The organism is Sphingobacterium sp. LRF_L2 (genome assembly GCF_965644235.1).
GTDB lineage: Bacteria > Bacteroidota > Bacteroidia > Sphingobacteriales > Sphingobacteriaceae > Sphingobacterium.
On sequence record NZ_CBFFRI010000001.1, the window covers coordinates 576716 to 634386 of the forward strand.

The 57671-nt window shown below is 39.3% G+C and carries 44 protein-coding genes (1 of these 44 cut by a window edge); 20 read left to right on the plus strand and 24 right to left on the minus strand.

Going from position 1 to position 57671, the window contains the following annotated elements; genetic code table 11:
* Positions 1–852, plus strand: partial view of a TolC family protein gene (locus tag ACSZOX_RS02315; RefSeq protein WP_437918134.1) — the 3' portion only. The gene continues 585 nt to the left of window position 1, outside the view; the window shows 852 of its 1437 coding nt (coding positions 586–1437); its start codon lies off the left edge, out of view; its stop codon occupies positions 850–852.
* Positions 853–1264: 412 nt separating this feature from the next.
* Positions 1265–1849, plus strand: a complete 585-nt coding sequence (locus ACSZOX_RS02320) for a DUF4202 domain-containing protein (protein WP_437918135.1) — start codon at positions 1265–1267, stop codon at positions 1847–1849.
* A gap of 190 nt (positions 1850–2039) precedes the next feature.
* Here the strand turns inward: ACSZOX_RS02320 and ACSZOX_RS02325 are convergent, their stop codons facing one another.
* On the minus strand, positions 2040–3341 hold the full coding sequence (locus tag ACSZOX_RS02325) for a sensor histidine kinase (RefSeq protein WP_437918136.1): 1302 nt from the start codon (positions 3339–3341) through the stop codon (positions 2040–2042).
* Between the two features lie 244 nt (positions 3342–3585).
* Here ACSZOX_RS02325 and ACSZOX_RS02330 point away from each other — a divergent pair, with 244 nt between their 5' ends.
* Positions 3586–4776 (plus strand): MFS transporter, encoded by a 1191-nt coding sequence (locus ACSZOX_RS02330; RefSeq protein WP_437918137.1) that lies wholly within the window; start codon positions 3586–3588, stop codon positions 4774–4776.
* A 145-nt stretch (positions 4777–4921) separates the two neighbouring features.
* Here ACSZOX_RS02330 and ACSZOX_RS02335 read toward each other — a convergent pair whose 3' ends face one another.
* Genes ACSZOX_RS02335 through ACSZOX_RS02360 form a run of 6 tightly spaced genes read right to left on the minus strand, consistent with a single transcriptional unit; the run spans position 4922 to position 13033 of the window.
* Positions 4922–6067 carry a cytochrome-c peroxidase gene (locus tag ACSZOX_RS02335; RefSeq protein ID WP_437918138.1) on the minus strand — a complete coding sequence of 382 codons (1146 nt, stop codon included), beginning with the start codon at positions 6065–6067 and terminating at the stop codon, positions 4922–4924.
* Complete coding sequence (locus ACSZOX_RS02340; RefSeq protein ID WP_437918139.1) at positions 6068–6721, minus strand: hypothetical protein; 654 nt, start codon at positions 6719–6721, stop codon at positions 6068–6070. It lies immediately after the preceding gene.
* Between the two features lie 44 nt (positions 6722–6765).
* Positions 6766–8142, minus strand: a complete 1377-nt coding sequence (locus ACSZOX_RS02345; RefSeq protein WP_437918140.1) for a RagB/SusD family nutrient uptake outer membrane protein — start codon at positions 8140–8142, stop codon at positions 6766–6768.
* A 15-nt stretch (positions 8143–8157) separates the two neighbouring features.
* Positions 8158–11418: a SusC/RagA family TonB-linked outer membrane protein gene (locus tag ACSZOX_RS02350; protein ID WP_437918141.1), complete on the minus strand. Its 3261-nt coding sequence runs from the start codon at positions 11416–11418 to the stop codon at positions 8158–8160.
* 1 nt (position 11419) lies between these two features.
* The gene (locus tag ACSZOX_RS02355; protein WP_437918142.1) at positions 11420–12421 is read right to left on the minus strand and encodes a FecR family protein; all 1002 of its coding nucleotides are present in this window, start codon (positions 12419–12421) and stop codon (positions 11420–11422) included.
* A gap of 60 nt (positions 12422–12481) precedes the next feature.
* Positions 12482–13033, minus strand: coding sequence for an RNA polymerase sigma factor (locus ACSZOX_RS02360; protein WP_437918143.1), 552 nt, complete (start codon positions 13031–13033; stop codon positions 12482–12484).
* A gap of 162 nt (positions 13034–13195) precedes the next feature.
* Here ACSZOX_RS02360 and ACSZOX_RS02365 point away from each other — a divergent pair, with 162 nt between their 5' ends.
* The 12 genes from ACSZOX_RS02365 to ACSZOX_RS02420 all read left to right on the plus strand — a co-directional run bounded on the left by ACSZOX_RS02365 (position 13196) and on the right by ACSZOX_RS02420 (position 24903).
* Positions 13196–13810, plus strand: coding sequence for a TetR/AcrR family transcriptional regulator (locus ACSZOX_RS02365; protein WP_437918144.1), 615 nt, complete (start codon positions 13196–13198; stop codon positions 13808–13810).
* Positions 13800–15095, plus strand: coding sequence for a TolC family protein (locus tag ACSZOX_RS02370; RefSeq protein WP_437918145.1), 1296 nt, complete (start codon positions 13800–13802; stop codon positions 15093–15095). Before ACSZOX_RS02365 ends, ACSZOX_RS02370 begins: the two co-directional genes overlap by 11 nt.
* A gap of 14 nt (positions 15096–15109) precedes the next feature.
* A complete protein-coding gene (locus ACSZOX_RS02375; RefSeq protein WP_437918146.1) occupies positions 15110–16204 on the plus strand; it encodes an HlyD family secretion protein in 1095 nt (364 codons plus the stop codon).
* A 3-nt stretch (positions 16205–16207) separates the two neighbouring features.
* Positions 16208–17791 (plus strand): MDR family MFS transporter, encoded by a 1584-nt coding sequence (locus ACSZOX_RS02380; RefSeq protein ID WP_437918147.1) that lies wholly within the window; start codon positions 16208–16210, stop codon positions 17789–17791.
* A gap of 506 nt (positions 17792–18297) precedes the next feature.
* Entirely contained in the window at positions 18298–19023 is a 726-nt protein-coding gene (locus ACSZOX_RS02385; protein WP_437918148.1) for a TetR/AcrR family transcriptional regulator, read from the plus strand.
* Positions 19024–19150: 127 nt separating this feature from the next.
* Positions 19151–19900, plus strand: a complete 750-nt coding sequence (locus tag ACSZOX_RS02390) for a histidine kinase (protein WP_437918149.1) — start codon at positions 19151–19153, stop codon at positions 19898–19900.
* Positions 19866–20588: a LytR/AlgR family response regulator transcription factor gene (locus ACSZOX_RS02395; RefSeq protein ID WP_437918150.1), complete on the plus strand. Its 723-nt coding sequence runs from the start codon at positions 19866–19868 to the stop codon at positions 20586–20588. The genes ACSZOX_RS02390 and ACSZOX_RS02395 overlap by 35 nt, the downstream gene beginning before the upstream one ends.
* Before the next feature lie 3 nt (positions 20589–20591).
* Entirely contained in the window at positions 20592–22871 is a 2280-nt protein-coding gene (locus tag ACSZOX_RS02400) for a cation:proton antiporter (RefSeq protein ID WP_437918151.1), read from the plus strand.
* 108 nt (positions 22872–22979) lie between these two features.
* Positions 22980–23408: a MarR family winged helix-turn-helix transcriptional regulator gene (locus ACSZOX_RS02405; protein ID WP_437918152.1), complete on the plus strand. Its 429-nt coding sequence runs from the start codon at positions 22980–22982 to the stop codon at positions 23406–23408.
* Positions 23409–23457: 49 nt separating this feature from the next.
* Positions 23458–23889 carry an organic hydroperoxide resistance protein gene (locus tag ACSZOX_RS02410; protein WP_437918153.1) on the plus strand — a complete coding sequence of 144 codons (432 nt, stop codon included), beginning with the start codon at positions 23458–23460 and terminating at the stop codon, positions 23887–23889.
* Positions 23886–24263, plus strand: a complete 378-nt coding sequence (locus tag ACSZOX_RS02415) for a DUF1304 domain-containing protein (RefSeq protein WP_437918154.1) — start codon at positions 23886–23888, stop codon at positions 24261–24263. Before ACSZOX_RS02410 ends, ACSZOX_RS02415 begins: the two co-directional genes overlap by 4 nt.
* Before the next feature lie 4 nt (positions 24264–24267).
* A complete protein-coding gene (locus ACSZOX_RS02420; RefSeq protein WP_437918155.1) occupies positions 24268–24903 on the plus strand; it encodes an NAD(P)H-dependent oxidoreductase in 636 nt (211 codons plus the stop codon).
* A gap of 58 nt (positions 24904–24961) precedes the next feature.
* Here the strand turns inward: ACSZOX_RS02420 and ACSZOX_RS02425 are convergent, their stop codons facing one another.
* From ACSZOX_RS02425 to ACSZOX_RS02435, 3 genes are read right to left on the minus strand one after another with little or no spacing between them, the layout of a single operon-like run.
* Positions 24962–26272, minus strand: coding sequence for a cryptochrome/photolyase family protein (locus ACSZOX_RS02425; protein ID WP_437918156.1), 1311 nt, complete (start codon positions 26270–26272; stop codon positions 24962–24964).
* Positions 26273–26294: 22 nt separating this feature from the next.
* Positions 26295–26765: an SRPBCC family protein gene (locus ACSZOX_RS02430; protein ID WP_437918157.1), complete on the minus strand. Its 471-nt coding sequence runs from the start codon at positions 26763–26765 to the stop codon at positions 26295–26297.
* A 56-nt stretch (positions 26766–26821) separates the two neighbouring features.
* Entirely contained in the window at positions 26822–27520 is a 699-nt protein-coding gene (locus ACSZOX_RS02435) for a MarR family winged helix-turn-helix transcriptional regulator (RefSeq protein WP_437918158.1), read from the minus strand.
* Positions 27521–27768: 248 nt separating this feature from the next.
* Between ACSZOX_RS02435 and ACSZOX_RS02440 the strand changes: the two genes are divergently transcribed.
* Complete coding sequence (locus ACSZOX_RS02440) at positions 27769–28335, plus strand: RNA polymerase sigma factor (protein WP_437918159.1); 567 nt, start codon at positions 27769–27771, stop codon at positions 28333–28335.
* Between the two features lie 2 nt (positions 28336–28337).
* Complete coding sequence (locus ACSZOX_RS02445) at positions 28338–29147, plus strand: anti-sigma factor (protein ID WP_437918160.1); 810 nt, start codon at positions 28338–28340, stop codon at positions 29145–29147.
* A 63-nt stretch (positions 29148–29210) separates the two neighbouring features.
* Here ACSZOX_RS02445 and ACSZOX_RS02450 read toward each other — a convergent pair whose 3' ends face one another.
* Both ACSZOX_RS02450 and ACSZOX_RS02455 read right to left on the minus strand, forming a co-directional pair.
* Complete coding sequence (locus ACSZOX_RS02450; protein ID WP_437918161.1) at positions 29211–30038, minus strand: ferritin-like domain-containing protein; 828 nt, start codon at positions 30036–30038, stop codon at positions 29211–29213.
* 22 nt (positions 30039–30060) lie between these two features.
* The gene (locus ACSZOX_RS02455; RefSeq protein ID WP_437918162.1) at positions 30061–30780 is read right to left on the minus strand and encodes a ferritin-like domain-containing protein; all 720 of its coding nucleotides are present in this window, start codon (positions 30778–30780) and stop codon (positions 30061–30063) included.
* 235 nt (positions 30781–31015) lie between these two features.
* Between ACSZOX_RS02455 and ACSZOX_RS02460 the strand changes: the two genes are divergently transcribed.
* The gene (locus tag ACSZOX_RS02460; RefSeq protein ID WP_437918163.1) at positions 31016–31927 is read left to right on the plus strand and encodes an NAD(P)/FAD-dependent oxidoreductase; all 912 of its coding nucleotides are present in this window, start codon (positions 31016–31018) and stop codon (positions 31925–31927) included.
* Positions 31928–32127: 200 nt separating this feature from the next.
* Positions 32128–32883, plus strand: coding sequence for a pirin family protein (locus ACSZOX_RS02465; protein WP_437918164.1), 756 nt, complete (start codon positions 32128–32130; stop codon positions 32881–32883).
* Positions 32884–33071: 188 nt separating this feature from the next.
* On the opposite strand, the gene ACSZOX_RS02470 is transcribed toward ACSZOX_RS02465, so the two are convergent.
* From ACSZOX_RS02470 to ACSZOX_RS02520, 11 genes are all read right to left on the minus strand, one after another.
* Entirely contained in the window at positions 33072–33842 is a 771-nt protein-coding gene (locus ACSZOX_RS02470) for a hypothetical protein (RefSeq protein WP_437918165.1), read from the minus strand.
* Between the two features lie 7 nt (positions 33843–33849).
* The gene (locus ACSZOX_RS02475; protein WP_437918166.1) at positions 33850–36582 is read right to left on the minus strand and encodes a glycoside hydrolase family 2 protein; all 2733 of its coding nucleotides are present in this window, start codon (positions 36580–36582) and stop codon (positions 33850–33852) included.
* 27 nt (positions 36583–36609) lie between these two features.
* Positions 36610–37812 (minus strand): glycoside hydrolase family 88 protein, encoded by a 1203-nt coding sequence (locus ACSZOX_RS02480; RefSeq protein ID WP_437918167.1) that lies wholly within the window; start codon positions 37810–37812, stop codon positions 36610–36612.
* Positions 37813–37891: 79 nt separating this feature from the next.
* Positions 37892–39679, minus strand: coding sequence for a glycoside hydrolase family 2 protein (locus ACSZOX_RS02485; RefSeq protein ID WP_437918168.1), 1788 nt, complete (start codon positions 39677–39679; stop codon positions 37892–37894).
* A 14-nt stretch (positions 39680–39693) separates the two neighbouring features.
* The gene (locus ACSZOX_RS02490) at positions 39694–41688 is read right to left on the minus strand and encodes a glycoside hydrolase family 97 protein (protein WP_437918169.1); all 1995 of its coding nucleotides are present in this window, start codon (positions 41686–41688) and stop codon (positions 39694–39696) included.
* An 8-nt stretch (positions 41689–41696) separates the two neighbouring features.
* Complete coding sequence (locus ACSZOX_RS02495) at positions 41697–43766, minus strand: alpha-galactosidase (RefSeq protein WP_437918170.1); 2070 nt, start codon at positions 43764–43766, stop codon at positions 41697–41699.
* Positions 43767–43835: 69 nt separating this feature from the next.
* The gene (locus tag ACSZOX_RS02500; protein ID WP_437918171.1) at positions 43836–45404 is read right to left on the minus strand and encodes a DUF4832 domain-containing protein; all 1569 of its coding nucleotides are present in this window, start codon (positions 45402–45404) and stop codon (positions 43836–43838) included.
* Between the two features lie 130 nt (positions 45405–45534).
* The gene (locus tag ACSZOX_RS02505) at positions 45535–46728 is read right to left on the minus strand and encodes a SusE domain-containing protein (protein WP_437918172.1); all 1194 of its coding nucleotides are present in this window, start codon (positions 46726–46728) and stop codon (positions 45535–45537) included.
* 150 nt (positions 46729–46878) lie between these two features.
* Complete coding sequence (locus ACSZOX_RS02510) at positions 46879–48525, minus strand: RagB/SusD family nutrient uptake outer membrane protein (protein ID WP_437918173.1); 1647 nt, start codon at positions 48523–48525, stop codon at positions 46879–46881.
* Between the two features lie 11 nt (positions 48526–48536).
* Positions 48537–51566, minus strand: a complete 3030-nt coding sequence (locus tag ACSZOX_RS02515) for a SusC/RagA family TonB-linked outer membrane protein (RefSeq protein ID WP_437918174.1) — start codon at positions 51564–51566, stop codon at positions 48537–48539.
* 383 nt (positions 51567–51949) lie between these two features.
* Positions 51950–56008 carry a hybrid sensor histidine kinase/response regulator transcription factor gene (locus ACSZOX_RS02520; protein ID WP_437918175.1) on the minus strand — a complete coding sequence of 1353 codons (4059 nt, stop codon included), beginning with the start codon at positions 56006–56008 and terminating at the stop codon, positions 51950–51952.
* 307 nt (positions 56009–56315) lie between these two features.
* On the opposite strand from ACSZOX_RS02520, the gene ACSZOX_RS02525 reads away from it, so the two are divergent.
* Positions 56316–56897: a YdeI/OmpD-associated family protein gene (locus ACSZOX_RS02525; protein WP_437918176.1), complete on the plus strand. Its 582-nt coding sequence runs from the start codon at positions 56316–56318 to the stop codon at positions 56895–56897.
* A gap of 275 nt (positions 56898–57172) precedes the next feature.
* Here ACSZOX_RS02525 and ACSZOX_RS02530 read toward each other — a convergent pair whose 3' ends face one another.
* Complete coding sequence (locus ACSZOX_RS02530) at positions 57173–57628, minus strand: ferritin-like domain-containing protein (RefSeq protein WP_437918177.1); 456 nt, start codon at positions 57626–57628, stop codon at positions 57173–57175.
* Between the last annotated feature and the right edge of the window lie 43 nt (positions 57629–57671).

The following is a 57671-nucleotide window of genomic DNA, read 5'->3' on the forward strand; positions in this document are numbered from 1 at the left end:
TCACTGGATCAACAATTGTTATTGCTAAACCAAACACTCAAACTTCAATCAGATGCTTTGGATCTTGTCAAACTTCAGAAAACAGCTACGCGTGTAACTGAATTAGCGGTAAAGAAATTTGAAGCAGAAGTGTACATGACGGAAGGACGACAATATGAAATCGCACAACAAATCCTTGAAACGGAAAACAAATTAAATTATCTAGTCGGTCAATATCCGCAACACATTGCACGATCCACCGATGGACTGGACTTCAAGTATCTTCCAACGATCGATGAAGGTTTGCCGGCTCAACTGCTCGGTAATCGACCTGACATTCGGGAAGCAGAACTCCATATGGCCGCGTCCAAATTAGACGTGAAAGTGGCGAAAGCAAAGTTTTACCCTGCTTTAGGGATATCGGCGAGTTTCGGCTATCAAGCTTTTAATCCTGCGTATTTGATCAAAACGCCACAATCGTTAATCTATTCGCTTACCGGCGATTTGATCGCACCACTTATCAATAAAAAAGCGATACAGGCAGATTACCTCAATGCTAATGCGCAACAGATTCAATCGGTGTACGTATATGAACAAAAACTCCTTAATGCGTATATCGAAGTGGCTAATCAACTATCAAAGTTTAACAACATGCGCAACCTCAATACAATCAAAGGGAAACAAGTGGGAGCTTTGACGGAATCAGTACAGATATCTTACGATTTATTTAATTCGGCACATGCCGATTACATGGAAGTATTGATGACGCAACGTGATGCTATTGAGGCTAAATTTGAGCTTATAGAATCGCAACGTTCACAATTCATTGCGGTAGTTGATCTTTACCGATCGCTGGGTGGTGGATGGAGATAATGGTAATGCATGAAGATTGTAAGGACTGCGGCACTTACCATTCGACTTTCAGGTTGACATCGTTAGGATGTCAACCTGAAATAGTATTTACAGGGCCTACATTACTGTATTGTCAGGATACATAATGGCAATGTACATGTACAAATGAGCAGATTGAGCCTGCCAAGGAGTATCTTTTACACAAAAAATGCAACGAAAAAAATCAGAAAAACACTGTATTTCTTCCTAAAAAAGCTTTTATTTACGGCAGATAACTTTGGTTTTACTGAATATTCAAAAGATTTACACAAGGGAACAAGAAAAGCGGCTATTTTTTTGTAAAAGTTAAAACAGTAGAAAATTCAAGATCTTAAAGAGAAACCTATTGTCACGAACATGAATGAAAACTATTGAAAAACATAGATTATTAAAAATGAGCAGCCATTTAGAGAAAGCAATCGCACGTTTCGACGACTATAACAAAAAGGATCCGACAATCTTTGTGTGGGAAGGCAAACAGTACCCACAGGAATACTTTCTCTCCTTAAAGCTATACGAATGGGTTTTGAAATTAGATCCAGAAGCCAACGATGCGCTTATTCTAGCGTCCAGAAGTCAGCACATTGGACGGTGGGAAATCCCAAGAAACCACTACCCTATGGACAAGGATGGTTATTTAAAATGGCGACGAGAACTGAGTAGTTACCATGCTACAAAGGCAAGAACCATTTTAGAGGAATTAAACTATTCCGAAGAACTCATAACGGAAGTTGAGCAAATCGTCCTAAAAAAGAAAATAAAGGTTAGCCCATCGGTACAAACTATGGAGAATGCACTATGTCTTGTTTTCTTAGCTTATCAATACGAAGATTTCTTCCCAAAGCACGAAGATAAAATTGTAAACATACTTAAAAAATCGTTATTAAAAATGGATGCCCACGGACATCAATTTGCACTTAAACTGACCTACTCTGAAAAGGGTTTACATTATATACAGATGGCATTGGCTGAACTGTAGTTTTTTCTACAACCCAACCTTAATCAAATATCTATCTGATGGTCGTATATTTATAGAACGAAACAGACACCTCTATCATCCCGCCCCAAGTAGCGCACATAACACAAGGATAGCTATAGATCTTCCCTTGAAGATCATGCAAAACGACAAACACAACGCTTATATCACATGTTTATACATGAATAATAGGCTAATTACCTTTTGGTAGCTTAACATAAAAGACAGTTTTATCGTCCCTTTCGCTTGTAACCCGAATACTGCCGTTGTTAAGCGAAACCAGATCGTGGATCAATGTCAACCCCAAGCCCGTCCCTTTTTCTCCTGCTGTACCCCAGGCTGGCTCTTGTATATGTTTGAAGAGTGTTCCGATCTTATTTTCTGGAATCCCAACACCGTAATCTATGACTGCAATCTCGATTTCGTTAGGGGTAGTTCTTGCTTCGATATCGATGTTGGAATCGCAATGACTAAATTTTAAAGCATTGGCCATCAAGTTCCTGAGAATGAGATTAAGATGTTGTCGATCAGCAAAAACAGTGATCTCTTCTGTCAATTGAAGTCTAAAGATGATATTTTTCGTAGATGCCTGTAAAATAAATTCATCTTCGAGACCAGAAAAACACGAGACCAAATTTATATTTTCAGGAACAGGAACAATCTTCTGTACATTATTTTTACTCCAGAGTAACAGTCCATCAATATTTGTGTACATAGCGGTTAATTGCTTCTTAATATTCTCTAAAATTCGGTTTTGTCGTTCCTGAGGTAGATCCTTTAGTAAAATTATCTCGACAGCCTGTTTAGCACCAATCAAAGGGCTTCTGATATCATGCGACAGCATCGCAAAAAGTCTTTCCATCGTCCGATTGGATTCTTCGAGCTTATTTTTTTGTTCAGACAACTGATTTTGATAATCGGCCTGTATCGACTTGAGATAGCTGATAATTCCCAGCATACACAGTAACCCTAAAACAGAGTTCAGTACAATCCGAAGTTCACTGACTTCCTTGACTATAATAGATTCAATAGGATAAAATTTGGGGATTATTGTAGCCAGCAGTACAAAAACGATGATGATAACGACGATATAATTTTTTTTAAAAAGAAGAAGACAAACCGTCGCTAAACATAACAAATAGTACTCCGTCGAATTTGGATATATAAAATTCGTCACGGAAAAAAAGACGGATAGAAGAATTAAAAACCAAAATTTAGCCAACTGATACTTCCGCAGATGGTTAAATCTGAAAACCAGAAATATGCCAATAACCGTCAACACATTTATGATTCCAAGCATAGGATAAACAAACAGATTTACCGCAGCATAAATACTAATTAGCACAATGCAGCCGAAAGCAATGGAATTGAGAAGTTTGATCTCGCGACGCGAAATATAAGTAAGCTCATCGCTTATTCCTATGTTCACAACCTGATGTAGAAATCCCGAAAACATATCAGAGATTACTTTTTTCGAATGATGCCTATTGTACATAACAGATTTTTTAAGCTACACTTCTTTATTGGTTAACACTATTTGGCCAAATTTTTAGCAAACTACTATTTTTGACTGTATTTTCGACAGCGTATATTTCCTAATATACGAAAATATTTATTATCTAAATTTATTGATTTGTTGAATAGAAGAACTTCTAGAGCTAACTGTAAAAGCTCTCGATAGGATGGAAATGGTAAAAAAAACTATTTTTTCTTCTCTTTTTTTACAACCTTTGTTCACAATGGTCAATTGGAAGACAAATCTCTACACCTGTTGGCTCGGCTGTTTCTTTACCGGTATTGCCATCAGTATGGTGCTCCCCTTTTTACCGCTTCTCGTACTCAAGTTGGGGGTGCAGCAAAATGAAACACTTTGGTCGGGAGCCGTATTTGGTATTACTTTTTTGGTATCGGCAATCGCTACGCCTTTTTGGGGTAAACTTTCGGATAGATACGGGCGGAAAGTCATGCTTTTGAGGGCTTCATTGGGCATGAGTATTGTTATCTTTCTACAATCTTTCGTGACCGACGTCTGGCAGTTGCTTGCTCTTCGGGCAATTATGGGCGTAACTTCCGGTTATATTCCTACTGCAGTTGCACTTGTTGCCTCTCAAATACCGTCCGAAAAAAGCGGTTGGGGGCTCAGCGTACTATCCACTGCTCAAATATCGGGCGTACTTATCGGCCCACTTCTGGGTGGATTTATCGCAGACATGGTGGGAATCTCTGCGGTTTTTATCAGCACATCCCTGCTCCTTCTGATCAGCTTTCTAATTACCTTGATACTTATTAAAGAAAACTTCAAACCCTCTTTTCCTTCAAGAGCGAAAATTGATTCTTCCAAATCTATATTAAGCCTAGTTAGTTCGCCCCAATTAATAGGGGCTCTACTGCTCTCTTCCATGCTCATTCAAGTGATGAACAGCTCCATAAATCCCATTTTACTTCTCTATATCAAAAGCCTTAATCCAGGATTAGAAAATCTCGCTTTTATTAGTGGCGCTATCAGTGCTGCTCCGGGGTTCTCTGCATTAATTTCAGCTCCTTATTTGGGTAAACTCGGCGACCGCATCGGAATCCCAAAGGTGTTGTTCATGGCGTTAGCATTCACCACAGTAATTATTCTAATGACTTTCTTCGTCACCGATGTCTATCAATTCGCCTTATTACGATTTCTTCTTGGATTTGGCGAAGGCGCTTTGTTTCCCTGTATACAGAGCTTACTCATTAAAAACACGGACAGTAGCATTTACGGACGGATATTTGGATACAACCAATCTTCGATTTACATCGGCAACATTGTAGGCCCCTTGATTGGCGCGTATACCGCTACACTGCTGGATTTCAACTTTATATTTCTAATAGTAGGCATCCTCATTATAGCAAATACAATCAACTTATACAGCCAACAGCACAAAACGGATACAGATTAGCACCACAAAAAAGTCATTCAAATCAATATTAGACGAAAACCATTAAGTTTCTTCTTACCGATTTGAATGACTCTGATTAGTAAAAAAATAAACTTCTTTTACTACTTAAAAAAGCTGTTTTTTTTTTGACTCTTTTTCCGAAATATCAATCCTTCATATCGGGAAGTTCGGGAAATGCTAACCGACGTTGGGTGGAAGAACTAATTGATCCTAAAAAGGCAATCACGGCATCCACTTCTTCTTTCGAGAGGTTTAATTTCTGTAAAAGTGGAGATGGAATAGGCCGTTTACTTTCATCAACCTTTACGCGCCGTTGAATCGGGGCGGGATTCCCTAAATTATAGAGCTCCACAACATCACGTAATGTCGGAAAATTTCCGTGATGCATCCAGGGGCCTGTCAGTGCAACATCACGTAACGAAGGTGTCCGAAAAGCACCAATATCCTTCTGCTCGCCAGTAAGATGATAATGGCCAAAATCTTCTTGGCGGGAACCGTAAAGGGCCTGTCCATCGTTATGAAATTTGTTATCAGAGAAAAGTGCGGTATTATGGCAATTGATACAGCGTGCTTTGGTACGAAAAAGATGTAAACCTAATAACTCCTGATCATTGAGCGCATCTGCTTGTCCAGAGACAAAACGATCGAATTTACTTGGATAACTAACAATACCTCTTTCAAATGTCGCCAAAGCATATTGTATACGTTGTAGCGTCACTCCAGAATCGCCAAATGCCTCAACAAAATATTGTGCATAGCCGTTTATCTCACGAACATTTGCAACAAGGACATCGAGACTCGTGTTCATCTCCACATGATCCTGTGTGGGCAAAAGCACCTGATCTTCGAGTGATGCGGCACGTCCATCCCACATAAAGCTTTTGTAAAAAGCGACATTATAAAGCGTCATTGCGTTGCGCTTTCCAACACGACGTCCATGCCCATTCGCTAAACTTTTCCCGTCACCGAAGCCTAATTGAGGCTCGTGGCAATTGGCACATGAAATCTGCTTCGATGCCGAAAGTCGAGGGTCGAAAAAGAGCATTTTTCCCAACTGTGCTTTCTCCTTCGTAAACAGATTATACGCAGGATACGTTGCTTTCGGCAGCACACCGATATCTTGAAAGCCTTCTTTTACAGCATCATCGATATTCGGTGCAGGCCATTGGCTGAGATCACCCGAAGAGTATAATTTCCTTAACAAAGAAAGGTCAGGAAGCTTACTTTCTTGAACAAAACTGACCAATAAAAAAAAGCTTCCTAAACCTAGGAGAACAATTGTTTTCCTCATTTATTCAAACACTAATGCCGTCTTACTGATTTTATACACACGTGTCACTTTTGCTAATCCTCCGATAGCTGTTTCATCAAAATCAACATTTAAATCAATCACGCCAGTCTCCAAATCGTATGTTCCACTGCCACTGATTCCTATTTCGATATACTCCATATCCTTTCTTTCTTCTCCTCCTGGTTTGTATATCTTTACAACCTGTGACAATACTTCAACTTCACCTTTAGAGAATACGGTAGGTGCATCTGCTAACGTTGTCGAAGATTCATCTGGTATAAATCGGAGTACTTTATCCACATTGATACCAGCCGTTTTTATATTCGTAGTTCCGGTTTGTGTACTGTACAGCGTAACCATTTGAAATAAATTCACACCGCTATCCTCCACATAAGGGTTTACGAAACCCAAATAAGTCGGATCTTCTTCCGAAATCATGGAAAAATGCGAAGCAATACGTTTACCCCAAGTTTTTGTTGTTTCATCGTAACGATATACATAGGGTTGAAAATAGGCTGTATTTTCGTGGAAATAAGTAATAACCGCAGCATCAGCTTGGGGTTCCTCTACCACCGTTTCTGGTTCAGCAACGTCTTTACTACAAGAAGCTGCAAATAAAATAAAAAGAGCAAAAAATGTACTTTTAATTTTCATGATTTTGTTATTATATATTAAGATATTTATGAATAAAATTTTGATCAATAACCTGGATTTTGTTCCATATTACTATTGGAAGTGACAGATTGAAGCGGAATAGGTAAAACAAACTTATCGGACGGATAATTGATATTACAGTTATTCCCCTCGCAGTCGCTACGCACAAGAGATATACCACGCCGCATCAAATCGAAAAACCAAAAGCCTTCCAAACAAAGCTCTCGTCGTCGTTCGTCTAGAATTTCGTCGATTAATGCTGTTTTGTCAGAATTTGTCCAATTTTCTGATTCAGGGTTAGCTCGTTTACGAATCACATTAAGGTCTGCTAATGCCTGTTCGCTACGGCCAAGTTCCGCCGCCGCCTCGGCACGGATAAGATACATTTCAGAGAGTCGAATTAACTTAACGGAAGTTGCTGCGGTGCCATAGGTCGGATATTTGAACGCACCTCCACTAGCTCTAATATCACCTTCCTGAAAGATCTCCAACAGATCGTTCGATGGGGCAAACTGATACGTCGTATTTGCCGTTTCGTTTGTATAGTAATTCCCCAAAGAGGTTCCCGCGAAGGGTGAGACAACGGCAATTTCGAAAATTGTTTCTTTTGACGCAGCCGATGTCCAGGATGCTACATATTCAGAACTACTGTACAAGGAATAATTTGAAGCGATTACGGCTTCACTATAGTCATAAGCATCAGCCCACTCCCCTTTCAGCATCGAAACCCGTGCTTGAAGTGCCTTGATGGCCGAACTACTCATATAAATGCTGTTACTTCCGGTGAATACCGCTTTACGCTCTGTAAAAAGATCAGCAGATTGCTTCAAATCGGATGCTATTTGCGTATAGACCTCCGCTACAGTCGCACGCTTACGTTGCGCATCTGCTATCAATATCGGTTCTGTGGCCAGAACGATTCCCAAATGCGAAGCATCGGCTGTATAACTGTAGGGTTGAGCAAACAGCTGTACCAAATTCAAATGCATTAATGCGCGTAAGCCGTAAGCTTGTGCCAATATATCGTTCCGCTCCGTTTGTAAACCATCTGTAAGCTCCGGTACACGCTTTATAATATTATTGAGGTTATTCAACATTTCATAGGTCTCCTCGTATACAGCTGCCATGCTGCTCGTATCTGCAGCAGTGGTAAACGTATAGACATCGAGATATTTTTGGAGGGTAATATATAGAGGTTTCACATTACCACCTACAGCCTCGGGATAAATCATTTTAGGACCGTTTTCAGTCTCCCACATCGCAACATACACACCTGTAAGTGCCGCTTTTGCCCCCGCTAAGTCTGAAAAAATTTCGTCAATAGATACTTTATTTTGAGGCTCTTTATCCAAGAACTTATCACATCCTACGAAAAGAAAACAGAGGATAAAAAGCTGGATTATATTTTTCTTGATCATCATGAACTGCATTAAATATTATAAACTGACTTGCACACCAAATGAAAAATTTCGGGTTTCTGGATACGTAAACCGTAGCTCGCGGATTCCGTTACGTCCCTCGGGAGTCTTGTCTTTATACCAGTAAAATAGGTTCGTTACATTAAAATTGAAAGATAGATTCGGAATTTTATGCCTTTTGCTCCAATCATTATTTAGCGCATAACCTACAGAAACGTTTGACAGCTTCAGATGTGTGAGATCATACAAATACTGCGAGGAATTTCTAACCGGGACGGTTGAGGTGAGTTTTGGAATATCAGTTTCATCCCCGGATTCCTGCCAACGATACATCAAATCAACCACCTTATTAGAATGCCTAATTGTATTTCCAGCTTCAAAACGGGTCGTTGAAATCAATTTTTTCGCGCCTACATTATATTGGAGATTAAAAGAAAACGAAATATTATTCCAATTGAATATATTGACCATACCTCCTTGAATTGTAGGCATGGAATTACCCAAAATCTCGTAAGCATCTTCGCCCAAAGCTCTTATTCCAGATCTATCGACAATCTCACCTGAAGGCGTGTAAAACCGATCTAAACCATCCTCCTTATCCACACCTGCCCAACGCACTCCCCATATGGTGTTCGTGCTGTAGCCCACACGAAGTGCATTCCCTACATAATTACCCGATGAAGGAGCATAGTCCACAGCTATAGGATTATTAAAGGAAAGTACTTTATTTCGGTTGAATCCACCGTTAAATGTGGTCCGCCAATTCAAATCCCCATCCTTAAACCAAGCATAAGATAAGTTGAAATCCAATCCTTGATTCCGCATATTTCCGGCATTCACCTGTATACTCGAGAATCCCGTCTCCAGCGGTACATCTACGCCCGCAATCAAATTATGAATATTGTTACGATAAAGTTCCAAGGTGAATTGTAAACGATCAAACAAGGAGATGTCAAGTCCGATATTTGTTTTATAATTGGTTTCCCAACCTAAATCGGGATTTTCTGCTGCCGTTGATGTCGGTTTTGCACCAACTTGCCCGCCATATGTTGTGCTACCGATATCGTAAGTTCCTCGGGAAGCATAGGATCCTATACGCGAATTCCCCGTACTACCAAAACTGGCTCTCAAACGTAGGAAATTGATACTTTCTATATCTTTTAAGAAGTCCTCGTTAGAGATATTCCATCCGGCTCCTAAAGCCGCATTAATAGCCATACTTTTATCCCCTCCGAATAACGATGATTGATCAGCTCGTCCACTCAAGGTAACATAGTATTTCTTCTGCAGATCGTAATTCATCTGCGTGTAGTAGGAAACGGTAGCATCGGATATTTTCGAGGAGGCTGAAGTCTTTGTACTGGCTAAACTTAACTCACGTATTTTATCATAAGTGAAACCTGTACCTAAACCATATAACAAAGCGGTATGTTGATCACGCAGTTCCATTCCCGCTATGGTTAGAAAACGTTGGTTTCCCTTTAATTTTGGACTGTAGCCGACTTGTGCAAAAGAAGTCCAATTATATGTTGACCGATCGTATATGCGTAATCGTCCACCAGATGTACTCCCCGTTCCATTATCTTTCGAATAATAAAGTTCTTGTTTTGATTGCAAAAAATTACCTCCTAATGCAGTACGCACATACAATTCGGGAGTAATATCATATTGCAGATCCATTTGCCCATTCGTCGTTATAGTTTGACTTTTATCCTCATTCTGCGCAAGTACTGCCAAAGGATTGTAGAGTCCCAAAAAAGTCGAAAAGCTACCATCGGCATTATAAGGAGATATATTAGGAGGCAAGTAAGCATTTGCCGAGAAATTATCTAACCCCTCACGTCGCATTAAGGTCGGTGTAATCGTGGTATTTAATCTTACCTTGTCGGAGAGTTTTGTTTGGTACTTTAAAGTCGCTGTATATTGCTTCAGTTCATTGCCCGGGGTCGCGTTTTCTTGATTCCGGTAGCCCATAGACAGAAAATAAGTACTTCCTCCTTGTCCGCCAGAAAAGGAGACGTTCATATTCGAATACCTTGCATTTCTTAATGTCAAATCAAACCAATCTGTATCAATGGTACTACTTCCTGCTAGTATCGTCGCTGCTGCCGCTGTCGATCCCTCATTGATATAGTATTCGCGCAGTAATTCATGATATTGGGGTCCCGAAAGAAGCTTTAACCTATTGATAAAAGTAGACACCCCAGATTGAAAAGTAGCTTGTACACGCAAGTTTCCGCTTCGACCACTTTTTGTTGTGATAAGGATAACACCATTCGCGGCATTCGCACCATAGATTGTTGTTGCTGCGGCATCTTTGAGTACAGTTACCGACTCTATATCCATCGGGTTAATTCCAGCAAGTGGATTGAGTAACGTTTCATCTCCAAACAACGCCACCGCATCCCCACTTTCCTGTTCCTGCATCGGCACGCCATCGATAACAAATAAGGGCTGCGAAGAGCTTGTCCTTTCCGCTTTCGTAGAGGAAAGTGTACCCTGTCCTCGAATGTGAATTTTTACCGGCGTACCCAATGATGTACTCGGTTCTACATACAATCCAGGGACCATCCCCTCCAACATCTTATCGATACTTTCTATCGGCCGGCTTGTTTGCAATTGTTCGGCATTCAAAGAAAAAACACTTCCTACGGTTTCCTCCTTAAGTTTAGGCCTTTCGTACGTACTGGTTATCACGACTTCCTCCACACTTTGCTCTTTCGGTTTTAACAAGACTTGTTGAAACGCCCCTTCTACCTTTATGACCTTATTATCGTAACCCACATAACTCACCGTCACATCTTCATGTAACAGCTGTGCTGGCAATTCCACTAAAAATTTACCTTTTGCATCTGTTCTACTCTGTATTCCTTTTTGTTTTACATAGAGGCTCGCTCCTGCTAACGGCTCCATGCTGATCGAATCTAAAATAACCCCAGATATGGTAATAGGTTTCTTGCCCTTCTTGACCAAAATATTCCTACCGGAAATTTCCAGATCCAAGAATAAGACTTCTTCCAACTGTGTTAAAACCTGATGAAGGTTGCCCGATGAAGAGAAACTAGCCTTCCGATCCACATAAACGACCTGTTCATCGTAAAGAAAACTGTAACCAGATTGGCGTTCAACTTGTTGAAAAATAGAACGAATCGTTTGATTTTTACTTTCTATTCTTAAAAATTGTTGTTGGCCTCGCGCCATAAACGTGCCTATCGTAAGAAAGACGGTTAATAATAGGGTGTATGTTTGCGTCAGACATACACGAGGGTCTTTATTCATTTTATTTTTGTTTTGCAATAAGGGTATTAGAATCGAGATGGAAATGATACGGTGTGGTAAAGTTTAATTTCGCGATAACTTGTTCGATAGATTCGTTTGCAATGGTACCAGAAAAGCTCATCTCTATTGCGGGATTTGCCGGAACGATGATACCGTATTTTCGGGAGAGTTTTCGACCAACTTCTGCAAAGGAAGCTTGCTTAAAGAACAGTATACCTTCAATACTCGCTCTTTCTTCTTCTTTATCAAAAGTTTCGACAGAAAACGTATTCGTTTTTTTATTGTAGTTGAACGATTGTCCCGGAGAAAGCGTTTGCTTGATATCGTTATTGTAGACCTCAACTTTTCCATTAAAAAGCGCCACCTGCATACGATCATCTTCATTAAAAGCATGCACATTGAAAGAGGTTCCCAATACACGAACCGCAAAATCACCAGTCTTGATGACAAAAGGTTTAGTTGCATCATGCACCACCTCAAAAAAAGCATCACCTTGGAGTTGCACTTCGCGAAGACTGTCTGAAAACAGTATTGGATAATCGAATTTTGTACCTGCAGTCAAGCGAACTTTTGTTCCATCAGCTAGGGTAATGTTCATGCGTTTACCAAGCGGTACTTCTTGATGCACGATATTTGGCAGAGTAACGCTATCCAGTTCTTTTGGATTTCGTAAGAACCACAGAGAAACAGCTGTACCGACCATCAACAAACAGGCTGCCGCCACCCAATATCGGAAAACCAATTTGCGCACAGCTCGTTGAGGCACAACAGCACTCCGCTCTAAATGAGCTAGCATCGTCTCGCGCGCAGTTTCTCGTTCTTCCTGTGTGGGTCGGTTCGCTAAAGCGATGACAAATTGTTTGGCTTCATCCACAAGCGCAACATATTGAGGATTGTCTTTTAACCAACTTTCCCAAAACTCCACATCCATAGGATGGCTTTCGAGGCAGTAATGAATAAAAGATTCTTCGCAAATCAGTTGTTCGATCGTAGGATTGTTCATGTCCATTTATTGCTGTTTATTATATAGTGCAATAAAGGCGCAATTTTTACCTGTTTTTATTTAGAAAAATTTAAAACAACTAAGTAACAAAAAGATTATCTGCCCTTTAAGATTCTTCAAAGCTTCGTAAATCACATTATAAACCGTGCGGACAGCGGCATTTTCTTCTATGGCAATTTGCTCATAGGATTTGTTTTGAAAGAAACGAAGCTCCACATAATGCCTCTGTTTTTTTGTTAACTGGGCAAGTGCTTTATCTAATTTGCTCTGCATTTCAACATGTTGTTCCCACGCAATTTGCTGTGCTTCTGCAGAATCTTCAAGCTGCTCATCGAAAATAATGACAGGAGAAGAACCTTGTTCTTTTAGTTGCCGTAAAATAATGCGTTTTAACCAGGTAAAAAGATAAAATTTGGGATCTTGAACTTCGATAGATAAACGCACTCTATTTTCCCATATCTCACAGAATAAGATATGAATGGATTCTTTTACAATCTCCCTTTCTTTACCGATAGACAAGCCGTATTGGAACAAAGAGGAATAATACGCATCATAGAGTGCCATAAAGCTCTCCTGATCGCCTTGTCTAATACTAATCCACGCTTGTTTCATTTTGTTGGGTCTGCAAAAATACAATATTATTTAGAATAGTTATAAATAAATTACAAGCAAGACACAATTATCATCAAAAAGTAATCTTAAACAAATGTTTAATTTAAACAATTGTTTAAATTAAACATTTGTTTAAATTTGCCCCGTTAATTCAAGAAACGTATGGAATTAAACAACAAACAACTGGAAATCATAGAGATAGCGAAATCACTATTTGCACAAAATGGCTTTGATGCAACATCTGTACGTGATATTGCGCAACGTGCAAATATCAATGTCGCTATGATTAACTATTACTTCAATTCGAAGGAAAACTTATTGGAAACCATCATTGAACATGGTGTTGAAGCGTATCGTTTAGACCCTTCGAAATACCAAGATGAAGTCGATCCATTCTTACGATTAGAAAAAATGCTAGATCACTACATGGAATCTAAATTTTCCGATCTTCATCTTTACCAGATTCTCACGAACGAGGCTACAACGAAAAAAAGAATTAATTCGGCCTCTGTTTTTAAAGAACTTCGTCAACATAATGTTCGACAACTCAGAGAAGTTATTGAATATGGATGTGAGAAAGGGGTCTTTCGTTTTTACGATCCCCTATTATTACACATGACGATGATCGGCACCTTTCTGAATTATAAGATGAACAAATCCGTTATCGAAGAAATGCTCTCCTTATCTTCTGGAATAAGCTACGAAGATTATCTAAAGGAAGAACTCACCAAACATTTGAAATTTATTTTGAAAGCTATTTTGACATATGAAAATTAAATATTGGAGTACAGCTTGTCTTTTATTATCGACAAGTGTATTCAGCTTTGCACAAGAGAAAAAACATCTCGAATTGGAAGAGGTAATCCAACTTGCAGCCAGTCAATCGACCAACGCAAAGGTTTTGGATGCCCAAGTAAAAACAAGTCAGCTTAAATATGAGGAAGCGAAAGACAGCAGATTGCCTGAAAGTAAGCTATCAGGCACTTACCTGACGATGAACAGCCCGACGGTCGATCTAAAAATTCCGACGGGCTCTGGCGATGGCTTAGACGTATCCATGAATCAGTTGTTCATTGGACAACTATCTATTAATATGCCCTTGTATACGGGAGGGAAAATTAAGAATGGGATCAAAAGTGCGGAAGATAGCTGGAAGGCCATACAATACGAAAGTCTGGCTTCCAAGGAACATATTTCGTTAAATGCGGTTCACCTATATTTAGCACTTTATCAGGCACAGCAAACGCAAGATCTTATTGCAGAAAATATAAAGAAAGCGGAACAGCAGGTTGTTGACTTTAAAGCGATGGAACAAAATGGAATTATTGCTAGAAATGATCTATTAAAGGCAGAACTACAGTTATCAAACTATAAAGTTTCTTACCAAGAAGCCACAAAAAATGCTAAAGTTATCAATTACCAACTCAACACCCTGCTAGGGCTTGAAGAAAACACCATCATTGACCATATTGATTTAGCAAAAGCCAAAGCAGCAGAATCAACTGTACAAGAAGGATATGAAGAAAGAAACGAAATCAAATCGCTTTTATCCCAAAAAGATGTCGCACAGGACCAACTTAAAGTAACTAAAGCGGCTTATTACCCTACGGTATTTGCTACAGGAGGTTATGCCGCACTTCATCTTCAAAATCTTGTCACGGTAACCAATGCAGCGAATATTGGGGTCGGGGTATCTTACGATATTGGTGCTTTGTACAAAAACAAAAAGAAGGTTCGCGTGGCAGAACAGCAGCTTATAGCCCTTGATGAAAACATTGCGCTAACAAATGATAAAATTAAAAATGAAATCAAAGAAGCGCAAGAGGATTTAACATTAGCAGACAAGAAGAACAACCTTTATAAAGAAGCCTTGGCACAAGCTCAGGAAAATTATAGGATTGTGAAAGACAAATATGAAAATGGTGTTGCCGACACCGACGATTTATTAGAAGCGGATGTGCAACAACTCCAAAGTCAAATCAATCTAGCCATTGGCGAAGCAACATTGATTGAAAAATATTACGATTTATTACTAGCAACTGGACATTTTACAACTAAATAAAGAAGCAACAAATCATGGAAAATACCACTGAAAATAAAAAACCTGCAAATAAAAAATTTATTATTGCATTTGCGCTTATCCTCGTATTAGGAGGAGGATTCGGAATTTACAAATATCGGGAAAGCCAGGCTCATGAAACTACGGATGATGCTCAGGTTGAACGGAACTTAACCCCTATCATTCCACGCGTAGGAGGATATGTGGATCGCGTATTCGTACATGACAACCAATTGGTAAAAAAGGGCGATACGCTTTTTGTTATCCAACCTGTGGATTATGAAGTTAAAGTACAGGAAGCGCGCGCAGCCTTACTTGTGGCACAGAATTCTTTTGAAGTATCTAAAGCGGATGTCTTTGCTTCCAATGCAAATGTCGCGATTTCAGATGCAACGATCCAGTCCAATACCGGTACTATTGAGGCCGCGGAAATTAGAGCAAAACAGGCAAACAATGATTTTGAACGTTATTCGAACCTGTATAACAACCATTCCATTACAAAGCAACAATACGAGCAAGCGTTAACCTCGAAGCTCGAAGCGGATAAACAAGTAGAGGTTCTTCAACAGCAACGTAAAGCCAGCAGTTCACAAAAGGCAGCGATCGTGAGTAAAACGGACGTAGCAAGTAAACAGACATCTGTGGCTCAGGCAAACATAGAAAAGGCACAAGCCATGTTAAAAGCGGCTGAACTTAATCTATCTTATACGGTTGTAACAGCCTCGGTTGATGGACAAGTATCTAACATTAAACTACAGCCTGGACAATTTGTTAATCCTGGACAATCTCTATTTTATGTGATCAACAATACGGAAACTTGGGTGGTCGCTAATTTCAAGGAGACGCAGCTGAACAAAATTAGACCCGGACAAAAAGTCGAAATTAAAGTAGATGCTTTTCCAGACGACATTATCGAAGGCGAGGTGCAGTCCTTTTCCCCAGCGACAGGTTCTAGATTTTCACTTTTGCCTCCAGACAATGCCACAGGAAACTTTGTTAAAACCGTCCAACGTCTACCTGTGAAAATAACGTTTACGCCACAGAACAAGCCTGAGGTTATTGCAATGCTTCGCCCAGGAATGAATGTAGATGTGGATGTACACCTAAAATAAACTATGGAAACTTTAACTGAAAGAGACAGCTTAGTCGAATATGGGTTTAAACGGGTGTTGATTACCTTCACCTGTATCCTATGTGCTTTGCTGGAAATCGTTGACACAACGATTGTCAACGTTGCACTCAATGATATGAAAGGAAGTCTAGGCGCAACACTGACAGATGTAGCTTGGGTAATTACGGCATATGCCATAGCGAACGTTATTGTGATCCCTATGACGAGCTGGTTATCGCAGCAATTTGGTCGAAGAAATTACTTCGCAGCATCCATCATTATTTTTACCCTTTCTTCTTTTCTATGTGGCAATGCCACCAATATATGGGAGCTTGTCGCATTCCGGTTCTTCCAAGGTATGGGAGGAGGGGCTTTATTGGTAACTGCCCAAACGATACTAACAGAAACTTACCCTCCCGAGAAACGAAGTATGGCACAAGCGATTTACGGCATGGGCGTTATTGTTGGACCAACATTAGGCCCACCACTTGGTGGATATATCGTAGATAACTTCTCTTGGCCCTATATTTTTTACATCAACGTACCGCTCGGAATTTTGGCAACTTTGATGACAATCTACTTGGTCAAAAGTCCACAATATGGCAAAAAACAATCTGCAAAAGAAGTCGATTGGTGGGGGATGATTTTCTTGGTTATGTTCATTGGTTCGCTACAATTTGTTCTCGAACATGGACAACAAGACGATTGGTTCGAAGACCCTACAATTGTAGTTCTTTCGATTTTGTCTTTCTTAGGTTTATTCTTTTTTATCTGGAGAGAATTAACATATGCCAATCCCATCGTTAACCTGAGCGTATTAAAAGACAAGAACTTACAGATTGGAACGATCATGAGTTTCATCCTCGGTTTCGGGCTTTTCGGTTCCACATTTATCATTCCAATCTATACCCAATCTATTTTGGGGTGGACGGCTACAGATGCAGGTATGTTACTGATCCCCAGTTCAATCATGACGGGATTAATGATGCCTTTCATAGGAAAAATGATACAATCCGGTGTACCTCAAAAATATATGGTCGCTTTGGGACTTTGTATTTTCTTTGGCTATTCATTTTTTATGTATAGCATTATCACCAACGATACGGGTAGTGAACATATGTTTTGGCCATTAATCATACGCGGTATAGGGCTAGGTCTTTTGTTCGTACCTATAATGACTTTATCCTTATCTACTCTATCAGGGAAGTCCATAGGCGAAGGTGCTTCTTTTACTGGTATGAGTCGCCAACTTGGCGGATCGTTTGGTATTGCGTTGATCACAACATTTATTTCACGGGATAGTCAGCACCATCGCGTGGATCTGATTTCGCATATCGATCCCTCGAAATTTGAGGTACAACAACGTATCCAAGCGATGCAACAAACGTTCATGGGTAAAGGTTTCTCTAGTAACGAAGCTTTGGCAAAGGCACAGCAGCTCATTGAAGGCTCTGTGATGAAACAAGCGACCATCCTATCCTACATGGATGTATTCTTATATCTTGGAGTGCTATTTTTGGTATGTGTGCCTTTTGTACTCTTTATAAAACAAGGTAAAAATAAAGTAGACACTTCCAATCTTCATTAAGACAGATTGTTCAAAAAGACCTGATACTTCTTTCCCAACAGTATCAGGTCTTTTCGTTTTTTATAGTGGTATAAAAGACTTCCCTAAACCAGAGTTATAGGCTATACAGAAAAAAGCATCTTTTTACAGCTATGAACGATACACTGTTGTAGTTTTTATCCTACAAACTACATAATTCTAGTAGGCAAAACAAAAAGCAAATAAGTTCGTTGAAAACACAAAACCACACCGTACCAACAAAAAAAAACTTGATTTATTCTGTTTAACTTATGGGATCTAAACCCCTTAAATCCTATCATAAACACATATTAGCAACTTTATGCACCATACATTTGTTAATTAATGTAAAAATTATTCAAACGAGATCAACCCCTTTTTAGTTAACATAAATACTTAAAGCCCAAGTAATCGATGATTAAAAAAAAATAAAAAATACTTGACATATTAAATATTAATAACCATTTTTATCCCCCGAACACTATATACAAACAAAGGTAAACAATACCATGGCACGAAAAAAAAACCAATCAACAGAACCTGTTGAGGAGCTTCCTGTAAAGAAGCCTAGAAAAGTGGTGTCCGGCCCAATCCGAGACAAAGAAAAGACTAAACGCAGATTGATTGCTACAGTAGGGAAAGTTTTGCAGAAATACACGTATTCTGGCTTAACAATTACCAACATAGCGAAAGAATCTGGTTTAAATCCAAAGTTAATTTATCTTTATTTTGGCAGTTTAGACGGTCTAATCGAAGAGTACATCCTAGAGAAAGACTTTTGGTCTGCAAAATCGAAAGTACAATTCACAGAATTACTTGAAAAGCCTGAACTTATCGGTGCTGAAGCTACAAACGAAGTTTTTCAACTGCAATTTGATTCCTTCCTAAAGGACAAGTCGATCCAACGGATCATCCATTGGGAAATGGGGATGAAAAACAAACTTCTTAGAAAAGTTGCTGACGATAGAGAAGAAGTAGGCAATCTTCTTTTAGATCACGTAGACAAACACTTTGAAGGTACTGATGTCGATATTCGCGCTACCTTGGCGATTATTTTAGGTGGTATTTATTACCTTACATTGCACGCTAAAAACAACGGTAGTACAATTAGTGGTATCGATATCAATGAAGACGAAGGTAGAGAACGCATCGAGAAAGCAATCTCCCGATTGATTTTCCGCGAATTCGACGACGCTGCAGGTCAAAAGAAGAAAACAACTTCAAAGAAAAAATAAAAAAGAAGAGACGCGTCAATATACGCGTCTCTTTTTTATTCCCTCCTTCTCCCCTGTTATCATTTACAAGAGAAACACAATATTCCAAATATTAAATCGTATTTTAGTTGTTTTACAACGGTTAATAATGGATACAGCAGACTTCAATTATTACATGAGCCTTATATTGATAGTTGGCATTATCGTTACACTCCTTATTTTGTGGGTAAAACAAAAAAAAAGAATTGAAAATCTTGAGAAACAACTAGCATCGGCTGAAAATAAGATTCATGAGCAACAGCTTTCCGAGATGGATTACAAATTAAATCCACACCTTTTTAAAAACGTATTAAATGCTATTCAATCACATGCGTATCAAACCTATCACAGTATAGATTCTTTATCTAGCGTACTAGACTACATCCTGTATGAAAGTAAAAAGAAATATGTGACACCACATCAGGAGGTAAATTTCGCTCTTAGCTTAGTAGAAATATACCGCATCAAATTAAGTCCATTGTTTGATCTACAAGTGAAAAAGAAAATCCGGGACAATGAACCCCTTTTCAATCAACGTGTAATGGCTCCTCTATTAAGCATTGACCTCATTGAAAATGCATTTAAACACGCAGACATCCAAAGTCAGGATTCTTTCATATCGATTACATTTGAGTTTAGTGAAAATATTTTTTCGCTCACCGTAGCCAATAAAATTTCGAGCAAAACACCTTTGAAAAAAGAACGTCAAGGCGTAGGCTCTGACATCCTAGTTCGCCGACTAGACGTCATCTATAGAGATAATTACAAATTAGACAGGTTTGTGGAGGATGAGGTTTACATCGCCCACTTAAAAATTGACTTACTTGAACACAAAGCTAAAATGCTTGCTACTCGATGATGAGCTACCAAGCCTGAAATATCTTAAACTTCTATGCCAGCAGATTCCTGAAATAGAAGTGATCAAAGCATTCAATTCGTCACTCGATTTTCTCGCACAGCATGCAGATATAGAATTTGACCTGCTTATTACGGATATCGAAATGCCCCATATCAAAGGGTTGGAATTAGCAGGAAGAATAAAGAACAAAGCGATTATATTCACGACTGCCTACGGCGAATATGCTGCCGATGCGTTTGATTTACAGGTTATCGATTACGTCCGTAAACCATTAAAACTGGAGCGGTTAAAGCAGGCAATAGCGAAAGTCTCTATTTGGCAACGTAATACTATACCTACCGAAAAAGCATTTATACAGGTAAATAGCGACAAAGGGAAATATCTTCTCTATTTCGATAGAATTCACTTTATCACAACCTCCAATCTGGATAGCAGAGACAAAGCTGTCGTCTTGGACGATAAGTCTGAAATCACGCTTAAAAATGTTTCCTTTCAAACCTTAGAATCCGATCTTCCTAGCTCAGCTTTCTGTAGAATAAATAAAAAAGAAATAATCGCCTTACATATCGTTGCGGCATTCTCCCACAACGAAATAACAAGTAATCTTCAGGGTGACAATAAACAGCCTCGAATGTTTACATTGAGTGACAAATACAAAACTATTTTTTTACAGAAATTAACGCTATAATCCATGAATCGAAAGCTGAGGAACGGTATTTTTTACTTCGCTCTTCTTATTTCATTTTCTATACTTGTCTTTTTGATTATCCAACAGGGCAAAACGCTGGAAGGAGAGCATAGTTTTCCGTTACCACACCCCAATGCGTCTCCGTGGAGGGAATTTCTGACGAGCATTTCTCAAAATTTAGAGCATCCTTTGGCGATTCTACTTGCGCAAATCCTTGTTATCATATTAGCAACCCGACTTTTTGGCTGGTTATGTAAAAAAGTAGGACAACCTACTGTTATCGGTGAGATTACCGCAGGAATTATATTGGGTCCCTCCTTCTTTGGGCTTCACTTTCCTGCATTATCACAGGTCTTATTTCCTATCGAATCGTTAGGCAACCTCGAGTTTCTAAGTCAAATCGGACTTATTTTCTTTATGTTCATTATTGGTATGGAAGTCGACCTGAAAACCCTTAAAGTTAAGGCTCGAGATGCCATCATCATCAGTCACGCTAGTATTATTTTTCCCTTTTCCTTAGGCGTCGGACTTGCCTACTTTCTATACGGGACATTTGCTCCTAAAGCGATTAATTTTACATCTTTTTCCTTATTTATTGGGATATCGATGAGCATTACCGCCTTCCCTGTCTTAGCCCGCATCATTCAAGAACGTACTCTTCAAAAAAGCAGATTAGGGCGATTAGTCATCACAAGCGCCGCTATTGATGATGTTACAGCCTGGTGCTTGCTTGCTATCGTGGTCGCCTTTGTGAAAGCGGGAAATTCCTTGGCCGCACTTTACATTATTTGCATCGCAATTGTATACGTGTTTTTAATGATCAAATTTGTGAGGCCTTTCTTACAGCGCATCGGCGAGATGTATGACTCTCGGGAAAATCTGAATAAACCTGTTGTAGCGATTTTCTTTCTCATTTTAATGGCTAGTTGTTACATCACGGAAGTCATTGGTATACACGCATTATTTGGTGCTTTTATGGCTGGAGCGATCATGCCCGATAGCAGCAAATTTCGCAGCACCTTTACAGAAAAAGTGGAAGATGTTTCCTTAATCTTATTTCTCCCGATCTTCTTCGTATATACTGGCCTACGCACACAAATCGGTTTATTAGACGAATTCAACCTCTGGGCAATCACGGGTGTTGTGGTATTGGTTGCCATTACCGGAAAATTTATAGGAAGCATGTTAGCTGCAAAATTTGTAGGACAAAGTTGGAAAAATAGCCTTACCATAGGAGCACTCATGAACACAAGAGGCTTAATAGAACTTGTCGTACTGACTATAGGTTATGATCTTGGGATGCTCTCACCAGAGGTCTTTGCAATGATGGTTATTATGGCACTAACGACTACGCTAATGACCAGCCCTACTTTGGACCTCATCGACAAGATATTTAAACCAAAAGGTAGTCTGATACCAGCTGCCTTACGCCGTATTGGAAAATTTAACATTCTCATTGCTTTTGGACATCCAGACCGGGGACGGAACCTATTGAGACTAGCCCACGGATTAACTCGCAAGTTAAGCCGTAGTACCTCTATCACTGCCGTACATCTTACCCCAACAAACGATTTACATCATTACAACGCCGATCAGTTTGAAAAGAACAGCTTCCATCCTATATTAGAAGAAGCAAGACTAATCAATCAGGAAATCAAACCCCTCTTCAAAGCCGCCAACAATATGGAAAGTGAGGTTGTAGAAATAGCGAATGAGGGAAGTTACGACCTCCTACTTATTGGTATAGGTCAATCCATTTTCAATGGCAGCACTTTAGGCAAAATTTTTGGATTTACAACGCGAATTATTAATCCTGAAAAAATAATCTATCAAGTAATCGGCAAGGAAAATCCCTTAGAACACTCCATTTTCTCTGATAGTACACAACAGATTCTTTATAGAAGTAAAATATCGGTGGGGGTTTTTATCGATAAAGACTTTTTAAAAGCAGATCGTATATTATTACCCATTTTTACCTCACACGACTTAAAACTAATTCGATACGTACAACGATTTATCCACAATGCAGGTGCGCAAGTCACGGTTCTGGATAACGAGAAGTTAATCAACAATAGTTTAGCTACACTGGAACAAATACGTGCTATTGAGCAAGTCGCTCCCAATCATATTAGCCGACTAGAACATACAGAAATAGACCTACCCTTGCTCCAACGACAGGATTTGATTATCCTAAGTACAGAAAGTTGTAAACAATTCTTCGACAGCAGAAATGTCTGGATCTCCAATATTCCATCCGTTTTGATCATCAAAGACAGAGAATAAAAACACAAGTATTGTTTATTTGCCACCGGATAGAAGATTACAAATGTATTACAAAATTATATTGTGAACAATATAATTTTGTAATACATTTGTATATAAGAATTCGTCATGGAAAATCATTTGAAATTAGAAAATCAGACCTGCTTTCCGCTTTACGTTTTATCTAGAGAGATTATTCGGGTATACAGACCTCTATTGGAGGAGATAGACTTAACCTATCCACAGTATCTAGTTTTAATGGTATTGTGGGAACAAGGGAAACAAACAGTCAATCAAATCGGAGACAAATTATACTTGGATAGTGGAACCTTAACCCCTCTACTCAAAAGGTTAGAAAGCAAAGGTCTCATTCAACGTACGCGTTCAGCAAAAGATGAACGTGTAGTTTCCATCAGTCTGACAAGCGAAGGAGAAGCACTGCAATTAGCAGCAAATGGTATACCTGCTAAATTGGTCGAAAAATTAGACCTTTCAATAGAGGAACTTCGGAGCTTGAAAGAACTCACATGCAAAATATTGAGTCAAATACAAGTATAATATTTATAGTACTATAAACTTAAATAAATATCTATTAAATAAAACGCAGATGAAAACACTTTATACAGCCTCTGCTACAGCAAAAGGAGGCAGAAATGGTCAAGTAAAGACTGATAATGGCACACTAGATTTAGAGGTACGCATGCCCAAAGCACTCGGAGGAACGTCTGATGACTTTACAAATCCGGAACAATTGTTTGCCGCAGGTTATTCTGCCTGTTTCGACAGTGCGTTAAACCGTGTAATCACCTTATCAAAAACGAAAACCGGTGAAACTTCCGTTACAGCAAAAGTAAGTATAGGGCAATTGCCAAACCAAGGATTTGGTCTTGCTGTAACTTTACAAGTCAATATTCCAGGGGTTACATTAGAAGAAGCGAATGCGCTTGTGGCAAAAGCCCACGAAATTTGTCCCTATTCGAATGCCACACGAGGCAATATAGAGGTTCTATTGGAAGTTTCTAATCAGACAGCGGTATGATAACTCTTCTTATTTCTGTTCTCGTCGCAATGATTGCGCTAGAGCACCTGTATATCTTATGGTTAGAGATGTTTGCTTGGGAAACCAAAGGAAAGGAGACGTTCAAAGGATCTCTTCCCGACGAATTATTTCCTCCAACAAAAACTTTAGCGGCCAATCAAGGGCTATATAATGGGTTTCTAGCCGCTGGGCTACTATGGTCTTTTTTCATCCAAGACATACTTTGGCAGGAATACATTAGATTATTTTTTCTTTCTTGTGTAGCTGTAGCTGGGATTTTTGGTACATTAACAGCTTCTAGAAAGATCTTTTTTGTTCAGGCTTTACCAGCGCTGATTACACTCCTCATTATTATTTTAAACACAAAATTTTAAACACATGTCACTTATTGAAGACTTAACCTGGCGATACGCCACAAAAAAATATGACGCAACGAAAAAGGTTTCAGCGGAAGACTTAGCAAAAATCTTAGAAGCAACGCGACTAGCTCCAACCTCCTCCGGATTACAGCAGTATAGAATATTTGTAGTAAGCAATCAAGAATTGAAAGACAAGATTGTCCCTATTGCTGCTGGACAACAAATCGTTGCAGATGCTTCACATCTGCTTGTTTTTGCGGCTTGGGACCGTTACACAGCAGAACGCATTGACCATATATATGATAAAACTACAGACGAACGCGGATTGGAACGCGGCAGATTTGGTTCATACACGGATCGTCTAAAACTTCTGTACCTCGAACAAACTGCTGAAGAAAACTTTGTACATACAGCAAAACAAGCTTATATAGGTTTCGGTCTCGCTATAGCACAGGCCGCAGAATTGAAAATTGATAGCACACCTATGGAAGGCTTTAATAACGAAGAACTCGATGAGCTCTTACAGTTAGGTGAACAGGGTTTGAAGAGTGTATTGCTACTTCCTATCGGATACCGTGATGAAACCAATGATTGGCTTGTTCATATGAAAAAAGTTAGAAATTCTACCGAAGAATTTGTGACTTTCTTATCTTAATAAGAGATTCCCACTGCCCAGTAGCTAATTTTTTCACAACTGGGCAGTGGTTGGCTATTTACCTTCTTTCCTTATCTAGGGCTTCTTTATAGACTTTCAAGGCTCTTTCGCGCGCAAATGTATGCTCGACAATAGGCTGGCTTTCCAAAGACTCGAACTCCGGATTCCATCGTCTGACATAATCCAAGTTCCGATCAAACTTCTTTAATTGCTCTGTTGGATTAAAAATACGAAAATAGGGGGCTGCGTCACAGCCACAACCTGCCGCCCATTGCCAGTTCCCATTGTTCGAAGCTAATTCGTAATCTAACAACAATTCGGCAAAATAGGCCTCCCCCCATCGCCAATCGATCAGTAAGTGTTTGGTGAGAAAACTAGCGACAACCATTCGTACACGGTTGTGCATAAACCCCGTTTTATTCAATTGACGCATACCTGCGTCTACCAAAGGATAGCCAGTTCGACCTTCACACCATCGTAAAAACTCTTCTTCATTATTTCTCCAAACAATATGTTCGTATTGCGGTTTAAAACAATGGTCGACGACTTGTGGAAAATGGTATAGAATCTGCATAAAAAACTCCCTCCAAATTAACTCGCCCAGCCAAGTCTCGTTGTGCAGAAGTGCGTAGTTTACACATTTCCGTATCGAAATGGTACCAAACCGTAATGCTACACCTAAACGCGTGGTTAAATCTTTCGCTGGATAATCTCTAAACTCTCCATAGCTATCGATAATATTCGAGTCCAACTTTGGTTCTTCAAATTTAAAATCGGTCTTCTCAAAACCAATATCCTGTAACGAAGGTTGGCGATCGGGATGCCATTGCAATAAATTGACAGTTAGATTTACCCTGCTAGATCGATAATCTTTTTTGGTTAATGTTTCCTTCCACCTTCTACTATAAGGTGTATAGACGGTGTAGGGAGTACCGTCTAATTTCTTTATTTCACCCTGCTCAAAAATCACTTGGTCTTTTTTAGTGACAAAGCCTATGTTTTGCTGTTGTAACCACTCGCCAACTTCTTTATCGCGTGACAATGCATGAGGTTCATAATCGCGGTTACAATACACAGTTTTTACATTGTATTCTTTCGTCAGCTCCTTAAAAACTGTGAGAGGTTTCGAGTGAAAGAAACGAATGCCCCCTCCAGCTTTGATAAAGCTAGTTTGTATCCATTGTAATGCCTGATGAATATAATCAACGCGTTTATCTTGTTTGCATTCAAGCTGGCCTAAAATCGTCTCATCAAAAATAAAAATAGGCAAAACAGGAACATTGTCTTGTAATGCCAGCGCCAAAGCAGTATTATCTTCTAATCGCAAATCGCGACGAAACCAAAAAACCGAAATTTCTTCTTTGTTCATAGTCTTCCTAGAATCTTTCCTATCAATAAGGTAAAGGGCTATTTAAAATACTTTCTAATGTCAAATACCGGTAGTTAAAAATCTCATGAAGTTTTCTTTTTACGAGAAATACATGCGCTAAACGGCCCAATACGCCAAAAGGCAACTTATATCTTACAGTATCTTTCATCATTACGCCATTTTCGTGTGGTATAAATTCGTGAAGGTGCTCCCAAAGAGCATAAGGTCCTTTTCGTTGCCTATCGACAAAACTTTCTTGATACTTTACCTGCACGATTTCAGTTTGCCAACGTAAAGGGATATTAAAAAGCGGTGATACATAATAGTTTATAAGCATGCCCTCAAATATCCCAACACCGTCTAGATTATCCAGTACCTTAAAATTAAGATCAACCGGTGTAATCGTTGCTAAATTATGTGGATCGGTAAAGAAAAGCCAAGCATCTTCTATACTACAATCAAAATATTGTGTCCGTTTTAATGTATAGATCATATAAAAAACAATAGAATCACTGTCAAAGTTTATTTGTACAAGGGGCATTCCCTGTCCTAATCAATCGCTTCTTCTCCTTTTACTTTCTTATTTTCTTCGAAATAGGTACTACTAACATGGTCCAATAACACTGCAGAATGTATATTCTCTTGAAAAATAGGCTTATGAAAGCAATCTAACTTATCTAAAAGACAAACAAGCTGAACCTTCTCTTTGTAAGAAAGTTGACCTGCAACAATTTGTGTAGCTTGTCTTATTTTTGGCATCTGTTGTTGCAGAATCGCTTCTCCTTCTGCCGTTATCCTTATCATCTTACTCCGCTTATCCGTTTCTGAATCCTTTTGTTCAACCCATCCCTGAGAAACTAATCGATTGATAATTTGCATCCCTACTGGTTTATCCTGAATATTACGTTTTATCAACTCCATCTTTGTCATAGCACCAAAAGCACGCAGATTGATTAGATAGATAAATTCCTCTTGGGTTGAAAATGATGAGTTATAGATCGCGGATCTCGAATAACTCTTTGCATACCTGCTTAAATGGACAAATAATGTACTAATCACACTGTCAATTGATCGTCCATTCACCTTTCCTTCCCATTCGGGTTCTAAAACATTTTCACTGTTTTCATTCACTTTCTGATACATCCAATGCATAAAACCATCGATTGTCTGCATCTTAGCAGGCTTATCTTCTTCTTTATGAAATTGCTCTAGTAGCGCAATAACTTCTTTTAATAGTGTATATTCCATAGACAAACTAGTGCAATAATAATCATTTTAAAACTATTAATAGTTTATTATTACACTTTAACACATTTTATCTTGAGCAAGAAATATCCATGTATTTTATACAGTCCCTGATTTGAAAAAGTATATTCACAACAAGTTGGTCCACTTTTTCACCAGTAGGCTAAGATGTTCATTTACAATTTTATAAAACATACAGACTTTTACACCTGAATAAGTATATTTGCGTTAGACATTTATAGAATAACTAATTGAGCCCCATTTATCATATTTCCGAGGATGACCTCATTTCTTTGTTGAAAAAGAAAGATCGTCGTGCGTTTAATTATCTATATGATAATTACGCAGGAGCATTATATGGTGTCGTTATTCGGATTGTTTCCCATAAGGCTTATGCAGAAGAGGTGATACAGAATATCTTTGTAAAGATATGGAATCACATGAACCTTTTTGATCATACGAAGGGGCGCTTATACACTTGGATGATTCAAATTGCCAGAAATACAGCGATCGATTACATCAAATCAAAGAGTGTACAAAATGAACAAAAAAACCAATCGCTTCCCGATATCGTAAATACGACAGAAGCCCATCAATTTGTGCAAATGGATCAAGTGGAGAAAGTAGATTTTATTGGTTTAAAGAATGTATTGGGGACATTAAAGCCTGAATGGAGACAACTCATTGAAATGGCATATTATGAAGGTTATACACAACAAGAGATCGCAGAGCATTTGGTGATACCTTTAGGAACCGTAAAAACAAGGGTAAGGGCCGCTTTACTGCAATTGAGAGAAATATTAAAAGAAAACGGGTAGCTGTGGATATCAAGGATTACATATCATCAGGCATTATTGAAGCCTATGTTCTAGGACTTGCTACGGAAGAAGAAGTGAGCATACTTGATTGTGTGCGCCAAAAACATCCTGAAGTAGAGCAAGCTATTTTAGAAGCACAATTGGTTTTGGAAGATTTTGCATCAGAACAGGCCATACAACCTGCTCCTGAACTTAAAGACAGCATCTGGAATATCTTATCGGAATCTCCTTCAAAAGCGTCCGACGCGGGCAACAAAGAAATAGATTTTTCTGCCATTGAAAAAGAATCAAATGATCGTCAACCTCATCGACTGGCAAAATCTCTAGCAATTGCGGCTACAGTGTTGCTCGTTCTAAGTTTGGGTACAAACATTTACTGGTACCAACAACAGGGGATCTCTGAAACTAAATTTTCCCAAGCCTTACAATACATAAATGCAAAGGAATTGCAGCTTGCAGAAGCAGACAAACGATGGAAGATTGTGCAGCAACCGGCCGTCCAGAAGGTATCTCTAAGAGGTACTGAAAATAAATCTGAGTTGCAAGCGGTCGTGTTTTGGAATAAGGAAGACAAAACGGTATATCTTACTTCGGGAAACCTTCCAGCCACCCCTACGGGCAAACAATACCAGCTTTGGGCTATTGTAGATGGCAAACCAGTTGATGCGGGTCTTCTTCCACGTGAAGCGGAGGAGGGATTTTTCAAGATGAATGACATTCCTCATGCCCAGACCTTTGCCATTACCTTGGAAAAAGAAGGAGGAAGTCCAACACCGACTCTCGCTGACTTATTTGTAATCGGAAACATCTAACACGATAAAAAAGGTCCATTTCCTACGAAACGGACCTTTATAACCTTCTTTTCTTTCAATTATTTATTTTATAAACAAGCCCGCTATTGCTAACACTTCTGTTGCAGCAAGGGGTTCATCAAAGGCTTGGGTAGCAGCTTCGACAGATAGTTTGCCGCTAACCGAATTTAAACTTGTAATATCGATTCCAGCTTGCACTTTGTTATCTTCACCAGCGTATACTGGATCTACTGCAGCTCCAATACCACTGTCATTCGCACCAGTTATCCAGGGCTTCTGCTCAGCAGCGGTTCCTCCTCGACCTTTTCTCATCTGACGAATATGGGAAGCATGTCTAGCCTCTACAGCATGTATCTGCAAGGCCGCAGTTAGTACAATTTGATTTCCTTTCAATAAACCAGCTTGACCTTTATAAGCACGTACGCCAGTATCTTCAAACGCCTGTGCCAACGCCAAAAAAGTATCATAATCTGTAAACACTGTAGAAAATGTACCTCCAGCAGTAAAATCAAATGTCGGTTTGGAAACCGCCTGATCACCTAATACTTGCTTTAGAAAATTTACATGTGCAATTTCATGATCACGAATTGTCTGTATTGCTGCAGTTGGCTTTCCTGATGGAATTAAACCTGTAGCTGCCGCTCCTTTGGTATAAAATTCAGCTTCTAAATATTCCAATGTTAGCGCATAATTTAGAACAGAATTTACATCGGTTGGTGTCTGCCCATAAGCTTTTTTTAAAAGATCTGCGAATACCAAAGGAACCGCTGCCAATGACACTTTTTTACCAAAAGACAACATATTGCGGATAGCAGCGCGACGTGGGCTTATGCGATCATTAAAGTCAGGATCAACCTGCGAAATTGTATCGAAAATATTAAATAAATTCATGGTAATTCAGTTTTGAGTTAAACTAATAAGTGGGTAAATCACGTACATTCAGTTTCGACTTAATAAAAGGCGAAGCCGCTTCGAGCACAATTGTCGGACTTTTCGCCAAATCCAATCCGTTGTCGTCGATTACTTCCTGATTAGCAAAGGTTCCGTTATCAATTAAATCACGAACAAGAGCGGCATGCCTGGCCTCTACAGAAACTATCTTTCCTGCTAGCAACAAGTAAGCTTCTGCCTTTATCAACCAGCCCGCTCCGTTGTAGGCAGATACACCTAGGTCTTCAAAAGTTTTTGCCGTAGTCAAAACACTTTCGCGGCTAGAGAAATTAATGCTCGAAAAATTGAACTCTAAATTGGCAATAGCATTCACTCCTAATGCTGTTTTGAAAAACTCTCGATGCGCAATTTCATGATCCCGAACATCGGTGAGTAAAATTTTTTCCCATGCTGTCATTCCTGAATAGGGGGTACTAGCGACCTGTATATAAAATGCAGCCTCTAGTTGTTCCAACGCATATGCATAATTTAAAATAGCAATGTCTCCACTCCCAAAATAATATCCTTCACCGCCCATATCACTTGGTCCATCATCATCCTTACACCCAATCATCCCCAAAGTGGCTATACCAAAAGCACTTGCTCCGGCGACTTTTAAAAAATCCCTGCGTTGAAATTGCTTGCTCGAAGGCTGTTCTTGAAGCATAATCGAGCGGTCTGTAGTAGATGGTTTTTCTTTCATAACCTTCGTTATTTTATGTTTATAATTTCTTTTCAGATTTATTTACGAGGTTGAGGCGACATTGGATTTCCTTTTTTGTACATTTTAAAAAAATATCTAAAGAACCTCTTCAAGACACCTGTATAAAATCAAACGATAATGGGATCTTTCGTCACTTGAATGCCATAAGATCGATCCAAAACGCAACAATATTGCAAAAGAAATTTTTACCCTCTACTTTTGGTATAAAAAAGAAATGAATATACAGCATAATACATTTGACGCTATTATCATAGGAGGCAGTTATGCAGGTCTCTCAGCTGCCATGTCTCTAGGACGATCCCTTCGAAATACACTAATCATAGATGAAGGGCTTCCTTGCAACAGGCAAACTCCGCATTCACATAATTTTCTGACCCAAGATGGTAAAACACCTGCGACTATTTCGCAGATTGCACAAGAACAAGTAAGTGCGTATCCTAGCATACAGTGGCACGATGCGCGAGCAACTACCGCTCATAAAACGGAAAAAGGATTTGTCGTGGGAACCGCCGACGGAAGAGAGCTTCTAAGTAAGAAGATCGTACTAGCAACAGGTATTAAAGATATCCTACCGTCCATTCCCGGTTTTGCTGACTGTTGGGGAATTACAGCCATACATTGTCCTTACTGTCACGGTTACGAATTTAGAGACCAACCTACCGCGATTTTAGCCCAAGGTGAACGTGCTCTACACCTTTCGTCCTTAGTACGTAATCTAACGGATAGCGTTCACTTAATCACTTCTCCAGAAAGCAATATTGATGATGCACAACTTCAAAAGTTGAAACAAAACAATATCAATGTGCTTAAGCAAGAATTAGCAGATATTATTCATCAAGACGGCCATATACAGAAACTTATTTTTGAAAATGGCGAACATTTATCTGTAAAAGCGTTGTATGCTGGACTTCCATTTGAACAACACAGCCGCATACACCACTCTTTAGGTTGTAAAGAGACCGAACAAGGCTATATTGAGATTGATAGTTTTCAAAAAACAAGCGTACCCGGTGTATTTGCCTGTGGCGATAATTCAAGTATGATGCGTTCTGTAGCGAATGCCGTTGCTACAGGAAATTTAGCCGGAGCTATGGTGAACAAGGAGCTTGTCGACGAGATATTTTGAGAAAGGTAATGTTTTTTCAACTTTCAGTCGCTATACATAGCATTTAGTCCAAAGGCATGAATTAATCGTCACTGCTATATTATCTGTAATCCACGTAACGACATTCATGAACTTTTTTTCGTTATCCGAACTTTCTTAAACTAGTTCAATGTCTACTCTATTATCCTTGTTTACATTTGATTGATCAAATTAGTAAAACGATGGAAAGCAAAAATTTAGTAGAAGAAAAAACAACGTTTAATAGTGTATTGCATCCCGCAAATTCACGTGGAAAAGCAGATCACGGATGGTTGTTGAGTCAACATACGTTTAGTTTTTCAAATTATCATAATCCTGAACGTATGCATTTTGGCGTGCTGCGCGTACTTAACGATGATATTGTAGCAGGCGGTAAAGGTTTTGGCTCGCATCCTCATGACAACATGGAGATCATCAGTATCCCACTTGAAGGCGATCTGGCTCATCAAGATAGTATGGGAAATACCGCTGTGATAAAAAGCGGAGATATTCAGGTCATGAGTGCAGGCTCGGGAATTATGCATAGCGAGTTCAATAAAAATGAGGACCGTCCTGTACAATTTCTTCAAATATGGGTTTATCCAAAGCAACGAAATGTTACGCCTCGCTACGATCAGCTAACATTCGATCGAAGTAAAATGCACAATACTTTTCATCAAATTTTGTCACCTAACCCCGAAGATGAGGGGGTATGGATTCATCAAGACGCCTGGTTTCATCTCGGCCATTTTGATACAAATAGAACTACGAACTACACCATGAAAAATAGCGATAACGGCGTTTATGTTTTTTTGATCAAAGGGACAGCTACGGTCGCCGGCCAGACATTAAATACTCGTGATGGTTTTGGAGTATGGGGCATTCAGCATATCGACATCCACAGTACAACAGAAGATACCGAAATATTACTTATGGAAGTTCCCATGCATTTGATCTAAGCGTAGTTGCAAATACAGCCCACAGATAACGGGATTTTGAAAAGGCATAGTGATTTTAACAAAATCAAACCTGTTATCCAATTTTTCAATAAAGCATGGTCTCCCTGCACCGTTAAGTATGCAAGGAGACTTACTCTTGCGCAAACAATTTGTTCCTTTTACATACGAAATTCGTGTGTCAAGAACTTCTAGTTGAACACTGGCGCCGCTGATAATCTCATTTTAGGTTCTTTGATCTTTTTCAGCTCGAACACCACGAGTTCATTTTTACCTCTATTTAAAAGGTCAGCTTGAATTTGTATAGATTGCTGCTTTTCTTCTTCCCAATACGAGCCCAGATAATGACCATTTATCCACACCTCACCCATGCCCCATCCCGAGACATCGAGATAAACATTTTTGATATCATTGAATTCGAAAAATCCCTTATAAAAACCGGGATATTCATCATCCGAGGTCATATCGAAGTTCAAGTTATCAGGGTGCATTTCCCGGATATTCAGCGGTATCATTACCCAATTCTCGAGTACACGCTGACCGACTGTTACATTTCCAAATATACCTTTGGAATTATCTAAAATCTCTGGACCATAGGTTATTCTACCAATGTTCTCAACATATAACTCTAGCTTATGCAAGCCCGGAGCACAATTTAGTACGATTTTTTTCTTTTTATCTGTCAGTGTGCCCTGAAAATAATCATCGACATATACCGCTGCATAATCTCGAACATTCTCGAGCGTTAACGTTGTGGACTCTGTTGCACTTGTCGTAATTTCGGCTCTGTAAAGAATATACCCGAAATCTACTCCAACTTCATCCATTGGCAATGCATTTTGTGATTCAACTTCATCTTGAAACACCTGTTTTACAGAAGCTTTATCCCTCAAGATAATTTCTTGAGCATTCAATGTAGTACAAAAAATTATCATCAAAACACCAGTCGATATTCTTAACATAGTTTCTTTAATTGATTAAAAATGATTGGATAAACGACTCGTCAACAGCTACAGTAGGATTAAATCCCCCCCCCTTTACATACGCATCTATACTTTTCAATAGCTGTTGTGTAGCTGGACGTTTTTCTAGATCTTTCTTTGTATCCACGGCGAGCACCAACAACTTGCCTCCATTTAATTTTGCTTCAAATCCAATACCTAATTTTTCATTATTATCATAGCTATCAATCACTTGAATAAATGGGCGCAACTCTTCGGGGGCATTATTCATCTCAATAACTTTAGCGCTATTCAAAATATCCCACCATTGCCAATCGGTATGGTATGAGGTAACGAAATTTTCGAAAACAGGATTGTCATGGTGAATTAAACAGCCAATCGTCATAGGAGGCCATGCGAACATTATCGGATTCCAAAAATGATTGTGGAAAACAGATTTCCGGCCCTTAATCTTATTCAATGTTGGACAGAGCACTACAGTTTTTCCTTTAGCTAGCTGATTTTTAGCTACCTCGTCAAAGGTCGCTGTATACAATACTTGGTCAGTAGATTGTATAATAGCCTCGCCTCTCGGATAGACCCAAATATCCCAGCTGTTTGTCAACTGATTGTTGATAGATACATGTACCGTTAGTTTCTGAGCCTTTGACACTTCTTTCAGAGGTATCGCAAATTTGCCTACGGGTGAGACGGTATCATTTTCAATAGTCTGCGTTTTAAGATTTCCTTTTTTAAGGACTTTACCATTTTCTGCCGTTAACCACCATTTTAACTTTGCATTTCGAATTTCGGCACTACTAAAATTGTATACCTCTGCCCTGCCTTTGAAAAGCTCGTCATTAAAGTAGGCACTTTTTTCGTAGCGTAATAAAGGTACCGTAGGTCCGCAGAACTTCCGAAATTTTTGGGCTTCCACCAATCCTTTAGAATCCCAAAAGGGATCTAGTATACCAACAGGCGCGTACCCTTGTCCTGGGAAATCATTGATCGAAAGAAGCTGAAAGCCTGCTGATTTGGAGGAGCGGAGTAGCGCCTCAATTACAGCCTTATATTCCAAAACGGTCAATGCCCCCGAAGCACGAAAGAAATCCTCTGCTTGGTCCAGCATTCCATTTTTATCCAGCATCTCCCGAAAGACTTCAAAATTACGTGCCTCAACGGGACTGTCCGTATATTTCTTAATTTCATCAAAATTTGGATAAACACAACGCTGTCCAGACTCATGCGATATTACAGGGACATCCACATCTGATTCTCTGCTTCGGTCCCAATCGGTATTCGGCAAACCTTCATAGACTTTTACCGGTCCTTTATTTGTTTGTTGCGATACATAGTACTGATCAGACTTTACCCGGGTTCTTGCCGTAGACCCGCTGTATAAATGACGTGGATCCAATACTCTTCCCGCGGCTGTAAGCTCTTCTATAAAGTCAAAATTACCTGTAATTTCATTACCGTTACAATATAAAATAAATGAGGGATGGTTACCATATTCTTTTAAAATTGCTCTTATCTCCCGTCGAAAAAAATCATACCGCGCACTATCTGGCTCCGCATCTTTTCCCCACATTGGCATTTCCACTTCAAAGTAAATCCCATGTTTATCGGCCATACGAAAGGCTGCTTGGGGTGGGCACCAGGAATGAAAACGCAAATGGTTTAACCCATAATCTTTCATCAGTAACATAATACGTTCCCAAGAAGCATCATCTACTGGTGCATAGCCCGTTTTAGGAAAGACAGCATTTTCCACATTTCCTCTTAAATGAATCGGTCTATCATTCAACAACACATGATTTTTACCCTGTCTCACCTCACGCATTCCGAAAGTAGTCGATTTTTCATCGCTATAGGTATCCTTATCTCCCACTATATTCAGTTGGCAGGCGATCGTGTATAAATTCGGATTAAATTCGTCCCAAAGTTTTATATCTTTTCCCAGAGGAAGGGTAGATTCAATAAAGGAAACAGAATCATTGCTGTTTACGGATATTTCATTCTGAAGTTGATAGTTTTGGCCTGTGACATGAAATCTAGCCTGTCCCTTAAAAGATTGCTTTGTTTCATTTTTTATCTGTAATTTGATTTTCAGTTCGTGTTTTTTGATGTCGGGGTATACCTGAAAATCTTCGATATAAACAGGATCAACAGCAATCAACTTCATCTCCCCCACTATTCCATTCCAGTTGATCTGAGTAAACTCTGTATGAGCGTGATTCCATTTATGGGTATTATATTGAAATCGATTATCGATGCAGACTGTTATGCGATGTGTTTCACCAGGTTTAACAAATTCCGTTAGCTCATGTCGATGCGGCACACTGATATAATCGACTTTACTGACCTCCTTCGTATCGACATAAATTGCGCTCAACCAATGCGTCCTTTCAAAAAACATGAAAATTCGTTTTCCTTTCCATTCTGCTGGAATTTCAATATCCCTTTGGTACCAAGCGGGTCCCATATATTCATATTTTCTCGTTAAACGATCGATATGACGATAAGGTGATTTGTAACCGATTTGGTAATCATCGGTAATTCCCGGAAGTTCGATGGTTTCTTGCAATAAATGATTATAGCGAGGGGAAAGAGATCCTCTTCGAAAATCCATGACATCCGTTTGAAACCTCCATGTACCGGCTAAATCAATCGTTGTGTTTTGTGCTTTTAAGAAACAAGGCCCTGTTAATAAAAGCATCAATAGGATGTATAAAAAATTTCGCTCTACGTTTGCGTTCATGTTTAGTCGTTTAATCACAATTGTCGGTTACTGCTTTTTTTTTAGGCGGGTTAACGCCTCTAAGTAATAATAATCCGCATAGGTAAGAGGTACATCCACCTCCGAATTAGCAGGATAAGATCCTACGCTATGTTTCAAGATAAAACCACCATTTTCGCCGAGTTTCGCTGTATATTCAGGAGAGGCTAACACTCGAACTTGCGTTTCAGCGACTTTCATATATTGCTTACCTAAGGCTTCATCGACAAAGTCGCTTAATTCAATCAAAGCAGAAGCCATGACAGTCGCGGCAGATACATCCCTATACGTATTCGGAACATCTGGACTATCGTAATCCCAATAAGGGATGTAGTCTTCGGGCATATGTGGATGGTTGATTAAATAGTTTGCAATATGTTTTGCCTGATTAAGGTATCTTTCCTCTTTTGTTTCCCGATACATATAAGTGTATCCATACAGCCCCCATGCCTGTCCGCGACTCCAAGAGGATTCGTCGGAATAACCTTGATGTGTTTGTTTCAGATGAGGTTCTCCACTTATAGTGTCGTAAGAAACTACATGATACGAGCTGTAATTCGGCCGAAAGTGATGTTTCATTGTTTTATCCGCATGGGAAAGTGCAATTGTTTTAAATGTTGTATCACCCGAAAAATCGGCTGCCCATAACATAAGTTCTAGATTCATGAGGTTATCGATGATCACGGGGTATTGCCATTTATCTTTATTATGGTCCCAGGAACGGATAAGCCCTACCTGTGGGTTATAACGCGTACGAAGAGACTGAGCTGCTGTAAGCATCACCTCCTCATAATGTTTATTATGTGTTAGCCGATATCCATTGCCAAAACTGCAATAAATCATAAAGCCAACGTCGTGATTGTCCGTTGTATACTTTTCTCGCTCTACTCTATCGGTATAGAGTTCTGCATATTTCAGTACAGCCGAATCTGCGGTATTCTCAAACACATACCACAGCGACCCTGGAAAAAATCCACTGCACCACCAACGTGAGTCTGAGGATACATCTTTATTGTTTTCAAAGGAGCGTGGCAACCGTCCCTCCTGATCTTTATACTTCTCGGCAAGAAATAACGATTGTTGTCGCGCAAAAACAAAAGCGCTATCGACAATCAGGTTCAACGATGTTTTGCCTTCTTCGGCTTTCTTATTGAATGTACAGGAGATAAATCCCAAGAGGAGAGTCGTGTAAATCAAAATAATGTTCTTCATGTTCTTTGATCTGATATAGTTTATAAAATGTTTATCTGTAAATTGTACAGACATGTATGAGTTGCATAAATCAAGGTTTTCAATGGATGTGATCGTAATAGTCCTTCATCAAATACCAAGCTTCCTTTCGGTAACCTTGGTCGGATACCAATCCCTTTCTATTCCAACCATCCTGATTTGTTGGATGTAACCGAAAAGGAGAACGAAAATCAAATAACACCCACGGCGAGACCCCTCTCAAATTGGGAACATGCCTAAACATTTCGAGATTAGCCTTGTAGAGCGTAGCTTGGTAATCTTCACTCCAAGAACTCACGACATCAGCATCCCCCCGTTTCCCATATAGTGCCTCGCCTCCAAACTCCGATATTATCAATGGTTGTCCCTTTGCAACATCCCAGACAGCTTTCTCGGGAGAGATTGGCCAAGGATGATACCAGCCCATGTATTTATTGACAGCTACTACATCCAATTTCTTGATAAAAGGATCATTCATAATAAACTCTTGTCTATTGGCGTCAAAACGTATTAGATCAAAAGCAGCCGTAATTAACCTCGTGGTATCAATCTCTTGGCAGCGGGCAATTAGGTAGTCAAGGAAGACGTTCCGCGGCTCCGAAGGCTGCGTCTCGTTTGCTACCCCCCAAAAAGCTAAGGCACAGCGGTTTTTATCGCGCATAATCATATCAGCGATCATGTTTCCCGCTTTTTGCTTGGTACTTTCGTTGGTAAAGTCGATACCTTGCCAAATAGGAATTTCTTCCCAAAGCAGAAATCCCATTTTCTCCGCGAGACGAACTGTATATTCGTTTTGTGGGTAATGTGCTAAGCGAATCATATTACATCCCAAAGCTTTTGCTTCAGATAATAACATGACCGCATCCGACTCGGAAAAAGCTCGTCCCTTACGTTGCGCTATTTCTTCATGAAAAGAGATCGATTTCAAAAAAATGGGCCGGTCGTTTAAGTAGATATCCTCACCATCTACCCATATATTGCGAAATCCGATTTGCTCCTGAATAGTGTCTTTGTCGCTTGTGATACTAACCTGATACAATTTTGGAGCATCTGGAGACCAACGCTGCAGCTTAGGTACTGTGAAGCTTGTACTGATCGCCCCCTTATTATCGGTTTTAAGCGTCTCTTTTATTTTCAATTCTGGAATTTCGATGGTAACACGAGCGTTTGCTGACGCTTCGGACAATTTCACCTGCGCATTTATCTTATTGGATTTATACTTGTCCAACTGCACAAAATAATCTTCGATAAACACAGGCGGTGTAGACAACAAGAAAACATCACGGGTGATTCCACCATAATTCCACCAATCGAATGCCATAGCGGGAATAGCGTCTACTGTCCGCGTATTGTTTACCTCTATGGCTAGAAAATTCCCTTGCGCTTTCACTCGATCGGTTACTTCAATTTGAAAGGGAGTGAAACCTCCTTCATGCGATCCGATTTCTTCACCATTTAAATAAATATGGCAGCGGTAATTAACGGCTCCGAAATACAGAAAAATACGATCACTGCTTCTTTTGCTTACATCAAAAGAACGTGCATACCAGATGGTTCCTTCGTAATATTGGAGTTCAGGCTGTTGACTATTCCAATCGGATGGGACATTCAGACGTAATCCATTTTCAAAAGAATACTCGTAAAAATCAATTTTATTCGCCGGTTTTTTGTTGAGATAAATTTTATTCCCTCGACCTTGATTGTAGTGATCAATAATGGCATTCCATTTCCCATTCAACGATATTGATCGACGTCCGTACACGTTCGTCATCGTTTGCTGTGCTGTAAGATCTAAAAAGAAGAAAGACAAAAAAATAAATAGTACAATGTTGAGCAGTTTCGATTTCATACGATGTAAAGAGTTTAAATTTTGAAGATTTTCATCGCAACACCACCGCCGGATGCCATGTTTACTTGTATTTTACGACTGGCTGGTACAGGTAAATTTTCCCGTCGGTAGTCCGATGCGATACGGCTTGCATTTTTGCCATCATGATAAAGCTCAACCATATAATTGCCCTCATCATCTAAAAACGATAAATCCAATTCAAGACTACGCGCATCCCAATTGGTCATCGCACCAACATACCAAATATCATTCTTCTCTCTTGCAATAGCTATGTACTTTCCTACCTCACCGTCTAAGGCAATAGTTTGGTCCCAGACAGTAGGAATTGCTGCTATAAAATCGGTACATTGCTGCTCGTTGGTATAATTCGTAGGATTATCACACAACATATTTAACGGCGATTCAAAAACCACATATTCAGCCAACTGCCGACAACGTGTACCTTGGCTCATGGGCTCTTCATTGATTCCCCGATAGGCTTTTTTAGAAGCATTACGCATTGCTCCCTGGGTATAATCGACTGGACCTGCAATCATCCGTATGAAAGGCATTGTGACATCATATGTCACCTGGTCCAACTCAATACCAGTCCATTTCATCTGTTCTAAGCCATGAACCGCTTCAAAATTGATTACATTCGGAAACGTACGATTTATCCCTGTAGGTTTATAGGTACCATGAAAATCCAGCAATAACTTATATTTGGAGGCAATGTCTGCTGCCTTGTAATGAAAATTAACCATTTCTTGGTCGTCGCGATCCATGAAATCTATTTTAAACCCTTTAATTCCCATCGCTGCATAATGCTTACATACACGTTCCATATCGCGTTCAAAGGCATAGTAACCAGCCCATAATATCAGATCTACGTTTTTAGAAGCGCCATATGCAATAAGCTCTTTTAAGTCAATTTCAGGAACCACTTGAAAGAGATCCGCCTGCCGATTTACAGCCCAACCTTCATCCAAAATGACATAGGCTATTCCATTCTTTGAGGCGAAATCGATATATGCTTTATACGTATTATTGTTGATACCGGTTTCGAAATCGACATGGGAGATCCCCCAATGATTCCACCATTCCCAAGCAACTTTCCCTGGCTTTATCCATGAGATATCGCTAAGCCGCGAAGGTGATGCCAATTTATAGATAAGGTCACTATCGGCAAGTTCTTTATCCATTGTTGAAACGAGGATAATTCGCCAAGGAAATTTAGTTTTACCAGGACATTTTGCAATATAAGAATGGCGAGAGGTGACCAATTGTTGCAGGTCGTTATGCCCACCTTGAACCGTTGTTTTTGGAGACGGCGCGAAGTCAGATTGTAGTGCAGGACTGCCGTCCCGATTCCGGAGATACATCCCTGGGTAATTCTCTAAATCTGACTCCGCTAAACACACTTTCTTACCATTATTGATGTGTATGAGCAGTGGCGTGAAAGCCAGTTTATTGGTATCGATCTGCGCTAAACTGGTATAGGTATATTCATTTTCGAACGAATTGAAATATTGACTCTCTATGGTATTAAACACTCCTTTCACATAGGGAATATGGACCGGAAAATTTTTTGTAAAATTGAAGATCGCGTGTTCATTTCTAACGATAAGATCTTCTTCACCCGTAGATACAAAACGATAAGCTACTCCCTCGTTATAAGCTCTGAAAACTAAACAAAAATCCTCTTTGAAAAATAGACTCAGTTCATTGTAATAGTCGGTGATTTTATTTCTCTTATAAAAAGGACTTACAATTTCCTCTTTAACCGTCTTCGCTTTGGCTTTTTGAAATGTAGAACCTTTACCCCAAAAGATTCCATTTTTTAATTCCATGGCAATTATTGATGGAAGAAGTACCGTATCGCTCTCGTGGATCACCGTATAACGAATGTCTTGATCCAAGGAGATCGATATTTCGAATTTTCCATCTGGGGATTTTAATTGCTGTTTTTTTTGCCCCCATAAGGAAATAGCAAGGGATGACAAAATCGCTGTAAGCACAAGATTTTTCATTGTTTATGTTATATTATTTTGTATTTGTAAAGAAGGAAGTCATTGGGCTGGTCTAATTCGACATCGATACTCCCTCCTTGACCGACAATGAATGATTGCTGTATTCCATTTCCTAATAGAGGCTCACAGATTATTTGGCGCCCTTCTGGCAACCAAGTTCTTATGCATCCTTTGGAAGTATTGGTATTTTCTCTGTAAATAATAAGATATCCTTCGTTTGCTTTGATAGACTGAAAACCAGTCCACGATCTACCTGAAGGCTCATCTCCGATGGGTAAAATAACTCCACTATGGAAATCGTGCTGTATCTTTTTATAGGTTTTAATAACGCTACTGATCTCGAAAGCCTCTTGTGGTAAGCCACTGCCTTCAAACCATGCTAAGGGTTGTCCAGCCATGGTTGTCGCAAACAAGTAGCTAAAAGAATAGTGGGCTGGAGCGAATATATCATCTCCATATTTGTCTCTATTACGCCACTTATTTAAAAATTCAATTTGTAATTTTTCAGCCGGGACATACTTGGATAGCAACCAGATATTACGTAGTGTCCAATAGGGATAATAATTCTGCCAATCCGTGTACCTATTTTCCAAGAAAATGTTACCATATTCATTGAACATATGATACCCACCTCGACGACCTGCCGTAGCATCTAAGTTGAATACAATTGCTTTATTGGTTTCTAAAAGAACTTTATCAAATAACTTGCGAAGGTTTTGTTCCGATTCCTTATTAGGAATAGATAATCCATCGATTTTAAATGTGCGTATCCCGTATTCTTTATAGAGATCTACAAGAGCTTGCACATCCTTATTCCAATCGGCATAGTTGTTTTGCACACTTGGATTGAACCATAGACAGATTTCTATACCGAGTTCTTTTCCACGTTTGACGATAGGATGCAGACCGTTAGGGTATTTAATCGGGTCGGGCTTCCAATAGTTAGGATTATCCCATATATTTTTGAAAGAGCCTTTTTCTAATGCCGAGTTAGGACTTTTCCCAACTTGCCATCCATCGTCAATCTGAAAATGTGAAATACCGAGAGCTGCAGCGCGTTCTATTTCAACAAGACTAAACTTCTCATTCACTTTGGCATCTTGACTTCGGTCTCCCCATGTATTCATCATAACCATCTCATCCCTAGTCGACACCAGTTTTCTATTGTTTTTTTGATACTTTCGCAAAGCGGTTAATTGGTCAAGTTCTGCTCCACTATATACACCAATGACAACACTATAAGCTTTTCGCCATTCATCGGCTTTTATATCGTCGGCATTCATTCCCAAGCCGTTCACCATAAAGTGACCAAACTCCGTAGTAAAGTCATAACCTGGATAAGCAAGTTGAACATCTGATGAGGGCGCTTCTTTCAGGAAAAAAAATCCCTTGTCGACCTCCATATTATGGGCAAATAATAGATTTCCTTTATAGGAATTTTTACGATATGGAATTATCCGCTGCTCGAACAGTAAATTGTTGTTCCAATCAGTTACATCATGAAAGGATACAATTTTGGTTTGCCAATGCATCCCCAGTAGCTTTATTTGGTCTAAAACGGCAGCTTTCGATGCCGACTTCATATCTTCTGCAAACTCAATATTTTTAAAATCCGCGGCATTGGAAGATTTTAAATCGAAGGTAGATTGTGGTGCTCCTTTTAGATAGAAATCGCAGCGTATGGCAGGACTATCTTCATAAATTCGAAATATTTTTTTTACGTGCAGGCGTCCTATCGAAAAAATAACCTCCGTTTCTAGATAGGCTTCATGTATAGTAGTTTCATGGACTTCTCTAGATGCATAAGAAGACGATCTTGTGTTAGTCGTATCTTTCGACAGGTAAAAATCAGATTCATTTATAGTATTTAACCAACATTGATTCGTCGATTTATCGATCAAACTATGTGTAATGACATTTCCATTGTTCCAAATAAACTTGCGTTCTATCCATTGATTTCCTATAACCAACGTGTCATTTGCGAGTTTACTGTAGTATTTATTTTGTGCGAAAACCGACAGAAGTGTGCTCAAGGTGAATACCGCGATAAATACGAGTCTCTTCAATGCTAATCTCATGATAATCCTAGGATAAAGGCATAAGCTGCTTTCTACTTATTTAAAGAAAGCAGCTTATTTCGTATGTAATTACTGTATTTCTACATTTAATAGTTTTACCCAGCCCTCTGCTGTGATGTCTTCATTTACAGCTATTTTTATACCCGGTTGATTTTCTCTTGTTGTATCGACAATAGCTACAGCCCAAGAATAAGTACCTGCAGGCACGTCGACCGTTGTCGTGAAATCGTAGGATATAGGATTATCTTTCAGCCAATTTGAAGGCTCACTATCGCGATCAACGAACACCTGTTGCACTTTATTGTCCGCGTCAAGAAGGGCAAAAGCTACTTTATATTTGAAGTTCCATTGTGGAATATTATTAGGACAATATCCCCAGCCCATATTACGCCAACGGTGTGTTATGATGGTTTGTGCGCCTTTATTTAGTTTCTCTGGCAAATAGATACGATCCGGGTACAACCTATAGCCTCCTTCAGACACAAAACGTTGTACGAGATTAAACGAGTTTTCAAACCACGATCTGGTCTCTCCCCCAGCACGAAAATCCATCATATTGACATGTGCCTCTGCGGAAGCATCGAATTCACCATCTCTCACATCCTCGGGATGGCCTTCCCGGTATTTTCCACTTGAATCTGTCCAATAACGGTGCGTTCCTGTCGTGATCCACCCTCCTTCCATAATAATAGGACGTTTAAAGTTCCAGGTTTTGGCAAATTGTTTTTCCCAAGTTTGGTAATAGTCGGTCATACCAAATGCATCCTGACGCAAACTATATCCTTTATTTATAGCCATCGTTAGCAACTTATCGCTATTTGGATTTGCCGCCCCCCAACTGGTTGGATGGCCGATAACGCGGTGGTAATTGATCACTAACGGTACTTTCGTGAATGTACGCGCATACAGATCTGTCACCCAATTGAGTACCTGCTCTTTTAAAGTTTCTGTATTAGAACCGTTGGAGGTATTGGGATCTTCATAAATCACGTTATGTGCTTCCCCCCATTTTCCTAATCCATAGGCATCGATAAACGAGGTGCGGTCAGGATCATTAAATTTTGCAGCAAATGCTTCAATAAATTTAGTGTAGTACTGCTGAAAAATTGGATCTTGTGGAATAGGGGTAATACGTGTGGGGAATGAAGCATTTTCCAAATAGTATTTTGCTCCTGCATCAAATACAAATTGAGGCGTATTCATCCCTTGATCACGTCCGTCGACAACAATACGAAAAGCGATTGGCAATCCTCGCTCTTCCGCCCCTTTGATGAGTTTTCCGATCTGTGAGTTCGGGTCATCCCAGGCGTACACACCATCGCTTGGATTTAACGAAGCCCAACTGGTACGCACGTAGCATGCGGAAGCATAGTCACTAACCTTCACCTTCTTGCCAAGGTCAGGCACATAATATTCAGTATCCCAATAGGATGCATTATCCGTACGGCCTCCATACATAACCCATCCATTTAACGGATTACGGAATACGGAATTTCTATTGTATTTTGGCTTAACTAATGTGTTATTGTTTTTATTGATTTCATCTTCTAGCCCATTTGACGAACAGGCAAAAGATTGAAGAAATACACAAGTCATCAAGATTAGCTTGAGAACTGTTTTATAATTTTTTCTTTTCATACGTAAATAAGTTATCTATTAATGGTTATAAGGAATATGCTAACGCGCTTAAGCCTTTATGTGTGTGGATAAGTTGTCTCCCATTGGATATTGATGCATTTTCTATAATAGTCTCGGATCGAGTAGTCAATTACTTTTTATTGGCCAGCATTGTTTTATTCCTGATATCAAGGACAATAAAATTAGTACCGGAAGGGAGCGAAAAATAGGCATTCCTTTCATTGGCCGCATACCCACCGATCAGGTCGTATGTCGTCCCGTGGGAGACTGACGTGTTCGAAGCAGTATTATTGCCCGTATATACATACGATTGATTTATTGGATAAACGCCAAACTTTGTTCTTCCATTCAAGGCAGGTCCCGTGTAAACGAACAATTGTGGATCTGCGGCACTTTGTTTCCAATTTCCTTCTCGCCAAGCCCATCCCGTTGGCTCTCCATATTCCCAAATGTCATTTACTGTCGTTGTTTGCATGATACCATCGAGCGTCCATTGCACCACAGCTGGATTAAGTGCTTTGTCTGGTGAATAAATCGTCACCGTAGCTTTTTGCATATTCACAACGATCCGATATTTTCCAGCTTTCTCAATTTTCCATGGAATTGGATTTTCTAGCATGTTGACGGCTACCGCAACACTATCTTCTAAGGATCCATCTAGGCTAGTAGGGCAGATATAATTGGTCGCTCCATTAAATTCTACGGGTATTTCTAAATCACCAGCCTCTAGATCTAGAAAATAAGCATATTGACTTTCATTTTCTAAGGTTTTATTGATCTCTACCCGAGTCATGCCCGGTACAGCCGATCCTCCTAAAAACACGTTGTTTGCCTCAAACACCACAGTTTTAATCGGTTGTACCTGAACGGTAATTGTACGTACTTCTGGTGCTTCAAAAGTGGGACCTCCCTCCCATTGGGCTACGACGCGAAATTGCAATGTAAAAGGTTGATTGACGGGCAATTTCCATTTTTCATTCGCCCAATTTTGAATCTGCTCAGAAGTGAAGCTACGACTAAAGACACCATCATCTTCATAAGAAAGAATCGTCGTTGAGGATCCAAAATTGTTTCCAACAACATCAAGTTTCGTTGTATAAGAAACAATATAATCATCTGACATTGCTCTCGCTTCTTCCCAATTAAAGGTTATGATGTCGTCTTTGAGATTTTCACCGTCCAATACAATTTCGCTAGACGATGCCTGCACGTCTAGATGCTCTTGCACCTTGTCTATGTCTAGCACTCCTTTGTCACAACTCTGGAAACAAAGAGCTATGAGACACATGGATAATAGGCTATATAAATATTGTATTTTTTTCATATGTATAATCTGTTCGTTAACCGTTAAATGAAATTCTCCAATTGCTTGGTTTGTCGACTTCTTGTTTTCTATAGAAAATGGACTCAAACGTTCGATTTTTAATTTTGGATATTTCATACAACGTGTCAAAAGGAGATAAAGATTTAATTACTAGTATCCTGGATTTTGTGGAAACTCGGCATCTCTGTTAGAATCAATAATTACCTGAGGAATAGGCCATAGTGCATGATTTTCATTAACCTTACTTGCGATAGCACTATTGCGCGATTTTACACGTTCTAGAAATTTGTTGGTTCGAATGAGGGTGAATTTACGGCTTTCTTCACCTACTAGTTCGCGAATACGTTCATCGAGCAGAAAATCCATGTTCATCGCTCCAGCACTTACGGCAGTCGCTCCAGCTCTTAAGCGAACTTCATTGACCGCATCCGCAGCTTTTGCAGTATTATTCTGACCAAGGTAAGCCTCGGCAAGTAAAAGGTAAGTTTCAGCTAAACGAAACTTCATACGATCTCTATAGCTTCCTGTAAGGCTCAAGTTTTCTACCCTTCCATAAAAGAACTTGGTAAGTGCGGGAAACAAGGTCTTTGTTGAAAACCACGTTTCCTCTGTAATATTAGATTTCTTTTTGTATAAAGCTGTTTCTGCGGCATTGTTATAATACCAATTCCTTTTGATATTGTAGTTGGAGTTGCGGATATCAGAAGCATCAAAAATCCCCGCGATATCGCCTGTTGCATTCGTTCCTTTGGTTCCTACCCACCATTTCATTGGAACAATTTGTGCTAAACCACGACCGCCCAATGTGTCGGCCAAAACGAATCCCTTAATACTATGATACTGCGGATTCCAAGCTCTTCGCGACCAGTCGTCTGAATTTGTACCACCTCCAATTGCATTGAATTCAAATTGTAGTACCCAAATACTTTCCTTATTTCCCTGATTTTGCCTATTCTGGTTATTTTCCAGAAATAAATCGCTAAATACATCTCCGGCTTTATCCTTGTTGACACCGAAACGTGTTTTCATTAAGGCGTAGTTTCCACTGTTGATAACCTCCAATGCAGCTTGTTCTGCTAATGCAGGCTCTCCCTGTAATAAATACATCTCACTTAGCAAATGGAGAGCCGCCCATTTCGTCAGCTTACCGTCTTTTACCTGATCAGGATTGTCGGGAAGATTTTCAGACGCAAATTTAAGATCGTCTATAATGTGACCAATGACCTCTGCTTTTGGCGTCCGGGTAAAATTCAATTGAAAATCATATAAAATGGTTTCTACGTAAGGCACATCTCCATACAAATACACCAGCGTCCGATAGGCATAAGCTCGGAAGAAACGTGCTTCCGCCTGAAATCTTGCTTTATCGGCATCTGTATCCCAATTTGTATTTTTGTCTGCGTAGATCAAGATCTCATTGGAAGAAGCAATAAGGCTATAGGCCCAATTCCAATATGATGCAACAAATTTCTCATCCGGCGTTAGGGACAGATTTGCAAATGCCATAAGGGAAGCATCACTATTGATAACATCAACAATATCTGTCGCTGCTTGAAGCGCTTCATAGGGGCATGCTCCGTTATGTATATAAGCTCCATTCTCTCCATAGGTATTATATTCAGAGCGTGTCAACGCATAGAGTCCAGCACTTCCCACCTCAAATCCATAGGTACTGGTGAAAGTATTTGTAGGCGATAGTTCCGATTTCAAATCCTCAATTAGAAAATCTTTACATCCCGTAGCGGTAAGTGCAAACGCTGTTGCTAGCCCCACCTTTATTATTGTTTTGATATTCATTATTTTTAGATTTAGAAAGTTAAGTTCAAACCAAGCATATAAGAACGAGCGGTAGGGAAAGAAGCCATCCATTCATTGTCGTAGTTCAGCACCTGTCTTATATTGGAAAACGTATGTAGATTATTGACACTTACATTCACGTCAATATTGGATAATCCCACCTTTTGTGCCACCTTACTACCTATTTTATAGCCTAAGGTGAGGTTCTTAATCTGCACATAGGAAACCTTTTTATAATATCCATGCCCTAGACTGTTTATATAACCGGGTGATACAATTTCTGCTTCTGGATTTTCTGGCGTCCAATAATCTGCATCATGTACATAATTTGTTATTCCATATGTCCAGGATCCCATATTGGCCATATTATCTGCGCGCCATACGCCAAATACACCATTGACTAAAGCTGAAAAATAGATATTTTTATAGGATAGGCGATTGCCAAGAGACGCTGTAAATCTGGGCATTTTGGAGCCAATAATTTTCTTGTCATTCGCATTAATATATCCATTGCCATCCACATCTTCGATCTTGGCAGCTCCCGGCGCCGCACCCGATTGGATTTCCCGCTCATTACCATTCTCATCAGTTGTAAAATATTCGTCCCCCTGTTGCCAAATTCCCTCCACATTGTAATCGAAATAAACCCTTAGAGGCTTTCCGATAAACCAATTATTTGAAATATCGTCCACCTGATCTCCACGTAGCTCAATAATTTTGTCTCTGTTTAGCGAAAAATTAACATTGGAACTCCAACGGAAATCCCTGTGATCAATATTTACAGTGTTCAATGCTACTTCTACCCCTTTGCTACGCGTTGCCCCGACATTGTCCCAAATTCGGCTATAGCCATTCATCACAGGCACGGTACGCTGCATCAATAGGTCCTGTGTATTGGATACATAGAAGTCAATTGTACCCCCCAATCGATTATTGAAAAGCTGAAAATCCAAACCTACATTCGTCGTATAGGTGGTTTCCCATTTCAAATTAGGGTTTCCAATTCCATCGCCAGCTAAATAAGCTGTATTTACAGGTGTGCCTGCATCGCCCCAAATGTATTTCACAGAGGAATAAAGACGATCTAAGGTTCTATAGGCGGTAATAGCCTGATTGCCGTTTGCACCATAAGATAAACGGAGTTTAAGCATCTCCAACCAGTTGATATCGCTGTCTTTTATAAAATTTTCTTCAGCAATATTCCATGCTACCGCTGCAGATGGAAAGAACGCATATTTATTGTTCACGCCAAATACGGAGGCTCCATCCGAACGGCCCGTAATGGTTGCCAAGTATTTTCCTTTATAGCCATAATTTAGACGAAACATGTATGATAGCATCGCTGTTTCCGATAATCCAGATGAAATCGTTTGATTTCTTTCCGCAGTACCTATCATATAATAGCTCACATCATCGGTAACAAAACCAGCTCCACTTTGGGCTGATGATACATTTTTTGTTTCCTGCATACTGAACAATCCTGTCGCATCGACACGGTGATCACCAAACTCACGCTCATAGCGAAGAATATTCTCCCAAGTGTACGCCGTATAATGCGTATTGCTTATACTTGCCTTTCCACCAACTTGTCCCCCCTCTTCTCTTCCTTCGAATGTATCACGACCATAATAAGTTCCTACAAAATTGCTCCGGTAATTATAACCATAGTTGGAACGAAACGACAGCCCTTTAAGCGGCAACAGAATATTTGCGTAAGCGTTGAGAAAGAAATTACGGCTGGTATTATCATTATCCGCATTTACGTTTCGCATCGGGTTAGCGATGAGCGAGTATTCCATAGGTTCCGCAACGTAGTTCCCCATCTCATCCTTATATTTACCATAAGGGCTCTGTTTGATCGCATGCTCGATATTAGGCGTAACCCCTCCGTTTTCTTTTTGTACGAATTGTGTCCCTAGACCCGTGGTTAGCCATTTGTTAAAAGTTTGATCAATATTGGCTGATATATTGGTTCTCACCAGATTGGAATTGTAAACGACTCCTTGTTGATCAAGGTAAGAAACTGCCGCCATGTATTTCGTAGCTTCGGTACCTCCGGCAATACCGATCTGATGATCCATTGTTTTTGCGGTCTGGAAGATATAATCTTGCCAATTGTGTGTAATGCCCTTGCTGTAATTGTCTTGTTCTGTTAGGCTGATGATATTACCTGCTATCGGATCAAGTTTATCTCCAGTCAGTCCTTCCTTCAATCGCCCAATATCTTGTTGAAAACGAATATATTCATTGGGGCCCATTACTTGGATTCGTTGCATTGGCTCTGCGACGCCTGCAGTACCTTTGTAAGTAACCTGTGGTTTGCCAACAAAACCCCGTTTCGTTTGAATTAGAATTACCCCATTTGATCCGCGAGAACCATATATAGCAACTGCCGATGCATCTTTTAATACGGTAAGGTTTTCAATAATATTTGGATCTAGATCGACGAGAGATCCACTATAGGGAATACCATCTAGTATAATTAGGGGTGAATTATTTGCAGAAAGAGAATTTTCACCACGGATCAGAAGATTTTGATCACGTCCCGGTGCGGCATCATTAGTCGTAATGCTGAAACCTGCAACCTGTCCGACCAAACGATCCATTAGATTACTTGTGGATACCATTTCCAGTTGTTCTTTTCCCACAACAGCAAGTCCACCGGTAAGGTCTTTTTTCCTCGCGGTACCGTAGCCGACAACAACAACTTCATCCAACTGTTGCTCGCCCTTCATCGTAATGTTCATCAGACCAGAAGGATCGACCGATGTTTCTTGGCTTTCGTAGCCAACATAGGAAAAAACGATAGCGGAAAGTGGATTAGCTAAGAGTTCATAGTCACCATTTTCGTTGGTTACAGCAGCTTCATCACTATCTTTGACATGAACTGTCACACCAATGAGAGGTTCTCCTTTTTCATTACTGACTTTTCCTTTTACTTTAATTGAACTCTGTTGCGAAAAGCTGGGCGCTGTTGCAAATAGTAGCAAAACAACGGCCATGACGCAACCTTTTAGGTTTGTGTGAATTTTTTGAATCATTTAGATTTATATTGTGGTTAACGTTATAAAATACTTACATCCTAAACTTTGTCTATAGACAAAGAAGATACGAACGAGTTAAAAGACGGTCTTTTCCAATAGGCATTACAATTTTTAATAGTTACACATCTATACGATTTATATCATGAATTGATAATCGTCTTATAGCTTTATACTTGGTGATCCAAAGCAATTTCTATGCTTTCGACTTGTACAAAAGTAGAATTCGAGGGATAAGGAGAGGTACTCGTTTGTACAGAAATGGTTCTATTTTGTACAGCTAATGCATTATACGCTACTATTTTCAGAAAACGTGACGAATTCTATTAAATCTATAAGCCCCGCGAGGGAGATTAACGCCCTCTGAATTTAAAATGAGGCATCTACGATTTCTTTCTAAATTCAGATGGTGTTAAATCAAATTGTTTTTTGAAACAGACACTAAAATGTTTGGGATTATTGAAACCTATTGCGTAAGAGATTTCCGCGATAGTTAAATCGGATTCCGCGAGTAGTTGAGCACCTCGTTTTAGTCGGATATCCATAATAAATTCTTTGATTGACATTCCTAAAATATCATTAATCTTTTGGTATAGTAAAGTACGGCCAACCCCCATATCGGATACAAATGTTTCCACATTATAATCCATATTACTGATGTTATTTTCAATATGTTCCATGGCCCGTTTTAACAATTCCTCATCTGTCGACGATATGGTAACTTTGGATGGCTCGGCTATGTATTTTTTACTGTACGATTCTCTTAGCTCATTTTGATTCTTGATGAGGTTATCAACTTGTTTCAACAGAAAGTCCATATCGAATGGTTTATCTATAAACACATTGGCTCCACTCTCTAAAGCTTTGATTTTATTTTCAGTGTTCTTTCCGAGTGCAGACAAAACAACAATAGGAATATGACTCGTTTTTATATTTGAGCGCAACTTTCGACATACATCAAAACCGTCGGCCTCAGGCATCATTAAGTCTGTAATAACGACTTGTGGGAATATTTTTTCCGCTTTTGCTATTCCCTCCTTTCCATTTACAGCGGTATATGTATTAAAGCGTTCCGATAAGCGCTTCTCCATATAGTTTCGCAAATCAAGATCATCTTCAATGATAACCACACTACTTGCTTTACGTGTACGTTTTTCCGAAAGATGAACATTTTCCGTACGGCCTAATATATTGTCTATTTCAGAAATGGTGTACTCATAAGATGGCTGGTTCCCTTCTGCTATTGCCTCATCCACAGTAAATGGTAGAATAACAGAAAAAGTGGTCTTGCCATCTCTGGATTCTAATATTACTCGACCTTCTAAAGAATGAACCAATTCCTTGACAATGGTTAACCCGAGACCTGTACTACTTTCGAAAACTAATTTGCCCGATGCTAAACGATTGAACGATTCAAATATCTGCTCTCTCTTTTCGGCAGGAATTTCAATGCCGGTATTGGTCACAGCTATTGACAAATACTGTTCTTGATGTTTGGTTGGAAGCCCCAAGGTTGCCAGTTCTTCTCTGTTAGTTCTAACAATATGAACCGCTACAAAACCGTTTTCTGTGGTATATTTGATTGCATTTGAAAATAAATTCGTAAAAATTTTCTCCATAATGTCTGGATCAAATTTGGTGTAAAAACTCTCCACATCTGCCACAACATTCATTTCAATACCTTTTTTATTCGCGTAGAGTTCAAATAATGAAAAGATCCCTTTTATGTATTGAACTAAATCACCTGGCTGCTTGTTCATCGTTATTTTTTGGCTCTCAATTTCGCGAAACTGAAGCAACTGACTGATCATCCGCTGAATACGATTTACATTTTTCTCTATCAATAGCACGTATGTATTGGCATTTGATGCCTGATATTGAGGAAGCAGTTCTTTCAACTGTTTCAATGGGTCGACGACCAATGTCAATGGTGTTTTTAAGTCGTGTGAGATATTCGTAAAGAAATTAATACGGGCTTGCGTCAGCTTTTTCATATTCTGTTCCTTTATATATTCCATCTCCAACTGGTGCTTAAACACTTTTTTATTGGTAAAATATTGCCAGATAAAATAAATGATGGATAAGAAAATCATCATATAGATTAAATAAGCCCATATCGAAAAAAATGGCGATGGAGTAACCTCAAAAGACAAGCGGGAGATTTCATCCCCCCATAATCCATCGTTATTAGCGGCCTTGACTTCAAAAAGGTATTTCCCCGCAGGCATATTGAAAAACTGAACCGCTTTCTGGCCCGCGGGCAGCGTATACCATTTGTCGGATAGCCCAGACATGCGGTAGGAGAACTGATTTTTTTCGGCCTGTAAATAACTGTTGGCTGAAAGCCTTATTTCTATATTTGCCTGCTTATGGGAAAGTGTTATGTTGTTTGATTTGTTGTCGGTATAGGCTAAAGTAGAAATATCCTGACTTATCGGAGAATTTTCTTCTTGAGGAATTATTTTTTTATTGTTTATCAGCAAATCCGTAAAAAAGACTTTAGGTTTTTGGTTATTCTGCTTGATCTTACTTGGCGTAAACATAATAAAGCCATTTGTACCACCGAATAACATTTCATTTTTTGATGTTTTAAAACAGGACCGTACATAAAACGTTCCACAGAGATTGGGAACATCTATTAGAAATTTCTTGATTTCTTTAGATGAATTTTCATAGTAATATAAGCCGTCATTTGTACTAAACCATATATTCTTCGAATCTGTATCCTCCAATATACCGAAGACTGTCTTTCCCATCAATCCTTCTTTGTCGCCGAAATTGACATACTTACCATTTTTGTCTAATCTGTTTGCTCCCCCACCTCGAGTACCGAACCATATATCGGATGTGCTAGTCGCATAATAGGCGCAAAGATTATTTACTGCATAGGGAACGTCAGCGATATAATAGTGTTTTAAAATGCGTCGAGTATGCACATTAACGATGTACAATCCCGTATGTGTCATCAGCCAAAGGTTGTCTCCTTTATTTCTGAACAACGTTTCAATACGCATTCTCACTTTGTTTCCCTCTGAATCACGTAAGGAAACTACTTCAGTAGTGCCTTTTTTCTTGTCTTTATAAAGTAATTCCGAATCTGGGTTTGTCATCCAGATTCCGGAGTCGCCTTCCACAGCAAAATCATATACACTAAGTTGCTGGGATGTTTGAGGATGAAACATCTGGAGATCGACAAAACGATCATTCTTCCGATCGAATTCTTCCATTCCTCCGTTGAATGTTGAAATTTGTAGAAGACTATTTTTTTTATCGTAATGTAGGTTCTTAATCATATTTGATGTAATACCTATATTATTTTCTTGCGTATAATAAGAAAAATGATCAATTTTTCTGTTCCAATAATTTAAACCACCTCCTTCTGTACCGATCCAAAGATTTCCATCGTTGTCTTCTTCAAAACAACTAACTATCGGATGATTGAGTCCTCCCAATGTTGGCTTGAAATAGTTTACATCGTTGTCATAAAAAGTCATGTAGGCCAATTTCCCACCGTAAGTCCCTACCCAAACACCTCCATCTGGATCAGGATAAATTGACCACACGGAGTTATTAGGTAACGAATAGGCATAATGAAAATTAGAGCGAAGTAAATGGATCTGGTTTGTCTGCGGATTTAATAAAAAAAGGCCTGTTTGTGTAGCTATCCAAATCATATTGGATGCATCCAAATATAGACTTTTCGTGCTAGCTGACCGGCCATAGCCTGATGAAAGGTTATAGTGAGTTGCGACCTTTCCACCTTCAGTACAAGCGAACAAACCATTATTTTGTGTAAGCAGGTAAGCCACCTCTCCATGAATGATAACATCACGGATTAAAAACGATGGGTTTCCTAAATCCGTAAATAGATGATGCCGCTTGGTTTTTGCATTTAGTTGATAAAGCTTTCCTCCTGAAGAAAAAAAAACCTGTTTCTTTCGACAAATCAAAGCAGAGATAGGCAAATCAGATGGCAATGGATATTTTGTTATAAGCGGCAATTGATCGGGATAAAAAGACTCTATTTTCCCATCTCGGATTAACCAAATCGTCCCTTCGTCTCCTACCGCAATTGTTCCAATATTTCCTGTCAATATCCGATCAAACTTTTGGGTTTTATAATCAAAACGAAGTAGTCCATGATTCGTTGCCACATAAAGTCGCTTTTCATGATCTGTTACCACTTGACCGTAGCTCCAATACGAACTGGGAGAGTGACTTGTGACCAACTCATTCATTTGGATATAGGAATGTCCATTATAAACGTATAAAGCATCGTATCCGCTAAACCATATCCTACCTATACTATCTTTTACTATACTATGTATTCCACCATAGTATGATGTTTCAGGCATTTTATGAAAACGGTAGTCTGCGATATCAACGGCTGAGCTCGATAGATGTAAGAAAAGAAGAAGTAATACCGTGCAAAGAAATTTCATGGATCAACTATTAGGGTTTATTTTTTGGATCTAGGCAAACGCTCGCTGTAAATATAACAATATCTCATTAATTACGCGAGTCACAAACTTACAATCGTGGCGAAACTCGTTCCTTTCTGATTGATAATGGCATGTCATTGTATCTTAATATACAAGTGACATCTTTTTTCCTATCGATTAATCCGGTAAAGTCTTCGAAGCCATCTTACACCATATTAGAGCCATCTTTGCTTACAATACGTATGTATTATTATCTTTGTATTGGCGTAATTATTAATTGTAAAATTATAGGCACAATACATTGACTATGGAATCAACGATTGATTACTTCTTCCAGAATTCTTCAAAATGGAAGGAAGAGATGATACTCTTACGGCAAATTCTCTCTGAATGTGAGGAATTAATTGAAGATTTTAAGTGGATGCACCCCTGTTATACCTTTTACGGTAAAAACGTGGTATTAATACACAGTTTCAAATCCTACTGCGCTTTATTATTTCACAAAGGTGTCCTACTTTCTGATACGCGCGGCATACTTATTCAACAGACAAAAAATGTGCAATCGGCAAGGCAGTTAAGATTTACGCATATCGACGAAATCTACGCCCAAAAAGATATCATCAAAGAATACGTGAAGGAAGCCATTGCCTTGGAAAAATCAGGGAAAAAGGTGGTATTAAAAACTACAGCAGACTATCCAATACCACAAGAACTTCGCGACAAATTTCAAGAAAATAGACTCCTTGAAAAAGCTTTCTATGCACTAAGTCCAGGTAGGCAGCGCGCCTATTTATTTTATTTCACGCAAGCGAAACAATCTACAACTCGATTAACGAGAATAAAAAAATACATTCCGAAGATACTCGAAGGAAATGGAATTCATGATTAGCGAATTCATTTGATAAAAGAGTATATCCTAATTTAGGAACATACAGCTTTTGTCTCACCGACAAATCTGGGGCTTTCACCGAAAAAATGCCTTGCTTAATCTAATTGATATTCGATAAATATATTGTCTCTGCTACCTTTGATTCATCAATAAATTAACAAAGAAATTTAGATTTTTGTTTCAATAGGACATGTCGGGAGATATCTCCATGTTTAGTTTAGTCAAAAGCCTGCGAAAACGCAGGCTTTGCTTTTATACGTCTTATGCAAACGTTACTATGATACGTTTGCCCTTGCTTTATCGCGCAATGCTTTAATATCGTCGTGCGCTGTTCGAATCTCCAATGCTTGATTCATAACTGTACTTAATATTTCAGCATCTACCTCACCGTTATCTAATACTATTTTATAAGCAGCCTTAATAGCATCTTCACCCCTTTCCACTTCATTTAAAATACTAACGCGATCATTAGTGACAAATAAGCTTTTAACATCAATCCAAGCGCGATGCAACGTACCGCCAAAAGTGTTGCCCTTTTCCTTATCCTCTCCCTGCAGCGCAATAAGAGCGTTAAGTTCTTGGCTGAAATATTGACTTTGATTGCGGTACTGCTCAAAAATACCTTTAAGATCGCTATTCTCTTCGGACAAATCGTCAATAGCTTTTTGAAATCCAGCTATACGATCATTATTTATATCGACTAATTCTCTAATTGCTCCCAAATTTCCCATAATGTTTATAATTAAAAGTTTACATTCAAATGTTAACAAAATT

Coding starts and splice junctions, on each gene's coding strand:
- ACSZOX_RS02360 (WP_437918143.1), bottom strand. CDS start 13,033: ATGAAACAAGCGTGGATTAGTATTAGACAAGGCGATCAGGAGAGCTTT.
- ACSZOX_RS02325 (WP_437918136.1), bottom strand. CDS start 3,341: ATGTACAATAGGCATCATTCGAAAAAAGTAATCTCTGATATGTTTTCG.
- ACSZOX_RS02430 (WP_437918157.1), bottom strand. CDS start 26,765: ATGATCTATACATTAAAACGGACACAATATTTTGATTGTAGTATAGAA.
- ACSZOX_RS02340 (WP_437918139.1), bottom strand. CDS start 6,721: ATGAAAATTAAAAGTACATTTTTTGCTCTTTTTATTTTATTTGCAGCT.
- ACSZOX_RS02410 (WP_437918153.1), top strand. CDS start 23,458: ATGAAAACACTTTATACAGCCTCTGCTACAGCAAAAGGAGGCAGAAAT.
- ACSZOX_RS02320 (WP_437918135.1), top strand. CDS start 1,265: ATGAGCAGCCATTTAGAGAAAGCAATCGCACGTTTCGACGACTATAAC.
- ACSZOX_RS02345 (WP_437918140.1), bottom strand. CDS start 8,142: ATGATGATCAAGAAAAATATAATCCAGCTTTTTATCCTCTGTTTTCTT.
- ACSZOX_RS02515 (WP_437918174.1), bottom strand. CDS start 51,566: ATGATTCAAAAAATTCACACAAACCTAAAAGGTTGCGTCATGGCCGTT.
- ACSZOX_RS02470 (WP_437918165.1), bottom strand. CDS start 33,842: ATGTTAAGAATATCGACTGGTGTTTTGATGATAATTTTTTGTACTACA.
- ACSZOX_RS02390 (WP_437918149.1), top strand. CDS start 19,151: ATGGATACAGCAGACTTCAATTATTACATGAGCCTTATATTGATAGTT.
- ACSZOX_RS02375 (WP_437918146.1), top strand. CDS start 15,110: ATGGAAAATACCACTGAAAATAAAAAACCTGCAAATAAAAAATTTATT.
- ACSZOX_RS02335 (WP_437918138.1), bottom strand. CDS start 6,067: ATGAGGAAAACAATTGTTCTCCTAGGTTTAGGAAGCTTTTTTTTATTG.
- ACSZOX_RS02450 (WP_437918161.1), bottom strand. CDS start 30,038: ATGAATTTATTTAATATTTTCGATACAATTTCGCAGGTTGATCCTGAC.
- ACSZOX_RS02370 (WP_437918145.1), top strand. CDS start 13,800: ATGAAAATTAAATATTGGAGTACAGCTTGTCTTTTATTATCGACAAGT.
- ACSZOX_RS02420 (WP_437918155.1), top strand. CDS start 24,268: ATGTCACTTATTGAAGACTTAACCTGGCGATACGCCACAAAAAAATAT.
- ACSZOX_RS02480 (WP_437918167.1), bottom strand. CDS start 37,812: ATGAAGAACATTATTTTGATTTACACGACTCTCCTCTTGGGATTTATC.
- ACSZOX_RS02530 (WP_437918177.1), bottom strand. CDS start 57,628: ATGGGAAATTTGGGAGCAATTAGAGAATTAGTCGATATAAATAATGAT.
- ACSZOX_RS02495 (WP_437918170.1), bottom strand. CDS start 43,766: ATGAGATTAGCATTGAAGAGACTCGTATTTATCGCGGTATTCACCTTG.
- ACSZOX_RS02355 (WP_437918142.1), bottom strand. CDS start 12,421: ATGAACAATCCTACGATCGAACAACTGATTTGCGAAGAATCTTTTATT.
- ACSZOX_RS02510 (WP_437918173.1), bottom strand. CDS start 48,525: ATGAATATCAAAACAATAATAAAGGTGGGGCTAGCAACAGCGTTTGCA.
- ACSZOX_RS02415 (WP_437918154.1), top strand. CDS start 23,886: ATGATAACTCTTCTTATTTCTGTTCTCGTCGCAATGATTGCGCTAGAG.
- ACSZOX_RS02485 (WP_437918168.1), bottom strand. CDS start 39,679: ATGAAATCGAAACTGCTCAACATTGTACTATTTATTTTTTTGTCTTTC.
- ACSZOX_RS02425 (WP_437918156.1), bottom strand. CDS start 26,272: ATGAACAAAGAAGAAATTTCGGTTTTTTGGTTTCGTCGCGATTTGCGA.
- ACSZOX_RS02475 (WP_437918166.1), bottom strand. CDS start 36,582: ATGAACGCAAACGTAGAGCGAAATTTTTTATACATCCTATTGATGCTT.
- ACSZOX_RS02505 (WP_437918172.1), bottom strand. CDS start 46,728: ATGAAAAAAATACAATATTTATATAGCCTATTATCCATGTGTCTCATA.
- ACSZOX_RS02350 (WP_437918141.1), bottom strand. CDS start 11,418: ATGAATAAAGACCCTCGTGTATGTCTGACGCAAACATACACCCTATTA.
- ACSZOX_RS02490 (WP_437918169.1), bottom strand. CDS start 41,688: ATGAAAAATCTTGTGCTTACAGCGATTTTGTCATCCCTTGCTATTTCC.
- ACSZOX_RS02405 (WP_437918152.1), top strand. CDS start 22,980: ATGGAAAATCATTTGAAATTAGAAAATCAGACCTGCTTTCCGCTTTAC.
- ACSZOX_RS02460 (WP_437918163.1), top strand. CDS start 31,016: ATGAATATACAGCATAATACATTTGACGCTATTATCATAGGAGGCAGT.
- ACSZOX_RS02330 (WP_437918137.1), top strand. CDS start 3,586: ATGGTCAATTGGAAGACAAATCTCTACACCTGTTGGCTCGGCTGTTTC.
- ACSZOX_RS02525 (WP_437918176.1), top strand. CDS start 56,316: ATGGAATCAACGATTGATTACTTCTTCCAGAATTCTTCAAAATGGAAG.
- ACSZOX_RS02520 (WP_437918175.1), bottom strand. CDS start 56,008: ATGAAATTTCTTTGCACGGTATTACTTCTTCTTTTCTTACATCTATCG.
- ACSZOX_RS02400 (WP_437918151.1), top strand. CDS start 20,592: ATGAATCGAAAGCTGAGGAACGGTATTTTTTACTTCGCTCTTCTTATT.
- ACSZOX_RS02465 (WP_437918164.1), top strand. CDS start 32,128: ATGGAAAGCAAAAATTTAGTAGAAGAAAAAACAACGTTTAATAGTGTA.
- ACSZOX_RS02365 (WP_437918144.1), top strand. CDS start 13,196: ATGGAATTAAACAACAAACAACTGGAAATCATAGAGATAGCGAAATCA.
- ACSZOX_RS02385 (WP_437918148.1), top strand. CDS start 18,298: ATGGCACGAAAAAAAAACCAATCAACAGAACCTGTTGAGGAGCTTCCT.
- ACSZOX_RS02455 (WP_437918162.1), bottom strand. CDS start 30,780: ATGAAAGAAAAACCATCTACTACAGACCGCTCGATTATGCTTCAAGAA.
- ACSZOX_RS02435 (WP_437918158.1), bottom strand. CDS start 27,520: ATGGAATATACACTATTAAAAGAAGTTATTGCGCTACTAGAGCAATTT.
- ACSZOX_RS02380 (WP_437918147.1), top strand. CDS start 16,208: ATGGAAACTTTAACTGAAAGAGACAGCTTAGTCGAATATGGGTTTAAA.
- ACSZOX_RS02500 (WP_437918171.1), bottom strand. CDS start 45,404: ATGAAAAGAAAAAATTATAAAACAGTTCTCAAGCTAATCTTGATGACT.